The organism is Bacillota bacterium, from assembly GCA_040757085.1.
Classification (GTDB): Bacteria; Bacillota; Sulfobacillia; order JACIYH01; family JACIYH01; genus JACIYH01.
Window position 1 is genome coordinate 1 of record JBFLXJ010000032.1, and the last position, 57,671, is coordinate 57,671.

Sequence of the window (57,671 nt, forward strand, 5' to 3'; positions counted from 1 at the left end):
CTGCTTTTTGCCCTGGTGGTGGCTCTGCCCATCGGGGTGGTCTCCGCCGTGCGTCAGTATTCCGTGCTGGACCGGGTGAGCATGGCGGGTGCTTTCCTGGGCATCTCCATGCCCGCCTTCTGGCTGGGGCTCATCGCCATCATCATCTTCTCCCTGCACCTGGGGTGGTTTCCCACCTCGGGCCGCATCACCTACGGCTTGCAGCCCCAGACCATCACGGGACTGTTCGTGCTGGATGCCCTGCTCACCGCCAACCTGCCTGGGCTCAGGGATGCACTGAGGCACCTGGTGCTGCCCTCGGTTACCCTGGGTGCGGGGGTGGCGGCGGTGGTGGCCCGGGTAGTGCGATCGAGCATGTTGGAGGTCCTGCGCACCGATTACGTGCTTTTGGCCCGGGCCAAGGGGGTGGCAGAACGGGCGGTGATCATACGTCACGCCCTGCGCAACGCCCTCATCCCCACGGTGACGGTCGTTGGGTTGCAGGTGGGAACCCTGCTGGGCGGCAACATGATCGTGGAGACCATATTCGGCTGGCCGGGTCTGGGCCGGCTGGTGGTGGATGCCATTTTCGCCCGGGACTATCCCCTGGTGCAGGGATCCGTGATGGTGTACGCCCTCACCTTCGTGGTGGTTAACCTGGCCACCGACGTGCTGTACACTTACCTCAACCCCAAGATCACCCTGTGAGTGGGGGGGCACACGTTGCAGGAGTCACCGGCTGCAGCCGTACACCATCGTAGTACCTGGGAGCTGGCCCGCCTGCAGGTGGGATTGTGGCTGCGTAACCTGGGGGCCTTCTTGCGGAAGCTCGTCCGCCACCCCAGTGCCGTTGTCGGTGCCATCGTGATACTCGCATACGTGGCTGCCGCCATCTTGGCCCCCTGGGTCGCCCCCCACGCCCCCGACAAGGTCCAGCTCGGTCAGCGCCTGCAGCCCCCCACCTGGACGGGCGAGTTTCCCCTGGGTACCGACCAGTTGGGCCGGGATATCCTCTCCCGTATCATCTACGGGGCCCGGGTGTCGCTGCTGGTGGGGCTGCTCACCATCGTGATTTCGGTGGTGGTGGGTACGGGGCTGGGCACGGTGGCCGGGTACTTCCGGGGGCCCTTCGATGAAGTGCTGTCCCGCTTTGCCGACCTGCTGCTGGCCTTTCCCTACCTCATCTTCGCCATCGGTGCCATGGCGATGATTGGTCCGGGGTTCTGGAACCTGATCTGGGCCCTGAGTTTCAAGGGGTGGGTGGAGTTCTACCGCCTGGCCCGGGCCGAGGTAATGTCCGAGAAGACCAGGGAGTACGTGGAGGCCGCCCGCGCCCTGGGCCGTTCCCACGTGGCCATCATCGTATCGGAGATCTTGCCCAATATCATCCACTCCATCCTGGTGCTGGGGACATTGCGCATGGGTAACATGATCGTCATGGAATCCTCCCTGAGCTTCCTGGGTCTGGGGATTCCGCCCCGGATCCCCGCCTGGGGATCCATGGTCAACGACGGCCACCGTTACATGATGACGGCATGGTGGGTGTCCACCCTGCCCGGCCTGGCCCTGGTCATCCTGGTGCTGTCCATAAACCTGCTGGGGGAGGCCCTTCGCGACCTGCTGGATCCCCGGCTGAAGGTGGATTGAACATGGGCATCGATTCCCGCGCCGGTGCCGGCTATTGCCCCGATTCGACCGTCGGCGTTTGCCACGGTGATGCCCTTCTCGACGTACGCGGGCTGTCCACCATCTACCCCACCGAAAAGGGGAAGGTACAGGCGGTTCGAGACGTCTCCCTGCGGTTAGCCAGGGGGGGCATCCTGGGGCTGGTGGGAGAGTCCGGGTGCGGTAAGAGCGCCACCCTGCTTTCCATCCTGCGCCTGGTTCCCTACCCCGGCAAGGTGGTAGCGGGAGAGGTCCGGTTCCGGGGTGAGGACCTGCTCAGGAAGACTCCTGCCCAGATGCGGGCCATCCGCGGCAAAGACATCGCCATGGTGTTCCAGGATCCCATGTCCACGCTCAACCCCGCCTACCGGGTGGGGGATCAGATAGCCGAGTCCTTGCGGGTACACGGGCTCCTCCCTGGATTCCCGCGCAACCTGTTCGGGAACCACCGGCGGCGGGAACGGGAAATGGTGCTGGCCCTGATGAGGGAGGTGGGAATCCCATCCCCGGAGACACGCCACCTGGAATACCCCCACCAGTTCAGCGGGGGCATGCAGCAGCGGGTGCTCATCGCCATCGCCCTTGCGTGCCGGCCGCTCCTGCTGCTGGCGGACGAACCCACAACCGCCCTGGACGTAACCATCCAGGCCCAGATCCTGGACCTCATGCGGCGGATCAACGAGGAGCGGGGCACGGCCATCATCCTGGTGACCCACGATCTGGCGGTGGCAGCGGAGTTCTGCCACGAGATCGCGGTCATGTATGCCGGGCAGATCGTGGAGTGGGGAAGTGCGGAGGCCGTGCTGGAAGACCCCGCGCACCCGTACACACGGGGGCTGTTGCGGTCAATCCCCAGGTTGACGGAAAGGCGACGGCTGGTTCCCATCCCCGGGGTGGTGCCCGACCTGGCTCGCCTGGGACCCGGGTGCAGCTTCTTCCCCCGTTGCGATCAGCGCCTGAGCGTCTGCGAGCAGACATCACCCCCTCTGGTGGCGGTGGAGAAGGGGAGAGTGGTACGTTGCCTGAGGCATGCAGAGGGGGGTGTGGCAGTTGCCGGTATCTGAGGCCAACCACCCGCCCGATGGCCGGGTCCCGACGCGGGCGAGCGACCCCGTCAGGGACGGCCGTCTGCTGCCCTCCCATGGCGACGGCCTGCCCCTGGTACGGACAGAGGGCCTGACCAAGCACTTTCCCCTGAGGTCGACCGTGCTGGCCCGCCTGCTGGCCGGGGCCCGGGACAGAACCGTGCGCGCCGTGGACGACGTCGACCTGGAGGTCTATCCGGGGGAGACCCTGGGCCTGGTGGGAGAGTCGGGGTGTGGCAAGAGCACCCTGGGGCGGACCGTGGTGGGGCTGTACCGGCCCACCGCCGGCCAGGTCTGGTTCGCGGGCAAGCCGCTCTGGGGCCGAGGCAGTTTGAACCCGCGGGTGCTGCGTCGGGAAGCCCAGATCATCTTTCAGAATCCGTACAGTTCCCTCAACCCCCGCCACACAGTGCGTCAGATCATAGGAGTAGCCCTGGCCCAGCGCGGGGTTCCCCTGGCCGACCGGGAGGCGGAGACGGTCGCCCTCTTGCGCCGGGTGGGGCTCAATGAGCGTCACATCGACCAGTACCCGCACCAGTTCAGCGGGGGCCAACGCCAGCGCATCGGAGTGGCCCGGGCCCTGGCGATGCATCCCCGCTTTGTAGTGGCCGACGAACCCCTCTCTTCGCTGGACGTTTCCGTGCAGGCCCAGATAGTCAACCTCTTGCAGGAGTTGCAGGCTGAGCTGGGCCTCGCCTACCTGTTCATCGCCCACGACCTGAGCGTGGTGTTCCACGTCAGTCACCGGGTGGCGGTCATGTACCTGGGGAAGGTGGTGGAGACCGCCCCCACCGGGGAGTTGTTCGGTAATCCTCTCCACCCGTACACGCAGGCCCTGCTTTCTGCCATTCCCAGTGTGGAGCGAAGGCACCGCCGGCAGCGGATCATCCTGGAAGGGACGGTGCCCACACCCATCGATCCGCCCTCCGGATGCAGGTTTCACACCCGCTGCCCGTACCGCCAGCCCGGGTGCGAAACCAACGTGCCGCCCCTGGTCTCCGTAAGGGGACGGGGGCCTGCCAGCCACCAGGTGGCCTGTCACCTTTACGGGCCTTCCGGGGCTGAGCCGGAGCAGCGAGCCCTTGCCTCATTTGGCGGTGAGGACGGCGAGGCCGATTGGGGCGTTGAACTTGCATCGTCCCGCAGGAGGGAGCAGCCTTGAAGCCACTGATCGGCGTGACTGTATCGTCGGACTGGGGCGATGAGGACAGCCTGCAGCCTGGTGCGGCGCTGTACCACGTCCGCCAGGAGTACGTGCGGGCGGTGGAACTGGCAGGGGGATGGCCGGTGCTGTTGCCGGTGCTGAACGAAGAGGATACGTTCGGGCTGGTGTCCCGCCTGCACGGGTTGCTGGTCACCGGGGGTAGCCGCCTGCCCGACCGCCTGCTGCAGCAACCCCTGCTGCCCGGACTGCGGGAGATAAATGCCCGGCGCTACGAATCCGATAGTGCGTACATAAGGGCGGCGCGTGCCCGCGGCCTTCCCATCCTGGGGATCTGCCGGGGCATGCAGATGATAAACGAGGTTTACGGTGGGAGCACCTACCGGGCTCTGGCGGCCGAGTGCCCGGGTGCCCTCAACCACCAGCAGTGGCCTCAGGCTGGTGAGGTTCCTTCGCACACCGTCGTGATACATGAAGACACGTTGCTGGCCAGGCTGCTGGTGTGGCCGGCCGGCGGGGAACTGGCAGTCAATTCCTTCCACCGCCAGGCGGTCCGCCAGGTGGCGCCGGGATTCCGGGTGGCTGCCTGCGCCCCCGATGGGGTGATCGAGGCCATCGAAGCCGACGCCACCGTGGAGGGCGAAGACAGCTGGATCGTGGGCCTGCAGTTCCATCCCGAGCGGATGCTCGATCGGCCCCAGATGCTCGCCATTTTCCGCAGCCTGGTGGACGCCGCCCGCAACCGCCTCCGCCTGAGCGGGTCAGTGGGCGGGCCTGTTAAGTAAGTCGTAAATGAAACCCATGTCCAGGTGGGACCGGACGATGCGGGCCAGTTCGTCGTACCGTTCCCCGGGCGCATTCTCCGGTGCCTGGATGTGACCCTGGGGCGGAACGGCTCCTATCGGGTTGCGGGGCGGGGAGGGTAGTGGGGGGCTGAACCGGAAGGAGGGAAGCCCCGAGCGGCGGCGCAGCCAGGTGACGAATGCTCTGCGCAGATGGTCGTTTCGGAAGATGTCGTGCAGGTAGGTGCCGAAGACGAGGCCGGACGGGTCGACTGCCCCCTCGGCTATATCCACCGCCCGGTTGCCGCGCCGGGTGAGGCGGAGCCAGGGCCTGGCGGCGTCAAGCCTGACGGTTGCACCCATGTGTACCTCGTAACCGCGCAGGGTCGGGCAGGAAAGTTCCTCCAGAAAGCCCACCCTGCTCGTCGCTTCCGCTTCCACCAGGTGGGTTTCCTTGTCCGGCAGGAATACGGTGCATACGTCCAGGAGTCCCAGGCCCTCCTCCTCCCCCGGGGGGCCTTCCACTCCCAGGGGATCGGCCACAGCGAGGCCCAGCATCTGATATCCCCCGCAGATACCCAGCACCGGTTTGCCCTGCCGGAGCAGGGCGCGGATCTCCCGGTGGTATCCGTGTTCCTTCAACCAGCGCAGGTCCGCCCGGGTGTTCTTGGTGCCCGGTATGATCACGGCGTCCGCGGGGCCGACGGGCCGGCCTGGGGATACATAGCGCACCGTTACCCCGGGATCGGCTTCCAGAGGGGCGAAGTCAGTGAAATTGGCGATGTGTGGGAGGCGCAACACGGATACCACGGGCGCTGCTTCTGACATTGTCGCACGCACGGCGTCTGCGGTCGTCCCGGACGTGCTACTCAGCACCGATGCCCTGGTGTGCCTGCTTTCCAGGGAGACGGAATCTTCCTCGTCCACCAGGGGGCCGGGAAGGTAGGGGAGAACACCCAGCACGGGTCGGCCCGTGTGGCGGGTGAGGAATTCCAGGCCCGGGCGGAGCAGTTCGGGATCACCGCGAAACTTGTTGACCACCAGGCCGGCTATTCTCTCTCGTTCGTCGGGGGCAAGGAGGGCGAGGGTTCCGACCACGGCGGCGAGCATGCCCCCGCGGTCGATGTCGGCCACCAGCAACACGGGCGCGTTGGCCAGGGCTGCCACGTGCATGTTGGCCAGGTCGCGGTCGCGCAGGTTGACCTCGGCCGGGCTACCTGCTCCCTCTATCACCACCACGTCGAAGCGGTCGAGAAGTTGCCTGAGGCTTTCCTCCACCACCTTCGCCAGCGCCGGGATGTGGCGCTCCCGGTATTCGCGTGCCTCCGCGTCTGTGAGCGGTCGCCCCAGCACTACCACCTGGGAACGGGAGTCAGCGGTCGGTTTCAGAAGGATGGGATTCATGATCGCCTCCGCCGGTATGCCCGCAGCTTCGGCTTGCACCGCCTGCGCCCGCGCGATTTCCTTTCCGTCCGGGGTCACGTATGAGTTCAGGGACATGTTCTGAGCCTTGAAGGGGGCCACCCGCAGGCCGTCCTGATGGAATATGCGACAGAGCGCGGTGACCAGCACGCTCTTTCCCACGTGGGAAGCCGTTCCCTGGATCATGATGGCCTTACCGCTCATGATGAGATCACCTCTCGGAGGGCGCTGATCAGGCGGGCATTTTCCTGCGGCAAGCGCACTGCCACCCGGAGGTAGCTACCGTCTTCCAGACCGGCGAAATCCGAGCACTCCCGCACCAGGATGAGCCGCTTGGCCAGCTGGGAGGCGGCCACGCGGGCGGGACCTGCGCGGCCCTGGATGCAGACCCGAAGGCGCAATAGCAGGAAGTTGGCGGTCGAAGGGAGGACGCGCAGGCCGGGGATTCTGGACAGTTCCTCGCTCAGGGCGGTGCGGAACAGGGGCAGAGACGCCCGGGTACGGGCCAGGTATTCTTGCTCCCTGAGGCATTGCAGGCCGGCCGCCTGGGCCAGGACGCTCACGCTCCAGGGGTCGCGGGTCTCTTCGATCTTGCTTACCAGGTCGGGAGGTCCGGTGAGGTAGCCCAGGCGCAGGCCGGGCAGGCAATACAGTTTGGTGAAGGAGTCCAGTACGGCCAGCCGGGCGTGCCGGGCGAGAGGTAACCGGCGCACGGACGCAGCCCCGGGTTCGGGCAGGAATCCCAGGAACGATTCGTCCACCAGCACCCAGGTGTCGGTTCCCCGGACGGCGGCGAGGAGGGCATCCAGTTCCTCGGTGGCTGCCAGGGTTCCCGTGGGGTTATTGGGGTTGCACACCACCACCAGGTCGTAGCGGCAGCCGCTGCGGAGGGCAGCCAGCAGTTGCTCAAGGGGGAACCGGAAGATCTCCGGGTTCATGGGGAGGTGGTGTACCTCACCCCCGCAGGCCCGTACCGCCCGTGCGTACTCCGTGAAAGTGGGAGATGGGATGAGGACGGTGCGTGGTGAGACGACCCTGCAAAAGCACCAGATGAGTTCAGCGGCACCGTTTCCCACCACCAGGCGGTCGGGCGAAATGCCCAGGTGGTCGGCGAGAGCCCTTTTCAGCCCGCCTCCCCGAGGTTCGGGGTAGTGGGCGACGTCCCCCAGGCGTTCTCGCAGGAGGGCGATCACTGCCGCAGGGGGGCCGAAGGGATTCAGGTTGGCGCTGAAGTCCAGAATCTTGTGCGGGTCGGCCCCGAGGTTGCGGGCAGCTTCCCATATCCGGCCCCCGTGTTCCATGTCGCAACTCCGCCTCCTGTTACGCGTGTGACGCCCACAAGGGTAGCACCCGGCCAACCGGTGAGAAAATGCGCAAGACGGCCTATCGTCCGCGCGGAGGGTGCCGCCAGCACCCCCAGAACGGTGCCGCTGTGGGTGTTGACCACTCCCAGGCCGCCCCGGGCGCACACCTGCTCCACCAGTTCGGGCAGTCCGGGCTTGGGCAATACGGCCTGATGGGCCAGCGCACTCAGGGTAGCTCCCCGGGCGACGAGTGCGGGGTCGTGCTCCCTAATGCCGCGGTAAACCAGGCGCAGGGCCTCCCTCACCCGGGGCTCCTTCTCCCGGTTGGCCGCGTCAAGGTCGGGCCTGCGGTTGAACTGCTCCGTGTCCACGCATCCCCCCAGGTCCAGCATGACGAGTGCCAGAGGGGGCGGCGGGCCCAGTACTTTCATCAGGGTGCCGCGCCGGTGGTCAAGCATGGCCAGGCCGGGGAACATGGTACTGTCGCTGGGCTCAATGGTCAGGGCGATGCGGGCGAGCTCTACGGGTCCCAGGCGCCGGCCCAGGGCCGCGGCCGTGGCCTGGGCGGTGGCCAGGATGTCTGCCGTGCTGGTTCCCAGGCCCTTGCCGGCAGGCCCCGGGGTGGTAATCTCTATCACCGCCCGGCGGACCCACTGCCCCAGGGTGAGGAGGGTTACCTCCAGGGCGCGTACGGCCTTCTGCCCCAGGCCTGTCGGCTGCGGGTCTGTTAGGGGCGAATGCGGCGGGGCGGCGAAGCTCCGCAACCGGTACATCGCCGGCACGCTGGCAATTGCCCCGGCAGGATAGCGGTGGAGCGTCACTACTGCCGTTTCGCCGGGATCTCCCGGTTCGAGCCAAACTCGGGCCCGAGAGTACGCCGGGATGGGGCACGATATGAGGAAATCGCGTCCTGCCAGGGAACCCTGCACCAGTTCCCCGCAGGTGAGAGGAGCCCGAGCAGTGCCTACGAGTATCCGGGCACCAGCGTCCACCGGCATGGTGACCCCTCCGATCCCCGGGCAGTTGGAAGCGCGGCCGCAGGCGTCCGCATTTGGGAGTCGTGTCATGCGAGCGCGCACACGGTCAGAAGAAATATGCACTCGGCCAGTTCGCACACGGCACCGTAGACGTCTCCGGTGAGTCCCCCCAGGCGCCTGGCTACGCGGTCAGCCGCGACCCAGCTTCCCGCCAGAGCTGACACCGCCGCGCCCGCAAGCGGCAGGACCTGCTGCGGGTAGGCGAGGCAGGTTGCCGCGAGCAGGAGCGTGGTGAAGCCCAGTGCAGCAGCGGCGTGACGGCGCGGCACCCTTCGCGCAAACGGCGAAGCGAGGCCGGGGACCTGGCGGGGGTACGGGTAGAAAGGCATGACCGTAGCCATGGCCTGGCGCCCTAGCACGGGCATGACGAAGAGCACCGGGGTTCGAAAGCCCGCGCTGAGTGCGGCGAGAGACGAGAATTTGAGCAGGATCGTCAGAAAGGTGGCAGCTGCCCCCACCGCTCCCACCCGGGGGTCGCGCATGATCTCGAGGGCCCGGTCCGCAGGGGCGCGGCTGGCGAGGCCGTCCGTGGTGTCCGCCAGGCCGTCAAGGTGGATTCCCCCGCTGAGTAACCACGCCATGGCGAGGAGGAGCGCAGCGGTTACCTGGCCCGACAACACATGACTGAGGAAGTGATTGGCGATAGCCAGCACCGCGCCAAGGAGAGCTCCCACTACCGGGAAGAAGGGGACGGAGGCGGCCAGTTCACCGGGGGAGGGCAGTTCCCGCGGGGACGGCGCTTTGCCCGCGGCGGAGGTTGCCCCAACGGGGAGGATGGTCAGGATAGACAGGGCAGTCCTCAGACGGCGCACAGCAAGACCTCCCGTAGCACCGGGACCGGGCCGCAGGTCAAATGCGCCCCGGCACTGGGGCAAGTACTGACTCCGGAAGCCATGGCCAGCGCGATTCCCAGCGAAAGAACTATCCCGCAGATCAGGGCAAGCCAGGCGGCCAGTCGCACGATAGCAAGGGCGGCGGGCAGGTGCCCCGGCTCCAGGGGGTGTGCGCTTTCGCCCAGGTAAGGCCGAAACGATGGCATGCCCCGGTAGTAGTTCAATCCGCCCAGGCGCACCCCCAGCAGGCCTGCCATGGCTGCCTCCGGGTAGCCGCTGTTCGGGCTGGGGTGGCGCCGGGCGTCGCGTTTAACCGTGCGGAGGGCACGCCGCCCGTCGTATCCGAGCAGGGCTCCGGCAACTGCCAGGAGGATAGCGGTGAGCCGGGCAGGCAGCAGGTTGGCCAGATCATCCAGGCGGGCGGCGGCCCAGCCGAAGTGGCGATAACGCTCGTCCCGGTATCCCAGCATCGAATCCAGGGTGTTCACCGCCCGGTAGGCCAGGGCCAGCGGTGCCCCCCCCAAAAAGGCATAGAACAGCGGCGCCACGATGCCGTCGCAAGCACTTTCCGCTGCGGTTTCCACCGCGGCCCGGCACACTTCGGATTCATCGAGGCTGGCCGTGTCGCGGCCCACCACAAGGGATACCGCTTGGCGGGCTGCGGGCAGGTCGCGCCGGACCAAGGCGGCATGGACAGGCATCAGGTGGTCCGCCAGGCTCCTGGAGGCCAGGGTGGTGTAGATGAGCAGCACCTCTGCCGCCAGTGCGGCCAGGGGATGCACCGCGGTTGCGGCAGTGATGGCGGCCAGGCCGAAGAGCCCCGAGAGCCCCACCACGGCGGTCACCAGGAGCGCCCCGGCCGCCTTTTGGACGGAGGGTGGGTGGCGAGGGCGCCGCAGGGTTCGTTCCAGCCACGCGGTCATCCTACCCATGGCCACCACGGGATGGGGCAGCCACCGGGGGTCACCCAGGGCCAGATCCAGTATGAACGCCAGCGCTACCTTCAACCACACCGCCTGGCTCATGGGCATGGTGGACTGAGCCGCCCCACGGGGTAGCAGGGACGGGTGCTGGGATACATGTGGCGGTAAAACTCGTCGAGGTGGGCAGGGGGGACCGTTGCCAGGAAGCACGTCGACGGGCCGGCGGACTTGTCCATGTTCACTCCGTGCCCTCCCGGGGCGAAGTGCAACCCGGCGCGCCGGGCCAGTTTGCGTGCTTCCCGGGCGATCCCTTCCGATCCCACAGGGATGAGGTCCCCCACGGCAGGGAATTCCGTGGCCAGCAGCAAGGTGGGGATGTCGGCGATTTCGGGATCATCTAGCCCCACCTCGTTCCCCACTTTGGGTACGCCCACCGCCAGCACAAGGTCGCCGGGGCGGGCCCGTCCGCACCGCAACCCGGCACCGGTGATACGGCCCAGGATCGTGACGCCCACTGCCGTCTGCCCGGTGGGGATGTTTTTTTCCGTGCTGATGAGCAGGTTCGCGGGTGGAACGCCCGCGAGGGATGCTTCCTCCCGTACCCCCTCGAGCAGCGCTTGCCCGGTGGGATATGGTTCCACACCCAGGGTAGCCACCACCAGGAAGGGTTGGGCGCCGACGGCGAGCAGCTCCAGCAGGGGAACCCGGCAGGTGAAGCGGCCGACGACGTATGGAGAAACGATCACCCGATCCCCCGCGCGATCGCCTATCCCGGCACATGAATCGCACGCAACCGCCAGGGTGTGTTCGCATCCGAGGTGGATCACCATCACGTCGTCCACAGCGGTGACGGCGGGGAGTGCCGCAGGCAAGGTGGCAGTCAAGATGTCCTGCCCTCCCTGCCTGCACGGGTAGCTTCAGCGGGGCCCGGTACTGCCCAGCCGAGGCGGGCCCGCACGGCCGCTTCATACACCACCACCGCCAGGCCCAGGTTGAGGGCGGATGCGACCAGGAGAGGCACCAGCATGACCGTGAAGAAGGCCGGACCGAATCCGGGGATGGGCACGAAGGCGGCGGGGAACACCATCCCGTTGAGGAACACTCCGACGGCAAACGCCCACCAGGGTCCCTTCCTCGCCCGGCAAATGGCCACGGCCCAGGCGCAGCCAGCCATCCCGCCGGCGATGAGCAGGTGGATGGGCACGGAGAGGGGGAACCCGGCGGTGAGTGCGGTGAGCAGGTGCCCGGCGGCGGCCACCATTGCCCCTTCGGTCGCCCCGAGGGCCAGGGCGGCGAAGTATCCCGGGGCGGAGTCCAGGGCAGGTGTCCCCGTGAGGGCTGGCACCTTTATGCAGGCCCCTGCAGCGCTGAGGCCGATGAGAATGGCCACCCGGGTCAGGGTTCGAACGGTTCGCACGTCCTTCACCTCACTTGACCTGTACTGGAATGCCGCAGACCATGAGGTACACCCTGTCTGCCAGAGAAGCAAACAGCTGGTTAACCCGCCCGGCCACGTCCCGGAAGACCCTTCCCAGCGGCCATTCGGGGACCAGTCCCATCCCCGTTTCGTTGGTGACGAGGATGCAATCAGCCTGGAGGTTGCGGATGACCGTAGCCAGGGCGGCCACTTCTCGATACACCTCTTCATGCACCTGCTGGTGCACCGTGGCGGCGGCGTGGCCGGCTTTGTTCAGGCTTTCGCCATTGCATCCGGCGTGGCGCAACAGGTGATTGGAGACCAGCAGGGTGAGGCAATCCACGATGAAGCAGGTATCGGCGGTGTCCCGGGGTGCCATGGCGGCACCCGGGTAGAGTGGTTCTTCCAGGGTGACCCAGGTAGGGGCACGGCGGCGCCGGTGCTCGGCGACGCGCGCGCGCATTTCCTCGTCCTGCGGGGCGCACGTAGCCACGTACACTACCTTCTTGCCGGTATGAGCGGCCAGCTGCTCCGCAAAGGTGCTCTTTCCGCTCCGCGCCCCTCCGGTGACGAGCACCACCAGCCTGTCTTTGCCGGAATCGTCGGCTGTCGGGGCATCCCCGGTTCCGATCCCGGGTCGATCGCTGGTGTTTCTGCTTTCGCCGTCACCCGCGCCCGCCCCGTCGCGCACGGGCAGCACCACCGGGCATCCCAGCAAGGGGTGCCTGGTGAGGATCACGTCCACGCCGTAGGCCTGGCGCAGGAGGGGCGGCTGGAGGACCTGCTCCGCCGTGCCCGCAGCCAGGATGCGACCGCCGGCCACGAGGATGAAACGGCGGAAATACTGGGCGGCGAGGTTGAGGTCGTGGATGGCTGCCAGCACCGTCACCTGTCGTTCCCGGTTGAGGCGGCGCAAGATCTCCAGGATTTCGACCTGGTAGGCGATGTCCAGGTGCGCGGTGGGCTCGTCGAGCAGCAGGATCTCCGGCTCCTGGGCCAGGGCGCGGGCGATGGCCACGCGCTGCTGCTCACCGCCGCTCAGGGCAGATACGGGTCTGGGGGCGAGCGACTCCACGGCGGCCAGAGCCATTGCCTGCCGCACCACTGCCAGGTCACGGTTGCTCAGGTTCGCAAAAGGACGCAGGTGGGGGTGGCGCCCCATAGCCACCAGTTCTTCCACGGTGAACTCGAATTCGGGGGTGTGCATCTGGGGGACTGCTCCCACCTGGCGGGCGATCTGCCGGGCCGGCAGGCGGCCCAGGTTCACGCCGTCGATCAGTACTGCTCCCCGTTGCGGTCGTAGACTGCGGGTGAGGCACCTCAGCAGGGTGGATTTGCCTGCGCCATTGGGCCCTACGATGGCCACCATATCGCCGCGCCTCACCTGAAGCGTGATGTCCCGTAGCACGGGGTGGGAATCGTAACGGAATTCCAGGTCGTGCACTATGATCTGTGCGCTGCCCGTGGCCTTCACCCCCGATCCGTCCCGGTGCTTCTTTGTGGCAGGTCTGGCGCTGTCGGTGGGCTGAAAAAGCGGAGGCGCTTTCGGTGGCGCAACACATAGATGAAGAACGGTGCTCCCGTCATGGCCGTTACCAGGCCCACCGGTAGTTCGGCAGGGGCGAGCACCGTGCGCGCCACCGAATCGGCCAGCATGAGCACGCAGGCACCCCCCAGGGCGGCGGCGGGGATCACGAAGCGGTGGTCGGGACCCCCGGCGATGCGCACCAGGTGGGGTACCACCAGGCCCACGAACCCGATCACTCCGCCCGATGCCACCGCCACACCCGTCAGCAGGGAGGCGGTGGCCAGCACCACCTTCTTGGTGCGTTCCACCTCTACCCCCAGGTGGTGGGCGGTTTCCTCCCCCAGCAGCAGCGAGTTGAGGTCGCGGGCACAGGCCAGGGATGCCAGCATCCCTGCGGCGAAGTAAGGCAGGGCCAGGTGGACACTTTTCCAGGTGGCTCCGCCGAAGCCGCCCATCAGCCAGAACACGATCTGGTGCAGGCGCTCGTCGGCGCTGAGGTAGGTGAGCAGGGAAACCACTGCGGAGAGGAAGGAGCTTACCGCCACCCCGGCAAGTACCAGGGTGAGCACGGAAACGTATCCCCGTTCCCGCGCCAGGTGGTACACGAGCAGCACGGTGGCCGTGGAGCCGATAAAGGCCAGCACGGGCACTGCCCCCAGGCCGAACAGACGCAGTTCCAGGGAGAGAACTATGGCGAGCACGGCACCCAGGGATGCTCCCGACGAGGCTCCGATCAGGTAGGGATCTGCAAGGGGATTGCGGAACAGGGCCTGAAAGAGGGCGCCTGCTATCCCCAGGCAGCCACCGGTCAGGCCTGCCAGGAGCACCCTGGGCAGCCGCAGTTGCCAGATGATGGTTTGCTCCAGGAGGCCGGTGCCGGGGCCCATGCGCAGGACGTGGAAGATGCGGCCGGGGGATACCGGTACGGCCCCCGTACCTACCCCTGCTACCAGCGTCACGACGGCGGTCACCGTCAACGCCGCGAGGAGTATCCTGCGCCTGCGCCATATTGCACCCATGGTACCGGTTGCAGCCCCAGGCCCCACTGCAGCTACCGTTTACCGGGGGAAGAGGTCGGGTAGGATCAGCCGGGCCAGCTCTTCCACGGCGTCGGCGATGCGCGGCCCAGGCCGGGAGATGATGTCGGCGTCGATGGGGTGTACCCGCCCGTCCTTCACGGCTGCGATCGCGGCCCACCCCGGACGTGCCTTGAGCTTGTCAACCGTGAGCGAGGCGGAGCCATGGAAGCTCGGGAATATGATGACCGCTGGGTTGCGCTGGATGACGGCCTCGGCGCTGAACTCGGGGTAGTCAGTTTGGGCGTCGTAAGCTATGTTCCGCCCCCCGGCCAGTTCGATGAGCTGGTGGATGAGGGTGTTGGGTCCCACCGTCATGATGGGTTCCGAGTAGACCTCGTAATATACCCAGGGCCTCTGCTCTCTGGGGACGGTATCCACCTTGGCTTTCACCCGGTCTATGCGGTTGCGGACGTCGGCAACCACTTTTTCTGCTGCCTCGGGGACGCCGGTCAGCCGCCCCACCGTCCCGATGTCGGCCAGCACTCCCTCTACGTTCCTCGGTTCGAGCAACACCACGGGGATCCCCAGGGATTCCAGTTGGGGCAGCACCTTCTTGTGCATACCGGTCCCCAGGATCAGATCCGGCTTCAGGGCAGCGATTTTCTCCACGCTGGGATCGGAGAACCCTCCCACCTTTTCAACTTTCTGGGCCTCGGGAGGGTAATTGCTGAACTTGTCCACGCCAACCACTTTGCTGCCCAGCCCTAGGGCGAAGAGGATCTCCGTGCAGGACGGAGACAGGGAGACGATCTTCTGGGGTTGGGCGGGGATAGTCACCTGGCGCCCGGTACCGTCAGTTACGGTGAGGGGGAATGGCGCCGGCTGCGTCAACCCCACCTGGGGCTTCTTCTCGGCGCACCCGGCGGCTGCCAGGGCCACCAGGGCCACCGCCAACAGTACGATGGCGCGGAAGCGTACCGAGCCAGCCGTACCCCGCGTTGTCCTCACGGTGCCAGACCTTCTGTAGCGAATCACAGCGGGATCCTCCTTTCAGGGCATACAGTGAGTGTGCCGTGGGCCGGGGAAAGGCCGTGACCCCGGCCTCCGGGGCCGGGGTCACGTGGATAGCGTCGGAAGGATGTACCTTCTCGCCACGGTGCTCGCCCCCTTCCCTCGAAGGTCGCCGCACACCGCCGCGCGGGCAGGTTTCCTGGCTCCGGATCATCGCCGGTGGCGCCTTCCCACTCTCCCTTTCAGGTCAGATGGATGTGAGAGAGCAGTGGCATCGTTGCCAACGGCTACCCGGTTACAGTGGCGGGACCGCTCAGGACTTGCACCTGATTCCCTATTACCCCGGTGAGGGGGCACCCGCACGGCATATTCGGTTGGTAGCAGGATTGTACCATGTCCCGTCGCCCGAGACAAGATTTGCCGGCCCAGGTTCACCGTCCTGCAGGGGCATGGGCCCAAAGCTTGACGGGACGGCAAAGGTTCGGTAAGGTGGGTGCCTGAGAGGTGTTGCGGTCAGAGGCGAGGCAGGGAGTGAGATCTCATTGTCGGCTCTGCTGTCAAACGTTGTACTGGGTGCTAGTGTAATCGCCTGGGTTGTTGCTCAGATCCTGAAGTTCTTGGTGGTGCTGGTCCGGGAACGTCGCTTCGACCTTGCCCGCCTGGTGGGGGCGGGGGGTATGCCCAGTTCCCACACGGCGTTCGTGTCGGCCCTGGCTACGGCCACAGGGCGCATGGTGGGGTGGGAGAGCCCGCTCTTCGCGGTGGCCCTGGTTTTCGCCTCTATCGTGGTGTATGACGCAACGGGAGTACGGCAGGCCGTAGGCCGCCAGGCGGAAGTCCTGAACAAAATCATCGATGACTTCTACCACAACCGCAGCATCCATCAGGCCAGGCTGCGCGAACTGCTCGGGCACAGTCCCGTTGAAGCCCTGGCCGGAGTTGCCCTTGGCGCTGCCATAGCGATCATTGTTACCTGAGCGATGGCCTGTTTTCGCAGTACTCCTGGGGTCGATACGGGCAGGTTTCGCAAGGGGGCTGCTCGTCCAGCGCCACCGTACAGTACGTGCCTTCTTCCCTCCAGCAGGGCTTGGCGCACCCTATCCGGTCCGTACGTTTCATGCAACTGGGACAGCCAGTGAAAAACCAGCACGGGTAAAGGCCCAGGATGTGAGCGACCCCGGCCAGGTTCAGCCCCTGGGCCGTGAGGTTCTGGATGAATCTGAGGCGCTGAAGGTCGTCATCGGAGTACAGCCGTTGCCCACTGCGACGGGCGGGTTTGACGAAACCGCGCCGTTCCCATTCCCGGAGGCTTTCGGGGTGGAGGCCGAGCATTTCTGCCACAATGCTTATGGTATACAGCGGCCTGGTTGGGTCACGTTGCTCTGCCATAGCTCACTTCCCCAGGGGAGAGAAGTAGGGACCCGGCAGCCTACCGGATTCCCGATTTTTCAGCATCATGGTAGTCCAGCCGCTGTCGAGTGTCAATGAAACGTGCTGCCAGTAGGTTTGATACACCCTCGCGGCAGAGCCGATCTGGGGCGCCACCTGGGGCCTATCTCTGCCCGTTGTGGTCAGATACCTCAGCCTTAGTGGTGCAGGTATCTTGTGCACGCCAGGCTTAGCTGGTATGATATGAGTGTGCAAGCTGCCGGTTGTTCTCTTGCAAGAGGTCAAGGGCGCGAGGTTGTGCCCCGATCGCTGCAGCGGTGCAACCGTGGGCAAGGGAGGGGGAAATCGTGCGGCTGATCGACCGTCCCCTGGCAACGTTGCGGCTGGACGAACACGGCTTCCTGGTCAATCCGGAAGAATGGGACGAAGCCGTAGCCCGGGAACTGGCAAGGATCGAGGGAATCCCGGAGCTGAGTGAGGAGCACTGGAGGGTCCTTTACTACGTCCGCCAGCACGTGGCCATGTTCGGGTCGCCGCCCTGGGTTAAGGACATCTGCCGGGTGACCGGGATGAGCCTTGTGACCCTCTCGGAACTGTTCCCGCAGCGCCCGGTTCAGACTGCTTGCAAGGTCGCGGGCGTGAGATGGTTTCCCGAACTCGGTTACCTGGGATGCGGCGCTGACCCTGCCTGATACCAGGGCGTAGGGGAAGGGAAGGCATCTGGCCTCCGAGGTGGCCCGGTTTGCGGGCTGAGCCTTGAGAGGACAGTGCTGCCGGCATTCCGGGAGCGGTCCGGCGGGTCCTGACGCAACTTTAAGCCGGGGGTGTACGGGTTTGTCTATTGTCCAGTGGTTGTGCTACGTCTCGCTCCTGGTCCTGGTGGTCGGTCTGGCGGCAAGGACGCTCAGGTATGCCCGGGCGCCCATGCACCTGCGCTGGGAGCTGTACCCGGTTCCCCACGAAGTGGGGAAGCCTTACGGAGGCTCCTACTTCGAGGAACCGGACTGGTGGACGCATCCTCGCAAGACGTCCTTTGTGGGTGAGCTCCGGGTCATGCTTTCGGAGATATTTCTACATGCGGGGCTATGGCACCACAATCGTAAGATGTGGGTCGTCTCCTATCCGTTCCACCTGGGCATCTACCTTGTGGCCATCTTCCTGGTCTTACTCCTGGCGGGAGGGGCCGTCCAGGCGGCAGGGGGGCAGGTGACCGCCGACTCGGGCGGAGTGCTCACTGCCCTCTACTATCTATCTCTCGCTGCGGGCCCGGCCGGCATGGTGATGGTCATTGTGGGCGGCCTGGGGGTGCTGGCCAGGCGGCTGGGCGACCCCACGTTGCGATCCTACAGCGCGCCTGCCGACTACTTTAACGTGAGCCTGATCCTGGCCCTGGCGCTGACCTGGTTTCTTACCTGGCTATTCGTGGACCGTTCCTTTGCCCTGGCCCGGGCGTTCGTCCGGGACCTGCTCATTTTTGCGCCGGTAGCACGTGCCCACCCGGCCGTCCTGGTGGAAATGTCCCTTCTGTCGGTGTTCCTGATATACCTGCCTTTCACCCACATGACCCACTTCATCGGAAAATGGTTCACCTACCACCTGGTGCGCTGGGACGACAGGCCCAACCTCGGTTCCGGTTACGAAAAGAGCATTGCTGACGTCCTGAGCAGGCCGTTGGGATGGTCCGCGCCCCACATAAGCAACCCGCAAGAGAAAAAGACCTGGGCGGAAGTCACCGGCGAGGTGGAATGAACCATGCCAAAACCCATCACCCTCCGCGATATCGGCAACACGGATGGCCAGCTTGTACGGCTTGATCCTGCAGAGTTCGTGCCCCTTCCCCATCCGTACGATAGGCCCGACGCTCAGCCACCCTTGCGGTCGCTGACCGAAAGCCAGAGGCAGAGGCTGGATGACTCCCTCGATGGCTTCACCGCCCTCCGCCTGCCGCGTCCCCAGAGCCGGCAGGAGGAGGAGAAACTGGTGCGCAGTTTTCTGGCAGGCGTCAGGAGGCTGCTTTCCCGGGACGACAACTGGACCTTCCTGGGCCCCCTCATGCTCAGGTTGGATTACTGCGCCAAATGCCAGACCTGTGCAGAGGCGTGTCCCATCTTCGTCGCCAGCGGGAGGAAGGAAATTTATCGTCCCACCTTCCGCTCCGAGCTGCTGAGAAGGATAATCAAGAAATACGTTATGCCGGGCGGGAGGATCTGGGGTGCCTTCCAGGGGGCAGACATCGATCTCAACTGGCATACCGTGGCGCGCCTGGGTGAACTGGCATACAGGTGCACGCTTTGCCGCAGGTGTGCTCAGGTTTGTCCCATCGGCATCGGAAACGCCCTGCTCACCAGGGAGATCCGCAAGGTGTTCAGCCAGGAGATGGGTTTGGCTCCCGTGGAACTGCACAAGCTGGGCACCGTGCAGCAACTGAAGACGGGGTCCAGCACCGGCATGACCCCCGCCGCCCTCCTGGACAGCATTGAGCTGATGGAGGAGGAGGTGGAGGAGAAGACGGGCATGAAGTTCGATTGGCCCGTCGACCGGGAGGGCGCGGACCTCCTGCTCATTCACAATGCCGGGGAGTTCCTGTCCTGGCCCGAGAATCCGGAGGCCTTTGCCATCATCCTGGAGAAGGCGGGGATCAGCTATACCCTGTCCAGCGAACTGATGGGCTATGACGCCGTCAACTACGGGGTATGGTACGACGATGTTCAGTTCGCCCGCATTGCCCGCAAGCATGCCGAGGTGGCCAGAAAGCTCAGGGTCAAGAAGATCGTGATCGGCGAGTGCGGCCACGCCCACAAGGCCCTCACGGTGGTGGCAGACCGCTTGCTGGCCGGGGAAATGAATATCCCCCGGGAGAGTTGCCTGACCCTGCTCGATCACATTGTGTCGAGCGGCAGGCTCAAGCTGGATCCCCGGCGCAACGATTTCCCGGTCACCCTGCACGACCCCTGCAACATTGTCAGGCTGATGGGGATAGTGGAGCCCCAGCGGAGGATACTGCGCAAGATCGCTCCCCGCTTCAGGGAGATGAGCCCCAACGGCGTCCAGAACTACTGCTGCGGTGGGGGGAGCGGCTTTGCCATCATGGACGGCGTGAACTTCCCCGACTGGCGCAGCGGGGTTGCCGGGAGGATGAAGTTCAAGCAGATACTGGAGGCGTTCGCCGGAGAGTTGGATCCTTCGATCCCGAAGTACGTTTGCGCCCCCTGTTCCAACTGCAAGGGCCAGTTGCGGGGCCTGCTCGATTACTTCGACGCCACCCGCAAGTGCGGCATCTATTACGGTGGTCTGGCAGAGTTGATCGTCAACGCCATGACCGACTTCGAGAAGCCGTTCATCAGCTTCGACGCCGACCAGCTGTAATCGCAGGCCTACTACCACGGGGCGCGCCTTCCGGCCGGTAGGCGTATGCCCCTGGCCCGGTTTTCCTCGTAGGGACGGCGACTGCGGCCCCCCTGGGCACGCGGGCACTGCGCAGGATGACATTATGCAACTGCTGCAAGGGCGGGCCATCCCCGACCGGCGGCCCCAGGGTCCCTTTACGTGCGGGTGTGGGCCGGTTGCGCGGATTCGGCAACAAAAGCGATGGCGAACAAGTTGCAGAGCCTGTCCTGGCGGCAGGGGGTCAGCGGGGTGCCCGTGCTGCGCGACGTCATGGCCTACCTGGACTCCCCGGTTCCGGTGGAAAAAGGAAATTGGGCTGTACGTGTAGTATAATTACAGGAGTGGGAGAACATGGCAGGGAGGTGAACCCATGCGCAGGCTGGCGTTGTTGTTGGTGTCCCTGGCGTGTGCGCTCGTGCTGGCCGTGCCGGTGGCCGCCAGAGGGAGCCTGGTGCCGGCAGCACCGATTGGAGACGCGGCAGTCCCGGTCCAGGCGCCCGGGGCGAAGGTACCGGGAGAGGAGGTCCCGTTACCTTTTCTGGGTGACCGGGACGGGAACGGTCTGGCAGACGACCTCGATGAACACCTCAAGGGGGTCGGTGCCGGCGAAGGTGTCCCGGTGGTAGTGGTGCTCAGGGAGGCTCCGGAGGAAGGTGTGATGGCTCGGGTTAGGGAAACCGCCGGCGGGTTTCAGGTGAGGATGCAGTGGAAACATGCCCTCAACGGTTTTGCCGCTGCGCTGACCCGTGGCCAGATCCAGGCACTGGCTCGTAACCCGGTCGTGGCGCGTATCGACCTGGACCGTGAGGTCCACGCTTTGCTGGATAAAGCGACCTACTGGACGGGCGTCAGGCAGGCTTGGGCCGACTTCGGGGTGACTGGTGACCGGGATGGCAATCCGGCCTCGTACTCGAAGAACGACGTGGTGATCGCCATCCTCGACACCGGTATAGATGCCACCCACGTCGACCTGGACGGGGGCAAGGTCATTGGCTGGTACGACGTGATCAATGGCCTGACCAGCCCCTACGATGATCATGGCCACGGTACCCACGTGGCCAGCATCGCTGCGGGCACCGGCGAAGGCAACTCCGCGTACCGTGGTGTGGCACCGGGGGCTGCCCTGGTAGGCATCAAGGTGTTGGACGCCAACGGTAGTGGCACTACCAGCGGGGTCATCGCTGGCATCGACTGGATGATCGCCAACAAGAGCACGTACGGCATCCGCGTCGGTAACATGAGTCTGGGTTCCAGTGGGTCGTCCGATGGTACCGACTCACTGTCCCTGGCCGTCAACAACGCCGTGAGCAACGGTATCGTCATGGCGGTGGCGGCGGGGAATTCCGGGCCGGCCACGTACACCATCGGATCTCCTGCCGCCGCAGCGGATGCCATCACCGTTGGTGCGCTGTACGATCCCGGGGAGAAGGGGTGGGTGCTGGCTGAGTTCTCCAGCCGCGGCCCCACGGCGGATGGCCGCACGAAGCCCGACATCTGCACGCCCGGACGTTATATAACGGCTGCGCAGGCGAACTCCGGCAACGGTTACGTCACCTACAGCGGCACCTCCATGGCCACGCCCTTCCTGGCCGGCGTGGTGGCCTTGATGCTGGACGCCAACTACGGCCTCACGGACGCCCAGGTGAAGGAAATCCTGTACAACGGCACCAACGTTAAGGACTTCGGCCCTTCGGGCAAGGACATCGACTTCGGTTACGGCATCAGCCTCTGCTACAATGCGATCAAGCAGGCGGGCGGGTACTCGGGTACCTGGAGCGATGGCCTCAGCTTTGGTTACGCTTCCGGATATCTTTCCGGCAGGCGCGATGCTGACTGGTGGCAGTTCGACGTCACCGATGCCTCCCGGCCGGTCGGCATTACGCTGGTTATCGTCGACTGGGCGGTGAACAGAGACTTCGATGTCTACCTGTACGATCCCGCGGGAACTCTGGTGGCTTCTTCCACAGGCACCAAGCGGCAGGAGCAGATCCTTTACCAGCCCGCGACTACCGGGACTTACCGGATCAAGGTGTATTCCTTCCTGGGGTCGGGCAGTTACTGGTTCAACGTGAGCTGGAAATAGGGGAGGTCCAGGCCGGGCCAACGGCTGACAGAGTATGCACGGGCGCATCCCGGTCCCGGGATGCGCCCGTGTGATCCTGCTTTAAAGGATCGGGGCGTTTCAAGAAACAGTTACTGCCCTTGGGGGGCGGGGTGCTCCTCCGTCCCCTCTCCGCGTCTCCGGTTTGTTGCCGGTCACGGCCCAGTGAAGCCAGCCCAACCGGTGAGATTCCACCCTGGTGGCACCTGCCCGCATTGCTGCCGCGGTGACCGCCGGTACCAGGGGATAGACTTCTTCGCCGTCCCACCAAGCGGCCAGGCGGCGCCGCGCGTTCTCGCGCTCCTCTTCGCTCGCGAACATGATGTCCGTAATCACAAACCGCCCTCCGGGGATAACCACCCTGAGCGCTTCAGCCAATGCCTTCTCGTACTCCCCGGGCATGAGATGGTGAAAGGCGAAGGATGACACCACCAGGTCGAAGAATCCGTCGGCGAAGGGTATATCCAGGAAATGGCCTCGCTGAAGATGAAATGCGGGGTGCCGGGCCCGGCAGCGCTCTAGCATCCGGGACGAGATGTCGATGCCCCAGACCTGCACGCCTTCGCCAGCCACTCTCTCGGCCAGGGCGCCGGTGCCGATGCCGATGTCGAGCACCTTCATCCCGGCGGTGACACATGCCAGGGCAGCCGTCTGTTCCAGCGAATGGCGGTAGCCCGTGAACAGGCCCTCCTCGCCCGGCGACTGCCCGTAGGAGGCCGCCCAACGGTCGAAAAGTTCTTCGGTGTGGCGGCATCGCTCGCCCATGTGCCCTCCGGCCATAGAGCCCCTGATGCGGCTGTCAGCGGCCAGGCAGCGGGGCCTGCCGCCGAAGTCCTGAACCAGGTCCATTATAACCTACGCTGGGGGGAGCGGAAGCTGAGTTCCATGATGTGCGGCATGGAAGTGAGCACCGCTTCCCTAATCGGTAGCGCTGCGGCGTAAGCTTTCCGTCCGTGAGGCGTCAGGGGTATGCCAATCGGTGGTAGGGATAGCGAGAAATGCTCTTGACATAGTGCCGGACCAGCGCGCATGCCCAGGTGCCGTGGCGCCGTGATGAGTGGTGCTAAGCAGGAATATGCGGGTGTGACGTCGTATAGCGTACACCGAGACCACAGGCATTCAGTGTATACGTTGTCGACACGTAACAAGGGGGTCGCAGCATGGACATAGCATCGGATAGGTGCATCGGTTGCGGTCAGTGTGTCGATTATTGTCCGTCCGGAGCGATTTCGCTGGTGGAGGCAGTGGCTACAATTGATCCTGTTCTGTGTGTGGAATGCGGGACGTGTCGACGGGTGCAATGCTGCCCCGTTGATGCGATATTAGAGTCCTCCCTGGGCGGAACGCCCCGGGCAATAAGAGCCTTCTTTAGCGACCCCGCCGCGACGCACGCCGAGACCGGCATCCCGGGCAGGGGCACGGAAGAAGTCAAGACCAACGACGTTACCGGGAGGGTTAGGCCTGGATGGGTAGGCATCGGCATCGAGGTGGGACGGCCGTGCCTGGGGACCATGCTCGCTGAGGTGGAGAAGATCACGACTGCCCTGGCGCCGCTCGGGATCAGGTACGAGCGCAACAACCCAATGACGTATCTGCTTGAGTCGCAGGAGACTGGACGCATCAAGGAAGAGTACCGCGGCGAACGGGTGACCTCCCTCATTATAGAGTTCACCGTCGAGGAAGGGCGCCTCGCCGAAGTGCTCGGCGTGTTGCGCGATGTGTCAGGCCGCCTGGATACCGTATTCGCATTGGACGTCATAGCGTGCTTCGACGAGCGCGGTGAGCTTCCGGTGTGGGACAGTTTGGTGGAGATGGGGTACCGTCCCCGACCCAATGCCAAGGTAAATCTGGGCCTGGGCCGCCCGGCAGCCTCGGCATTGGTTGAACTGGTTGCATCAGAGGTGAGTGGGCGATGACGCATTCCTTGCATCGGATCGGCAGTGAGGCCAGCTTGGAGCGTGACTACGTGGTGCTCATTACCCCGGCGGCGGGGATTAACCACGAAGGGTCGGCTGCGAAGCTGAAGGAGATTCTGGACTTTATCGCGCAACTGGGGCCGACGAACATCGGCGGGTACGAGACGGGGTCCATCTACGCGGGGTATGGAGTCGAGGACATTAAGCACGGGCTCGACCGGGCGGTGGTACCCAGGGTTCGTTGCTGCTTTTCTGACCTGGACAAGGTCAAGCGGTTGGTGGAATTCGTGCGTGCGCGCGACTACGGGCTCTCCGTAACTGTGAGCGGACTCGTGGCGAATGTGAGGAGGATGTGCGCGGAGCTGGGTGTAAGGCCACACTCGGTGAACCTTTCGCTGGGGTTCCACGGCAGAACGGATCTCCTGCCAGAGTCCGAAGTGTTGGAGATCGTAACCATGTGCGGTCACGGGATGCTGGGTCCCCGCTTCGTAAGTTCAGTCATGGACCGGGTCAGTTCGGGCCAGCTTTCGCCCCGGGAGGGGGCCCGGGAATTGGCGAGGCCGTGCGTCTGCGGCATTTTCAATGTGGACAGGGCAGAACAGCTGCTGACCAGGGTCTGCCAATGCTCCCAGCACCGCTGCTGACCTGGTGGGCCTGAAGGTGGTGCCGGATGAGCAATAGGGAATGCCGCGAGATGCGTGTTGGCTTCATCGGATTGGGGCAGATGGGGGGGCCCATGTGTCTGAACCTCTTGCGGGCCAGCCAGACAATCGTCGCGTACGATATCGTGACTGAGCGGCTGAACCCCATTGTTGGCGCTGGAGCGGAAGCCGGCAGAAGCCCGGCGGACGTCGCCTCCCGTACCGGGGTGACTGTCCTGTCCCTCCCGACTCCGGCTGCGGTGGTGGAGGTCGTGCGGGGGCCGGACGGTATCCTGGCCGGGGCCCGGGCCGGACACCTGGTGATAGACACCAGCAGCGTTTCCCCGTCCACCTCGCGCGAGATGGCGCAGGCCTGCCACGAGCGGGGGGTAAGGTACCTGGATGCCCCCGTGAGCGGCGGGGTGAGGGCCGCCGAGCAGGGAACCCTCACTATCATGGCGGGCGGGGAGAGGGAGGTGTTCGAGGCGGCCAAGCCCTGGCTCGAGATTTTGGGCAAGAAGATCTTTTACGTTGGTCGTTCCGGATCGGGCAGCATGATGAAGCTCATCAACCAGCTCCTGTTTCTCAGCGGCGTGGCCGCGGTTTGCGAGGCCGTCAATCTTGCCCGCAAGGCCGGCGTGGACGACGGTACCCTGTGGGAAGTGATTCCTGAGTGCTCGGGTGCCAGCTATGCCTTTGCCACCCGCCTCAAGAACTTCCTCATGCCTGGCAGTTTTGAGCCGGGCTTCAGCGTGGCTCTGGCCGCCAAGGATGCTGATTTGATCATGGCTGCGGCACGGGAGCTAGAGGCGCCGCTGCCACTTGGAGCCGAGGTGCACAGGTTGCTGCAGGCCGCCCAGCGAGCGGGGCTGGGAGGCAAGGACGTTTCCGCCCTTTCCCTCCTTCTGGTCGAACAGAAACAGTAGAGAGGTGGGCACCGATGGTGGTGAGGATTGAAGTCGACGAGCGCGCGTGCACCGGCTGCCGATTGTGTGAAGCCGTGTGTTCCTTTGCCCACGAGGGCGGTGTCGGACCGGCGCTGGCGCGGGTATGGGTGCTCAACACCGACCTGTGGGGTCCGCGGCGGGTGGTGGTGTGCCGGCAGTGCGCGGTTCCGGCGTGCGAAAAGGTCTGTCCGGTAGGGGCCATCAAGGTGGTGGCAGAAGAGTCCGTCCGCTACGTCGGGGTGGACCACGACCTCTGCGTGGGCTGTGGGGCCTGCGAGGATGCCTGCCCTTACGGCGCCATTGCCATGCATCCGGACAAGCCCTGGCCCATTAAGTGCGATCTCTGCGGCGGAGACCCCGCCTGCGTCAAGTACTGCGCGGCCGGGGCCCTCTCTTCGGCGACGGGTAGCGCTCCCGTGCGTGCGCGGGAGCGGAGGCTCCGGGTGGTCAAACGAGGCAGTTGACCCGTCGGGGTTACGGAGTGATTTCATGTGAAAGGTTTCGGGGTGAGGTGCAGATTCTTGTCAGAGTTCCGCGATGCAGCCGGCCGGTCCGAGATGGAGGTCGAGGTCGGGGCCGGCAGCTCAGTAGCCGACCTCATAGCGCGTCTGTGTTCTGAGCTGCCAGGCCTGCAGGTGCTGCTCGAGAGGGTGGGGGGCAGCAGCTCGCCCTCTTTCGCGGTGGCCGTGGACGGCGTGGAGGTTCCCGCCTCGCGTCGGCCCGAGACTGTGCTCCGGGAAGGCAGCGATGTGCTCTTTTTCTTCCCCGGCGTCGGGGGCTAAGGTGATTGCGGACGAGCTCACGAGGAGGAGTCAGATCATGCCCCGTTACGGCGGATATTGCGGGAAGATTCTCCGGGTGGATCTCAGCAACGGCACTTTCCGCGTCCAAGAACTCGACGAGCGTTGGCCCAAAGAGCTGATCGGGGGGAACGGCCTGGGAGCCAGCCTGCTTCTTGCGGAGACCCCGCCGCGGATCGATCCCCTTTCGCCGGAGAGCAGGGTATACCTGGTCACGGGGCCGCTCAACGGCACACCTCTCCCCATCGGTACGAAGTTCGGTTTCGTCTTCAAGTCTCCCCTGACCGACGGCTTCATGGATAGCTATGCAGGGGGCTTCCTCGGCGCCGAGCTGAAGTTCTGCGGCTTCGATGCCGTGGTGCTGGAAGGCAGGGCTCCGCACCCCGTGTACCTTTGGATCGACGACGGCAAGCCTAGTTTGCTGGATGCCCGCCACCTGTGGGGCAAGGACACCTACGAGACCTGCCGCCAGATCTGGGAAGATCACGGTGACCCCATGATCCGGGTGGCGGCCATAGGGCCTGCGGGTGAGAACCTGGTGCGCTACGCCTGTGTGATGGCGGAAGGGTTCCACGCTGCCGGCCGGGGTGGCCTGGGTGCGGTTTGGGGCTCCAAGAACCTGAAGGCCGTCGCCTTGCGGGGGGTCTCGGGTGCAGTCAGGGTGGCCGATCCGGCGGCGGTGAAGCGGTTGGCAGACGAGATTTACCAGGCCATCAGGAAGGACCCCAGCCTGTGGGATGGTATGCCGCGGTACGGTACCGTATCGGCCGTCAACAGCAACCAGGCCAGCGGTATACTCGGCACCCGCAACTGGCAGACGGAGGTCTTCGAGGAAGCCGACAAGATCAACGGCGAGGCATTCCGGAGCCAGGTGTGGGAGCGGAACCTGGCCTGCTTTGCCTGCCCCATCCGCTGCCTGCATTTCGGCCGGGTCAAGCAGGGCCGGTACCAGGGGCTAGAGGCAGTAGGGCCTCAGTACGAGACGGTGTACGCTCTGGGTTCATTGTGCGGTAACGGCGATCCGGCTGCGATCCTGGCGGCTGGCGACCTGTGCAACCGGCTGGGTCTGGACACTATTTCTGCCGGAGTCTGCATTGCCTTCGCCATGGAATGCTACGAGCGGGGCCTGCTGACCGAGTCCGACACCCAGGGGCTGGAACTCCGCTTCGGTAACCGCAGCGCGATCATCGAACTCGTGCAACGCATTGCCTACCGCGACGGGATCGGCGGGCTCCTGGCCGAGGGGGTCAAGAGGGCAGCCGAAGCGGTTGGGCGTGGGGCAGACCGGTTTGCTATCCATGTGAAGGGCCTGGAGCTTGCCGGGCACAGCGTGAGGGGGTACAAGGGTCTGACTCTAGGCTACGCGACCAGCAACCGGGGGGGCAGCCACCAGGACATGCGGCACCTGCCCGAGCGGGCCGGCCAGTTCGACCGTCGTTCGACCACGGGGAAGGCGCAGCTGAATATAGACATCACCGCCACCACGGCCCTGCGAGACTCGTACATCTATTGCGCGATGTTTGAAGGTCTCATCGGGCGGGTGGGCGTGCAGCAGCTCCACGCGGACCTCATCAACGCGGTCACCGGGATGGCGCTGTCCCGCCAGGATCTGTTCACGGTTGCGGAGCGCATCTGGAATCTGGAACGGGCGTTCAACGTACGGGAAGGAAAGACTCGGGCCGATGACACTCTGCCCCGGCGCTTCCTGGAGGAGCCGATCCCGGATGGTTCCTCCCAAGGGATGGTTTCGTCTGAGGAAGAGCTTGCCGGGATGCTGGAGGAGTACTACCAATTGAGGGGGTGGGATCCGACCACCGGCGCACCGACACGAGACAAGCTGGAGGCACTAGGTCTTTCGTGGGTGGCTGATGCCCTCGGTGTTCGCTAATCTCGAGGCAGGTGAGCGCACGTGAGCGGTCTCCGCGGGAGAAGCAGGTCGGTGCTGGGACGCTATAGGGCAGCAGAGCATCTGGGAGAGGTGGCCTTTCTCATTGCGCTCTGTGTTCTGCAAGGCGCGTTCATTAGAGAGTCCCTGACCTTCGAGCCGGTGTCGCGTCGCTTTCCGCTGTTGTTTGCTACCGCAGGTTGTGTGCTGTCTGCTGTACTGCTGGGTGTAAAGCTAGCACGTCCCACCGGCGCGACTGAGCCTAGCGACCGGGCTGCGGAGGGCGTGGCTTGGTACGTGGTGTCGTTGTGTATGGCCGGTTGCCTTTTGGTTGCGTATGTGTTTGGGTTTCTCCCCGCTATCGGGTTATTTGCGTTCCTTCTGCCTGGGGTTTTGGGCGAGCGCAAGGTTAGGATGCGGTTGGCCTATGCTGTTGTGGTTACGGCACTGTTCTGGGCATTCGGGTATGCAATGAGTATTCCGTTGCCCGAAGGCCACCTTGCGCGCTTGATACTTGGCGGGAGTCGGTGAGGAGGAGTGCACGCATGTGGCTGGAGGGGTTTATCTGTGCGCTATCTGCTTATAACTTGCTCTGTCTTCTAGCCGGAACGCTGGTTGGATTAATTGTCGGGGCCCTTCCGGGATTGGGCCCGTTGTTCGGTGTCTCCTTGGCGCTTCCGTTCACCGTGGGCATGCCGCCGGAATCTGCCATCATCCTGTTGTCTGCCATCCACGCTGCTACGGCTTACGGAGATTCGATCGCATCCATTCTGGTCAGGGTCCCCGGCAGCGCAGCCACGGTGGCTGCTTGTTGGGACGGCTACCCGATGACCCAGCAAGGCCGTGGGGCGGTGGCACTTGCGATGTCAGCCCTGGGTTCCTTGTTTGGGGGGTTGGCGGGTTGGATTGCTTTGGTGGTGATTTCCGGTCCGCTGGTGCGTTTGGCCCTTAAGATGCACTCGGCGGAGTATTTTATGGTGGCCCTTGTGGCCCTGTCTCTGTTGGCTGTAGCAGGTTCTGGAAACATGGCCAAAGGGTTGCTGATGGGGTTCTTGGGGCTTTTGTTGTCCACGGTCGGCCAGGATCTTTTTACCGGGGGGTTCAGGTTCACCCTCGGAAGCCCCTATTTGGAAAGCGGCATACCGATGGTTCCTGCTGTGTTGGGGTTGTTCGCAATCAGCCAAGCGCTCGTGCTGGCGGAAGAGGGCGGCACTATAGCGAAGGTGGAGAGAGTCTCGGGTGGTGCCCTTGCTGCCGTGCGCGAGACGGTGAGACATTGGGCTACTGTCATCCGAGGGGCTCTGGTCGGCGTGGTCATGGGGATCTTGCCAGCTTTGGGTCTTTCGAGCGCTAACGTCGTGGCCTACCTTATCGAGAAGAGGGTTTCGCGGGATCCGGAGAGCTTTGGCCGCGGGAATCCGGCTGGGGTATTGGCACCGGAGACGGCTAAGAGCGCGTGTGTTATCGGTGACTTGATCCCCACAGTTACTCTTGGTATCCCGGGGTCTCCAACCACAGCCATCTTTATGGCGGCCCTTATCTTGCATGGGTTGCGGCCGGGGCCCGACTTCTTCCAGGGCAAGTTTCCCTATGTTGTTTTTGCAGGCATCCTGATGGCGCAGTTTGCCTTTTTCATCATCGGCCTGCTCTGTGCGCGGTACCTCGCACGCATTGTGCTATTGCCTAACGCGTATATGGTCCCTACGATCATCGCCTTAAGCCTGATTGGTGCTTACGCGGCTAATTATAGTGTGTACGATATGTGGGTCGCACTTGCCTTCGGCGTTCTCGGGTACGTTATGCAGAAGTACGGGTTTCCGTCAGCGTGTTTGGTTCTGGGGTTTGTGTTGGGCAACATCGCTGAAACCAATTTCGTGCGCGCGCTAATGGTTAATGGGTCGTACGTGGTCTTTGTGACGCGGCCCATATCCCTCGCCCTGTTGCTAATAGCGGTGGTCTCCTTCCTTTCGCCGTGGGTCTCCAGCCTGCGGCAGCGGAGTGACCGCAGCAAAAGCGGCGAGGGTGTCGGGAAAGCATCGCAAAATCATGCCTAGGAGGTGCGTACGATGCGAAAGACGTTGGTGGTCGGTCTCGTGGTAATCGTGGTGTGTGGCGCATTGTTGGTTGGGTGCACGAAGCCACAGGAGCGGTTCCCCAGCAAGAACATCACTTTCCTGATCGGATTTGGTCCCGGCGGTGCGAATGACATGATCACTCGTGCCTTAATTCCAGGCATGAAACAGGCTCTGGGAGTGGACGTTGTGCCTGTGAACCTGCCAGGTGCGGGTGGTGCTGTGGCAGCGAAGAAGTTGGCAAGTGAGCCGGCGGATGGGTACAATATTTTGTTGCTGTCTCAGTCGATAATCCTGACGCAGTATACTGGGCAGGCCGGTATTAAGATGAGTGATTACCAACCCATCATTGGGGTTGCCGAAGATACTTCCGCGATAACTGTGCCCGCTGATGCGCCTTACAACAACATCAATGAGTTCGTCACCTATGCGAAGGCTAATCCCGGCAAAGTCCGTATTGGAAATGCGGGAACGGGGGCCCTTTGGCATATCGCCGCCGCCCTGTTCGCCGACAAGGCAGGCATTGACGTGAAGCACATTCCGTACGAGAGTGGTGCCCAGGCTGCACTGGCCACGGCAGGGAAAGAGATAGAGGCTTGTGCGGTGAGCCCATCCGAAGTCAAGGGGTTGGTCGACGCGGGCAAGCTAAAGATCCTCGCACTCATGAGCGAGTCGAGGTACGACATCGTACCAAACGTGCCCACGTTGAAGGAGGCGGGTATCGACCTCACTTACCGCGTGTGGCGAGGGGTGTTCTGCAAGGCCGGAACGCCGGCAGAGAGAGTTAAGAAGCTTCACGATGCCATCAAGTCTGCCATGGCAGATTCAAGCTTTGTCTCTTCTATGAAAACAGCGGGCATCCCCATTGTGTACCGCTCCACGGATGACTTCGTGGCGCAGGTCAGGAAAGACGACGCACTGCTAAAGGAAACGCTGCAGAAGCTGGGCTTGCTGAAATAGATCAAGGGGGTGCAGTGCATGTCTCTGACCCAAGAGATGAAGCAGTACTTGAAATCCCTGGGCGCGGATCTTGTTGGAGTTGCTCCTGTCGAGCGGTTTGAGGGTGCACCGAGGCGACCTGAGGAGATACTCCCGGGCGCGCGGTCGGTAGTGGTGATTGGCTTGCGCATACCGTTGGCCAGCGTGGACGCTTGGAAGAAGCTGATGAAGTCCTACCAGGTGTACGGCCACGGTTGGCTCAATTTCCACTTGTCGTTCATGGAATACCACCTGGCCCAGTTCCTCGAGGACAGGGGTTATCATGCCTTGCCCCTTTCCTCCCTGGACCCCTATTACGATATGAAAACCTTCATGACCGAGGGGCTTTCGAATCGTCATGCGGCGGTGGCGGCCGGGCTCGGGGAGTTTGGGTGGAACAACCTGTTCCTGTCCCCGCGTTTTGGTCCGCGGGTCCGGCTGACCACCACGATTACCAGCGCTCCCCTCGAAGCTGATCCTATGTATAGCGGCCCACCGTTGTGCTTGAAACAAAGGTGCCTTAAGTGTGTTGAGGAGTGCCCTATGCAGGTGTTCGATCGGCAGGACGGGATACAGGTCACCATCGCCGGGAGAGCGTTCGAGATGTCGCGTTTGGATGGCGAGCGCAAGTACCTTTGCCGCTGGTGTGAGCACGGCTTAACCCGACGCGGTGGCGCACTTACGGAAATCCCCATTCCGGAGGAAAAAACCCCCGAAGCTTATCTGGACGCGTGGGACAAGCGTGATCGGTACCAAAAGCGCCGCCAGGGAATGTTCGGAGGCATTTACTTCTGCGGTCGATGTGTCCACGTCTGCCCGGTGGGCCGCGGTCACCAGGCGCAAGTCGGTTGTCAATAGAGGGGGCGTGTGGCTGGTGATATATGTGCACCACTAAGCTGTCGAGTGCGGGCGCGAAAGAGCCAAGGCTAGCCGAGGGAGCACTATAGAATAGCGTAAGCTCGGCATCGACTATAGAGTTTAGAGGCGAGCCCCCCTGAACCCGGGCAGGAGAAGCGGGTTTCAGGGGGGCAGCATCGCAGGCAGTTGAGAGCATTCCTGTAGGGTTCTTGAGGGAGGTTGACGCATAAAGAAGCCTCCTGGTAAGACTGGGGTGCCAAACCAAACAACAAGGAACCAGGAGGCGAAGAAAGCGGTGGATGCAAGGCCAATCAGCTTGGCGGAGGTGTCGGAGGCGGCGGTGATAGTAGGGGTGGACGTGGCGAAGTACTCGCACTGGGCCAGGGTGATAGATCCGCGGGGCGGTGAACTGGTGAAGCCCGTGCGGTTCGAGAATAGCAGAGTGGGCTTCTCTCGTCTAGACCCGGTGGTCGCTGAGGCTTTGCACGGGCTGGGTCTGGACAAGGTGGTAGTCGGGCTAGAGCCCTCCGGGCACTACTGGAAGCCGCTCGCCCACCACTTCCACTCCCAGGGTGTGCGGGTGGTGCTCGTCAACCCTTATCACGTGAAGCAGAGCAAGGAACTGGACGACAACAGCCACATGAAGAGCGACCGCAAGGATGCCCTGGTGGTGGCCAGTTTGGTGCAGCAGGGCCGGTTCCTGCGCTCGTACTTCCCCGAAGGGGTGTACGCCGATCTGAGGGTGCTGGTAGGCCGGCGGTCTCACCTCAAGCGGTGGCTCAATTCGGCGGCGAACAGGCTTTGGACGAGTACTTCCCGGAGTACGACAGGGTGTTCAAGGACTTGCTGGGGAAGGCCTTCATGTGGGTGCTGCGGCACTGTCCCTTTCCTCAGGATGTGCTGCAGTGCGATCCCGAGGGCCTGGCCACATGCCTCAAGGTGGCGGCGGGGAACCGGGTGGGGATGAAGCGGGTGAGGAGGTTGATGGAGGCTGCGAAGGTGGGCATTGAGGGTGCGAGGAAGAAGCTCTCGTCCTGCCTGGACGAGGTGGAGTTTTACCGGCAGCAGGTGGAGGGTGTAGAGGCCCGGATGGTGGGACTGCTCGACAGATTACCCGAGGCGAAGCGGCCCATGAGCATACGCGGGGTTGGTTCTGTGGTGGCGGCTACGGTGCTGGGCGAGGCGGGGGACTTCCGCAGGTTCGAGAACTGGAAGCAGTTGAGGAAGCTGTCCGGGTACAACCTGGTTGAGCAGAGCTCGGGCCAGAATAAGGGCCAGAGCATGATTTCTAAGCGTGGTCGTCCGGCGCTGCGGCACGTTCTGTACCTGGCGGCCGTGGTGGCCATAGCCAAGAACCGTGATTTTCAGGCCCTCTATGCATCTCTGACCATGCGCCAGCGCAATCCCCTCAAGGGCAAGCAGGCGCTGCTTGTGGTGGCCACCAGGATCCTGCGGGGATCATGTTCGCGCTGGTGAAGGCCGGGCAGAGGTACTGTCCGGGCAAGATGATGAGTCGGTGCCAACAGGAGGTCGTGCAGGCGGCCGCCTGAAGCACGAAGCCCCCGAACAAGTCTTGGGCGGGGGATCTCAGCCTCCCCCATTAGGGCGCCAGGGAACTGTGCGACCCCGTTTGAGAGTAGCTGCACCCCCGCCCGCCTCAAGGAGACAGGACGAAGGAATGTAGGGCTGCCGGGACCCAGCGAGGCATGATAGGGTGGGTCGGAGGCAAGCGTGGCGGGGAGCCGCCTAAGGCTACAAGCAGGGCTACAGGAGAGTGGACGGAAAGCTCGCGACGTGGCGCGGGCAGTGTGCTCCCCTTGGCCGTGAGCTGCGGTGGAACGGCGCTGCTACTTTGTTGGAGAGTTGGCAGGTGGTGGCCAGGGGTTCCTGTGTGATCGGTGGCAGTGCAAAGTCGGTGGATCAGGTCGTGGAGGTGGTGACGGGGTGGCTCGATTTTCGGATGCGCTGTCGGCCCAGTGGGAAAGGTGGCTGCAGGAGGGGGCTCCAGAGCGGCGTGCGGCCATGGTCTGAGGTAGGCGCAGGAGGAACCAGATAGTGGGTGAGTTCATCTTGGGTTCTGGAAGGGTGCTGTCCCGTGATAGGTCTGCCGGCGCTGCCAGCCAGTTGGGTGCGTACGGTGGGTGAGGGGAGGGGAATTACCTTGGATTTGGAGTGGTTGAAGGCACGGCTGGACAAGGACGACTCGCAGGCCCCGTTGCGGATGAAAATCTACGATGCCCTCCGGTTAGGGGTTATCGAGGGCCTGTTGGCGCCTGGAGACGAGCTGACCGAGAGTCAAATAGCGGCCGCCGTGCAGGTGAGCAGGACTCCCATTAGGGAAGCGCTGCAGCGCCTGGAAACCGAGGGCTGGGTCAAGCGCGTCCAGGGCCGGGGGATGGTCGTCACTGACTTCTCTGAGAAAGACGTGCGGGACCTGTACCTCATGCGTAGCGTGCTGGAGGGGCTGGCCGTGACGCTAGCCCTTCCAAACCTTACCGATGACGCCTTAAACCGGCTGAAGTGGATCGTTGACGAGATGGAGCTGCACACCAGCCGCGACAACCGGGAGGCGGTGGCTGCCAAGAACAAAGAATTCCACTGGCGGCTGGTTGAACTCAGCGGCAGCCGACACATCATCGCGGTGCTGAGGTCGGTGTACGAGCAGATCGACCGCGTGCGGGAAAGCTCTCTTTGGGCACCTGGCAGGATGCAGAAGGCTTTCGAAGAACACCTCGCAATTTACCAGGCACTTGCGAAGAGGGATACTGAGCAGGCGGCCGAACTGGTTCGCCGGCACGTTGTGACCGCTGGCGAGGTGCTGGTCGCGCGGATGCGAACGCGCGGGATCAAGCCTGTGGCAGATGCCTGAACCCGAGGGGCAGGGCCTGGGCTGGAGGCGTCTCCTGGGGCGGATACTTGTGTGGCGCGACCCAGGAGCAGTGGTGACGGGTCGGGCGGATGCTCCGGTATATTTGCTGGTGGTGGACGGAGCTGTCCAGTTTCGGGACGCTTCACACCTCTGGGGTCTCACCGCCTCTGCGACAGAGCAGGCCTTCCGCCAGGAACTTGGTGATCAGCGTGTGAGGGTAGCCAGCATTGGTCCGGCGGGAGAAAACGGCGTGCGATATGCATGTGTGATGCATGAAGGCCGGAACGCCAATGGCAGGTGTGGCTTGGGAGCCGTCATGGCTTCCAAGCTCTTAAAGGCAGTGGCTGTGCGGGGCACCGCAAGAGTCGACATGGCTGGCAGGGATGGCGTGTTCGAGATAGCCAGATGGTTTCGCGACCATTACCGGGACAACCCCCTGACCCGAACCCTGCATGATCTGGGCACCGATGGGGCGTTAGGTGGCTTGAATGCCACCGGAGTGCTACCGACCCGTGATTTTTCGGCGGGTAGCTTCGTGGGTTGGGAGGCCCTAACTGGGGAGACGTACGAGAAGCAGTTCGTCGTGGGGCGGTGCGGATGCTATGCCTGCCCGGTGAGGTGTAAGCGGACGGTGCGGCTGGGTGGTGCCGGGGTGGGAGGGCCTGAGTACGAGACCGCTTTCGGATCCAATCTGGGAAGCAGCAACCTGGGCTCCATCGTCGAGATCAACCGACTCTGTAATGGCCTGGGTCTGGATACCATTGCTACAGGAGTGACCTTGGCCCTGGCTACCGAATGCTTCGAGCAGGGTTGATCACAGCGCGCGATACGGGCGGGTTCGAGCTCCGGTTTGGCCGCGTGCCGGCTCGGAAGTTGATGCCGCTCATCGCCCGCCGGGAGGGGTTTGGGGCTGCTGTCGCCGAGGGGGCGGGCGGTTGGCGGAGAAAACCGGAGGGGCGGCACCGTCGCTGGTCGTAGAGGTAAAAGGGCTGGAGGCGGGCATGCACGATCCGCGGGGGAAGGTGAGCGTGCGGCTCGGTTATGCGCTGGCCGCTCATGGGGCCGATCACATGGTGGCGGCGCACGACGTCGTTTTCCTCAAGCAGGGTGCATACCCGCTTGAGCGGATTCTGGCAGACAGAGTCGGCGCCTACTCAGTCACGGTGGTTGGCTATATCGGGTTTGTCCCGGCTGGTCTATCCTTTTGCCCCCTTTTGCCCCAAGTCTCCCTTTCGTTTACCTCGCAGGATTTTTGAGCGCGGCGGGGAATTGCCTGGGTTCAAACGCGCCCGCTTTCGCAGTACGGCTGTTGGGTGGGGCTGGAGTAGCAGCAGGCTACTTTTCGGCAGCCGTAGAGACCGGAAGCCTAATTGGTGTGATGCTTGGCGGGGTGCTCTGGTCTAAGGTGGGTCCCGTGGCTGCATTCATGATCTCGTCGCTCGGATCTGCTTGGGCTATCACCTGTTACACCGTCGCCTGGCCTCGTCACCGCTCTCGGTGTGCACGATCGTGATGGTCGGCGCGGTTCCGGCCTACCCGCGTGCCTCCTCAAGGTAGGCGGATAACCACTAATAAGTGATTATCCGGCGTTCCTGCACCTTGAGCGGAGCAGTTATCCGCCTTGCACGGGGAGCTCGACGACCGTCAGGCTCTCCGGGGTGTTGGCCTACCGACCGCGCCGTCACGACCGCACCCCCCCGCCGGTAGCGGTTCTGCTTGACCGGGCTTGGCTCCTCATGGTGATCTTTGGCACCGGGGATAATTAGCGGGTTTTTGGCCATTGGAGGCAACCGAGCGGACCATTGGCCGGTTGCTATTGACTGCCTGTCCAGGCTGCCTGAAGCTACAGTACGGGGTACGCAAGGTCTCCCCTCCCTGTGATGTGCCTCGCGGAGTTCTTGCTGGCAGTGAACTCAACCGATGCCGACTTGCCCCGGTCGGGGTTGGGCCGATAGAGGGAGCTTGCCCGGGTCCCCGAGAGGGTGTGTGACACAGTCGTTATTGTCCTGTGGCCTTGCCTCCCCATTGATCTGGGTCCTGCGAGAACCACAAGTTGAATGGGTCCCGGGGCGTGGCAGGGGGGAGGACGATGCGCAAGTGGGTGAGGGGCTGGCCTTACTGCCAGTGGCCATCCTGCTGGTGAGCAACTGCCTGGTCATGCGGGCCGGTGGCCTTGCCCTCGAGGAACGCGGGCGAACAGTCCCCGTCACTGCTGTTGTGCTCGTTGCTCATCGCTGTACGGTCGACGGCGCGCGAAAGGTTTCGGTTTTGAAATGCGAAACTCCCAGGTTGCTAGCGCCGGACCCGGGCGTTCAAGAGGGTTCCCCAATGCGGGTGGATCGGTTCCGCAGGCGGTGGATGATCAGGTTGCTTTCGTCACCGGGGCTGTCTGGATACGCCAAGGCGATACTAGTGGTCTCCGGCGTGGAGCCGGGAGTTGTGCGTATTACGGAGCAGGCAGAGGATCCGGTCGCTTGGCGGGAGGGCACCCTGTCCTTGGAAGAGTTCTTCAGCCGCTGGCAACTTGAGTCGAGCGGGCTACGGCCGGAGTGAGATCGCGCCGATGCAGGCCGGTAGATTGCCCCCTGACCTGAAAAGGAAACACCCTACTGCGGCTCGTCCAGGGGATGGGCCGGCATGTACAGCCACCTGCGGCAGTACCGGAAACCGATATGAGCCTGCGTTACCGCGAGCCACAGGGCTGCCTCTGTCGGCTCCACGACCGGGGCAGCCACCTGTTTACGCACTGCATTGACGTACGGGTACATGCCTGTACACCCCAGTACTATGACGTCGGCAGCGTGATGGTCAATCGCCTCCCGGGCACACGCCACGATGGCCGCCACCGTGCGCTCCGGTGCGGCCTCTAATTCCAGTACGCCCATGGGGACCGGTATGCTGGCGGCAAGGCGGTGAGCGATGCCCATCTGTGCAACCCGCATGTACGCGTGGGGAACCGAGTTGTTGAGGATGGAGATGTGTCCGATGCGCCAGCCCAGCGAACAGGCGAGGAGCCAGGCTGCTTCGCCCGCCCCCACTACGGGGAGGTCGAGCAATTCCCGCAGGGGATGGAGGCCGGGGTCAGCGAAGCAGTTGATCACTACTGCGTGCACAGCTGGTCCGCGACGGCAGCGGGCGAGCGCTCCTCTGACCAGGTAATGGGTGGCCTTGGCCTCGTCGTAGAGGGTTTCGATCGCCCGCGGTCCCTCGGCGGGGCCCCAGCATTCCACCGTTACGGATGCAGGAAGGCCGAGGCCGGCCGCGTACTCTTGCCAGCCGGGCAGGTTAGCCCCGACTACGGGGGTGGCAAGGAGGATTCTCATGGTTCCACCCCGCTTTCCTCCACGATAACGCAGCAGTTGCTCGCATCAAGGGTCGTCCGCACCCCCAGCGGGATGGTCAGCCGCCGCTCGCCGTGACCAGCCGCCAGGCCATAGATGGCGGGTTTGCCCAGCGGTTCGATGAGGTCGCCGATGATTTCCCGCAGGGTGAGCATGGGGCGCTTGGTGTTGCCGGGGACGCAGTCCACGCATTCGGCGATAATGAATCCCGCTGCCGCATCCAGTTTTCCCGCCAGTTTCAGGTGGGTGAGCATGCGGTCGAAGCGGTACGGCACTTCACCGACGTCCTCCAAAAGCAGGATCTTCCCCGTCGTGTCTACCTCGTAGGGAGTACCCAGCGTAGTAACGAGTAGGGAGAGGTTGCCCCCGATGATGGGAGCGGTGACGCGGCCGGGGCAGATGGTCTGCAGGGGCGGTCCTTGGGGCGGGTTTCTCAGTTCCCCCAGCGGTTCGGGCCGGGTCACCGCCCGCTCGAACCATTCCCTGGTGTAGACGAACTCCTTGCTCATGTCGTAGCCAGCCATGGGTCCATGGAAAGTGATCAGCCCCGTCAACCTGGCCAGGGCGCAGTGGATGGCGGTGATGTCGCTGTATCCCACGAACACCTTCGGGTGGCGTGCTATCGTCCCGTAGTCCAGGAGCGGCAGGGTCCGGGGCGACCCGTACCCGCCCTGAATGCACACGATGGCGTCGACGTCGGGGTTCCGGAAGGCCCACATGAGGTCGACGGCCCGTTCCGTGTCTTCCCCCGCCAGGTATCCGCGCAGTTTGAGCGCGTTGGGGGAGAGCACGGTGCGAAAACCCATGTCGTGGAGCCGGTTTCTCGCCAACTCCAGCATTTCCATGGAGACGTGAGCATCGGGATGCACCGGGGAGGCTGGGGACACCAGCGCTATCGTGTCCCCGGGGCGCAACATCTTTCCCTTAAGTGCCATGTTCGTTCCCACCTTTCACGCGGATCACCTGGTTCGTCATCTTCATCACCTTGAACCGCGCATGCGCGGGTCGAGCACGTCGTGCAGGCCGTCCCCCAGGAGGTTGAGCCCCAGGATGGTCAGTAGGATGCACAAGCCTGGGAAGGTGGTCAACCACGGGGCAGCCCAGAGGTAGTCCCGGCCTCGGCCCAGCATGGGTCCCCCCAGCCCGATGATGAGGTTAAGGAGGTCCGGGCTGGAATTACCGCCGGCTCCCGTGAGGCAGCGAGGAATGCCCGGTGGTCATGTGGCGCGGGGCTGCTCGGCGGCGCCTATTGCCGGTCCCCGGGGCTGGAGGCGCGCTTGGGCCGAACCGGGGTTAAGGGGCAAGTGCACCCCCTCCCCCTGCCCATTCTCGGGTATCCCGCCGAGCGTTGCGGCTGGGGCCGCCGGCGGTCCGGAGGCGTCAGCAGGGTAGGGTTGCGGAGGAATGCGGCCGGCCTCCAGGAAAGGGGTTTGCCGATCAGGGGTGGTGTGTTCAGAGGGCGCCGTCACTGTGGCGGAGCTTTGGGCGGCGGTGGCCTCTGCGTTCCGGAGGGGGAAGCCACCCCGGCGGGGCGGCATGCTGAGGGCGAGGGAATCTGGCTGTCGGGCGGCAAGGTTGGCGCGCGAGGAACTCTGGCCCCAGGTGTTCGGCCAGGATGGCTGCCCCCCGCTCGGCACGCCCGTTGCCCGTTGACCTCGGGGGGCCTCCGTGCTACCGCGGGGGCGAGAGGGGGCAAGCATCGTTGGGAGGTGCCGTGCGGCATCGTCCGTTTCGTCCGATGACCCGCCCTCGTGTTTCTTGCGTCGGCGCAGTCGTGCGCGTACTTCTTCGGACACGGTGTACTTGGTCCTGACTATCTCCCGGTCTTCGCGCGCCGAGATGGGGTTGCCCTCTGCGTCGCGGAGTTCGCACAGTCGGTTGTCCTTGATGACGCGGAAAGGCCTGTCCACGATGTGCACCGTCGCTTCGCACAGCGCCTTGGTGTGCGGAAAGCCATTTTCCACCATGGCCCGCCAGTACACCCTGGCGAACTGTGGGTCGCACTTTCTGCCGAGATCAGAGGCGAAGAACAGCCCCCGCTTGAACTGCGCCGGGCCCGCCTTGGTCATGCTCTGCCCTTTGCCCTCCTTGAGCCCGCTGTTGTCCACCCGCGGCACGTAGCCGGAGAACTTGCGCAGTTGCTTTTTGGAGGTCATGCGAGCCACGACCGGCGCCACGGCCAGAAAGACTGGGGCCAGGGTGCGCCCCACCCCGCGGAGGCTCCTGACGTACCCCTTCTTGTCCAGCCCGGGTTACAGCCTGTAGTTCTCTTGACTCCCCAGCGCAGCGCCTCCCACCGGGGATCTTCCGGCAGGGGAGCCGGGTGCACGGCCTGCGGGCCCACCAGGGGCAGCTTGGCCAGCGTGAGGGCGTCGAGGCGGCCTGTCTTCGTGTGCCGCTTCAGCAGGCTGCGGAGGCTGCCGGCCTGGGACTGGTTGGGCAGGAAGACGCGGTGGCCGCGCTCACGATGTCTCTGGAGGCGACCTGGCAGCGGCCGCCTCCGCCTCCGCTCGGGCCCAGCACTCGGCGAGGATCCCCGCCATGTCGTCGGACCTTGCGGGGGTAGGGACGGGAAGCCGAGCGTGGGCTACTCCTTCAGGCGGGGATCGAGCAGGTCGCGCAGCCCATCACCCAGCAAGTTGAATCCCATGACAACGGTGAAGATGGCCAGTCCCGGCCAGGTCGATATCCACCAGTGGCTCATGATATAATCGCGCCCCTCGCTGATCATGACGCCCCATTCCGGGGTAGGTGGCTGCGCGCCGAAACCGATGAAACTGAGCCCTGCCGCAGTGAGGATGACGCCTCCCATGTCCATGGTCATGCGCACCAGGACAGGTGCCAGGCAATTGGGCAGGACGTGGCGCAGCAGAAGGACGTAATGGCCGACGCCCAAAGCGCGGGCGGCCTCGACGAACTCCTTCTCCCGCATGGAAAGCACCTGACCGCGTACCAGGCGCGCATAAACTGGCCACTCAACGACGGCAATCGCTATCATCGTGTTCGTCAGGCTGGGACCGAGCACGGCGGCGATGGCCATGGCCAGGATGAGGGAGGGAAAGGCCAGGAAGATGTCGGCGAGGCGCATGAATGCTTCGTCCACCCAGCCACCGGCATAGCCCGACACCAACCCGATGAGCGTCCCCGCAGTAGCCGATATGCCGGTGACCACCACACCTATCGTGAAGGAGATCCTGGTCCCCACGATGAGGCGACTGAGGATGTCACGTCCCAGGGTGTCGGTACCAAAGGGGTGCTCACGGCTCATGGGGGCGAGTCGGTTGGGCAGGTCCTGGGCCAGGGGATCGTACGGAGCCAGCGCCGGCGCCAGCAGTCCCACGAGCACAAACACCGCCACAATGCCCAGCCCTACCGCGGACAGCGGACTGCGTACTAGCCTCTTCATCAGGGACATCAGTCCATCACCACGGCTTCAGTGGTAGCGGATGCGGGGGTCGAGGAAAATGTATACGATATCGACGGCTAGGTTCGCAAGCGCGTACACCACCGCCGACACCAGCGTTACCCCGAGTACGGCTGGAATGTCCACGTTGAGGACCGAGTTGGTGGCATACCGCCCCATCCCGGGCCACCCGAATATGGTCTCCGTGAGCACGGCGCCTGACAGCAGACTTCCGTACGCCAGACCGATCACCGTGGTGGTCGGAATCAGGGCATTTTTGAGGGCATGTTTGTAAATCACCACACGTTCCGCCAGCCCCTTGGAGCGCGCCGTCCGGATGTAGTCCTGGCGGATCACCTCAAGCATGCTGGAACGGGTCATGCGGGTGATCACCGCGGTGGAGAAGTATCCCAGGCAGAAGGCCGGCAACAGGATATGCTGGGCCGCGCTGGCCAGCGCGGCCCAGTCGCGAGCCAGCAGGGAATCAACGAACAGAAGACCGGTCACCTTGGGTGGCTCGGCCAGCAGAATGTCCAGGCGACCGGTTCCGGGGAGCCAGCCCAGCCTGTAGTACAGCAACAGCAGAAGCAGCAGGGCCATCCAGAAAATGGGCATGGATGCTCCTCCCAGGGCAAATACGCGCGTCACATGGTCAAGAAAGCTGTCCTTTCTTACAGCGGCGATTACCCCCACCGGTATGCCGAGGGCCACTGAGATGATTATGGCCACCGTGGCCAGCTCCATGGTGGCGGGGAAGTAGTCGCGCAGATCGTCGGCCACCGGACGGCGCGTGCGGATAGACACCCCTAGGTCTCCCCGCAGCAACCCGCTCACATATCGCACGTACTGGACGGGGAGGGGTTTGTCCAACCCCCACTCCTTCCGCATTTTCTCGACCACTTCGGGCTTCGCCTTTTCGCCGAGTTTGGCCACGATGGGATCTACGGGGACCACGTTGGTGAGTACGAAGGTCACCAGAGTTATGCCGAAAAGGACCAGCACTAGCAGTGCCAGCCGCCTTACGATAACCGCCTGGAGTCCCATGTCCCCGAACCCGCCTCCTCATGGGGGACGCCATCCCGTAGTCGACGCACAAAGGGGCCGGGGCAGAACCCCAGCCCCGGCCCCCCAAGGCTCACTTGAGATCCAGGGCTGCCAGTTCCGTAGTCCACAGGGAGTTGTACTGGTAGTTGAGGACGCTATCCCGCATGGCAATTGATACGCGTGGCTGGTAGAGGATGGCGTACGGCCCGTTGTGAAGCACGTAGTCAGTCAGTTCCTGGTACAGCTTCAGCCGTTCTTCCGAGGCGAAGGCGGCGGCCGCCTTGTCCACCTTATCGGCCAACTCGTCATTGTAGTAAGAGTTGCGCCAGGCCAGTTGCTTCATACGGTGGTTGGCGAAGGGCTTGGCCAGGGCATCGGGGTCGGGATAGTCGGGACCCCAACCCATGAGCACCATTTGGTGCTTCTGGGCGCGATAGATCTCAAGGAGTGCCGCGCTGGTCATCTCCTTGATCTCCATCGTGATTCCTACCTTGGCCAGGTCGTCCTTCAGCTTGGCGGCGATGTCCCGCCAGTACACGCCGCCGCCCGCCACACCTGAGGAGCACAGGAGTTCTACCTTAAACCCGTTCGGGTATCCCGCCTCGTTCAGCAACTGACGAGCCTTCTCCACATCCCGATGGTAGGGGGTGTCGGGGTTATACCCCTTGTACCCTTTGGGGATGAAGGTCTGCAGGACGATGGCGTTATCCTGAAGCACATGTTTGACCAAGCCCTCGTAATCGATGGCCCAGCGCACGGCATCCCGCACCCGATTGTCCTTGAACGGCTGATACGCTAGGTTCATCCCCAGGTAGTTGATGCCGTCGCCCAGTCCGCGGATGATTTGAAACCCCGCCTTGCCCTCCAGGTCTTTGATCTGCTCCGGGCGCAAGTCCATGGCGATCTGGGCGTCGCCCTTTTCCAGGAGCATCTTCTGGGCGGTGGATTCGGGCACGTGCTTGATGATGACCGTGCTGATGGGAACCTTTCCCTTCCAGTAGTTGGGGTTGGCCTTCAGAACCACCTGGACCTCGGGTTCCCACTTCTCCAGGACATAGGGCCCGTTGCCCGCTGACGCACCAGCCAGGAAGTTCTTGCCCCAGTCGCCCTCCTTCTCGTGCGCCTTGCACACCTTGGGGTCCACAATCGAAGCCACAGGATAGGTCAGGACGGCCAGGAAGGCATCGGGATTGAATTTCTCCTTCAGGGTGATCTGGACCGTGTACTCATCCAGCGCCTTGGTGCTGCCCACCTCCATACCCGTCTGGGTAAGGAGCCACGCCGGCTGGTCGTCGAGGGCAATCACCCGGTCGAAAGAGTAGGCCACCGCCGCCGCATTCACCGGTTCCCCGCTGGGGAACTTCAATCCCTTCTTCAGCTTGAAAGTCCAGACCAGACCGTCGGGGGAAACCTCCCACGACTCGGCCAGTTCCGGCACGGGCTTGCTGAGGTCGCTACCCTCAAACGTCACCAGGTTGTCGTAACACTGATGGGCGGTAAATATGGAGGCCGTCTCAAACGCCACCGCAGGGTCCATTGAGGAAGCGTCACCGACGTCCATGGCGATCACCATGGTCTTCTCCGGCTTAGCCTCCTTGGCCGGGCGTGCGCAGGCCACACCCAGCGACACGACTAATACCAGCGCCAGCCCCAGCGCAATCCAGTTGCGCCCCCACCTGCCGGGTCTTATTACGGCTTCCATGCTGCTCCCCCTTCCCGTGCAGACTCTCCACGCATCCTGCGGGCCACCCTAATGTCTGCGCGAACGACTACTTGGGAGACGCCGCTGCTCCCCCTAGCCGGAGCGCGACCGGCCATATCACCCGGAATCTCCTCGGCCACCGTACCTGGAGCATTCTGTCCCTCCCCTTCCCTCCTCTTCCCTCTCCTCAATTTCACTCAGCCTCCGACTTGTGTAGCTTAGTGGACCTCCTTGTCCCCCCTTTCTACGGCTACTGGCGAGTCCCCAGTTGAGCGACCACTTCGTCTGGGGAACAGGACTGTCCTTTCACCCGCTTAATCAAAAACGAGACCGCTATTCTTGGACAGTGTGGCTAAAACGGTGCGATTCCAGGCGCCAGAGTGCCAGGCCCAGGGCAACTTTCGGCAACATGCGTGGAGCCAGTGGGTCAAATCCGAGGAGGGCTCTGATCCGCTCCATACGGTATTTCACCGTGCCCCTGTGGACGTATAGCTGGCGCGCGGCCACGCTGCGGTTTCCCCCGGCCGTGATCAGCGCCTCCAGTGTGGGCAGCAACCTTGCCTGATGGGCGGCGTCGTAATCGGCCAACGGCTTCACAATCCGTGCGTGCAATTCTCTGGCGCCGCCTGAATCAGCGAGCAGGGAGGCGATGTAGAAAAGCTCTACTTCGTCCCAAAGGTGTAGCTCTCTTTCGGGGTGGATCGTCTTCCCGATGTCGAGCGCGAGCTTAGCCCGGGACCAGCTGTATTTCAGCTTCCCAACGCCCTGAAAGGGTGGTCCGATGCCGCACCAGAAAGGCACGCCGACTGTGTGCTTTAGTGCTTGTAGGATGACGCGGCCGGTAGCCTGCTCTCGGTCGACATCGCCTCCCTGCCCACCCCGAGGGAGGGAGACCACCCGGGGAAAGCATACCACCGTTCCTTCGAAATTCCCCGCGGGTACGCGTTTCTCTCCGGTCTTCTCCAGAAAGGCACCGGCCACCGCTTCTGCGGTTTGCCGCATGAGTTCTACTCTCTCAGCGAGCCCCGCTCCGGGGTGAAAGTGCACCTCAATGACAGCAGCCAGCCTCGACCCTCTCAGCGACCATCCCAGGGCACTGGCATCGCGTTCCAATTCTTCGTCGTCCTTGGCCTGGCCGGATAGGAGGTGGACGAGGAGCTCACTTTGCATCCTCCACGCTGCTTCCGTGGTAACCCGGTGATTCGCCAACGCCAGGGCAACCGCTGCTATCCCCTGTTCGACAGTGACCGCGTCTCCGCCGACGGGCGGCTCGTCAGAGCCCAGAAGAAGAAACCCGAGCAGCCGCCGCTCAACCCAGATAGGATAAGCCCAGCAGGTCCGCCACGCTCCGTCACCGCCAGGGGCAACAGGCCAGCCCACCGCATTGCCCGGTTGAACGTGTCCCTTCGCCAGGGCCGCGGCGATGTCGTGACGGAGGGAAGCTGCCATTGGCACGGAGGATGCCAGAATACTGTGGTCTTCCGTCGCGACGGCGACCGGCCGGCCGCCGAGCGACAGGGATAGCTCCTGCACCAACTCCTGCAGGCTGCGACCGCCCGTGGGACCGCCAGTTAGCGCCAGAGGGGCGCCGTGGCGAACCCCGCCTTCCGCCGGGCCCAGCCGGCGTGCCACCACGGCTTCGATGACAGGAACCATCACCTGCCAGTACGCCACGTCTGGAGGTAACTGTATCACGGGGAAGTCGGCGGCCTCTGCTGCAGGCAGCCAGATTTCTGCGGCAACTCTGACCCCGGGTTTCAGCGCCACCGCTAACCCAGATGCGCCGACGGAAATGAGCTGATCCACCGCCGTGCGCTGTGCCTCCGGATCGTATCTGGTCGCGTAGAAGGTCGTCAGCACCAGCGACCGCGGACGGACCCACCGTGCGCCGTCGGGTGTCTCCAGGACCTCCACCCACTCGACGGGTCGGTCCAGCCCCCGTTCTCCTGCCAACAGCACCGCGCGCCTCAGCACCCCCAGGCCCAGCGCCTCACGCATGGATAACGCCACGGCACCTCTGCCTCCCGGGCTGTGCGACGGATGGACCATCCCTCGTTAGATTTAGTTGTGGCAGGGCCGGGGTCCTGCTTGACCCGCATGCGATCTCGGTGGCTGCCCGTCGCAGCATCAGGGGTGGCCCCCGGGCGTAGGCATAGGGAGGACTACTTGCACCGGGGGGCGGGAGCGTGGAGGGGACACCAGCCTGGCACGCCATCGACGCCGACCAGGTCCTGGCCATGCTGGCAACCCGATGGTCAAACGGGCTTCAGCCGCCGGGAAGCCGCTCCTGGCCCAGTTCGACGACTTCATGTGCCTGGTGTTGTTCGGCGCGACGGCCATCTCCGGGCTCCTGGGGGAGGAACCGTTGATGCACAAGGGCCGGGCGGGGGTTCGCCAGAATGTGGAAGTCGAGACAAGTCCATCTCCAAACCCTTGAGTACCAAGCGTTGAAGAAGCGTTCGTTATCACATCAGCGGCAAGGACCGCCAGATGACGGGAGTGACGGGCCGGACCATACGCGGTCTTCTGCAGACGGACGCCGCCATCAACCCCGGCAACTCCGGGGGACCCTTGCTGAACGCCCGCGGGGAGGTGATCGGCATCAACACGGCCATCGAGAGCCCCGTCAAGGGTTCCGTGGGCATAGGCTTCGCCATCCCCGTGAACACTGTCCGGCGCGTCCTGCCCCTCATGATGAGCGGCACACAGGTGGAACATCCCTGGCTGGGGATCGCCGGCACGGGGATAACCCCGGAGCTGGCCGACCGGTTCCACCTGGGTTCTCGCACGGGGGTGCTGGTGACGGAAGTCATGGAAGGCAGCCCTGCCAGCAGAACGGGTCTGCGGCCGCTTTCAGTCACTCCGTCGGGTCGGCCCCTGGTAGGTGACATCATCACGGCGGTGGATGGCCGTGCGGTGACCTCGGTTGAACCGTGGTTCAATTGAAGGCTACCTTGGGTGCCTGGCCTGAGCGCCTTCTGCGCCAGGGGTCCGCACCCTCGTGGCCCGGGGTGCCCTGAGCCGATGGAGGGCCCATTTGGTGCTTCCGGCACCCGTGCCGCGTCAAATTGGGGGAGAGCGGTGGGCCCGTCTGCCAGCTGTCCCGGTGCGGAGGGGGTGCAGGGGCCCTCAAGTTTCGGTTTTCCCTCACGGAATCTTCACGAAATCTTCAAAGGTGCCGGGTAGAATGGCAACCGAAAGGGTGGAATGCGGGCCGGGCAGGGGAGGTGATAGTGGGAGAAAGCTCGCGGTGAACTGTTCGAGTGGATGCAGAAGTTCTGCCAGGAAGGAGTGGGTTCCAAATTGAGGAAGAAGCTGATCGCACTGGCACTTGCGGTGGTGCTGGTTCTGGGAGTGGCGGGAGTGGCCGCTGCATCCCCGTGGGGCTTCGGGTCGGGGCGCGGCCCCAGGGGTGGTGACCCCGCGGCCTGCGCAAAGGCGATCGCGGATCTGAACCTCACCGACGAGCAGGTGCGCAAGATCCAGGAGATCCAGACCAGCGCTTTTGAGCAGCTGAAGGGGATCCAGGATGCTCTGTTCCAGAAGATGTTCGAGCTCCGGAGCCTCCTGTGGCAGAAGAACGCTGACCAGAATGCCATCGCTGCGAAGCAGGACGAGGTGAGAAAACTGCGGCAGCAGATGTACGAGATCCAGCAGAAGATGCGCGAGCAGATGAATAGCGTCTTAACCCAGGACCAGCTCAACAAGCTGAACCAGGCGAGGGGATGCGGACACGGGCATGGTCGGGGCCAGCGGGGCGGTTTCCGCGGTACACCTCCCTCCGGGAACGGCCCCACGGCACCGAACAGTGCTCCGTCTCCGTTTTGATTGCCGCCGGCCGGGCCCACGGTAATGTCCCGTTGGCCGGTCGGCGGCTTGGCACGGTGGAGGGCCGGGAGGGGTTGCCTTCCCGGCCCTGATGGCGCGGGGGATGACCCCCGGAGAGCTGGCCCCACCGGGCACCGCTGCCGGGATGGCAGTAGGGGGGAGACCGATGGGCGAGCTGATCCTGGTGGTGGAGGACGAACCCAAGATCCGGGAAATCGTGCGGGCCTACCTCCAGCGGGACGGTTTTTCAGTAGAGGAAGCCGAAGACGGGGAGGAGGCACTCAGGAAAGCAAAGGAGGTCAGCCCACAGCTGGTGATACTTGACCTCATGCTCCCGGGTGTGGACGGATGGGAGGTTTGTCGCCAGATCCGCAGGACCTCCGACGTCCCCATAATCATGCTCACCGCCCGGGGGGAAGAGGCCGACCGGGTGGCGGGGCTGGAACTGGGAGCAGACGACTACGTGCCCAAACCCTTCAGCCCCCGGGAGCTGGTGGCGCGCGTCAAAGCTGTGCTGAGGAGAACCCGGCCCGAGCGGGAGAAGGGGCAGGTCCTGCAGTACGGGGACCTGGTGATCGACCTCGCCTGCCGCAGCGTGGTGTGCCGGGGTTGCGAAGTATCCCTTACTCCCAGGGAATTCGACCTGCTCTGGTTCCTGGCGAAGTCTCCCGGGAGGGTTTTCACGCGGGAGACCTTGCTGCAGCAGGTCTGGGGGTACGAGTACTTGGGCGACACGAGAACCGTCGACGCCCACGTCAAGAACCTCAGGGAGAAACTGGGTCCGGTGGGCGGCCAGTTCATCAGGACGGTGTGGGGAGTGGGGTACAAGTTCGAGGCTCGCGGTACGGGGTAACCCGACCGGGCGGGTGAATGCGGATGCCGAGGACCCTGCTGGGCAAGCTGTTTGTATCTTACGTGGTGGTAATCGCGGTTACGCTCGCGGTCGTGGGAGTCCTGTTGCCGCGGCTTTTCTCCGACTACTTTCTCTCCGCCAGGGAAGCGGAGCTGGTGCGGAAGGGCGAAGAAATCGCGCGGGCCATGGCGCTCCTGGGAGGGAGCGAGCTACGGCCCCCGGAGCAGGTGTGGCTGCAGGCGATGGACCGCTTCCTGGACGCCAGGCTCTTCGTGGTGGGCACCGACGGGCTGATCCTGGCGAGCACCTCGGGCCATGCACCCAGGGGAACCAGGATTTCGGCTGCTGAAGCCGGAGCTCTGCTGAGGGGATGCGTGGTGAAGAGGCGGGGGTTCGATCCCAGGTTCGGCGAGCCCATGGTGTCGGTGGCGGTTCCGCTCGAGATCGGTGGTCGGCCGGCGGGAGGCGTGGTCCTCAGTGCACCGGTGGCGGGGCTGAGCGCCACCGTCCAGGCGGTCAGGCGTCTTATGGTCTACGCAGCCGGTGGTGCCCTCTTGGTGGCTGCGCTGGCCGGATATGCCCTCTCGCGCTCGATCTCCCGACCCGTGCAAGAGATGAGCCGGGCTGCCGTAGAAATGGCAAAGGGCAACTTCCGGCAAAAGCTGGCGGTTACCTCGGACGATGAAATCGGGCAGCTTGCCGCAAACTTCAACCACCTGGCTGCCGCGCTCGACCGAACCGTGAGCGCGCTGGCTGAGGAGAAGGCCAGGATCGAGAACATCCTCGCCAACATGGCGGAGGGTGTGTTGGCCACCGATGGCGAGGGGAGGCTGCTGCTGGCCAACCCCAGAGCACGCCGCGCACTGGGGATCAGCGAGGAGGCCCTGGGGCGGCACGTGGGTGAGTTCGGACAGAGCGGTGCCCTGGCCGACCTCGTGTCCGGAGTGCTTGCCTCGGGCATGTCAGACGCAGTCGAATTCACGCTGGTGGAAAGGTTCATGGTGGCACACGCCTCGCCCCTCACCAGCGCTGGAGGAGCAACCTCGGGCTGTGTGGTCGTCTTCCAGGACGTGACGGAACTCACCAGGCTGGAGCAGCTCAGGAGGGAGCTCTTGGCCGACGTGTCGCACGAGCTGAGGACGCCCCTGACATCCATCCAGGGCTTCGTAGAAGCCCTCAGGGACGGCGTGGTGGAGGACGAGGAAACACGCAGGAGGTACCTGGCGACCATCCACGAGGAGGTTGTCCGCTTGAGCCGCCTCGTCCGCGACCTGCTCGACCTGTCTTTGATGCAGACGGGTAACACCGCCTGGACGCTGGCGCCGGTTGACGTGGGGGCCGTGGTGGGGCGGGTGGCCGCCCGGTTCGCCCCCGAAGCAACGGAAAAGGGAATAACGCTTGTGGCAGACGTCACCGGCATCCTGCCCCCCGTTCTGGGCAACGAAGACCGGATCGAGCAGGCAGTCGAGAACCTGCTTTCCAACGCAGTGAAGTTCACGCCCCCGGGGGGCCGGATCGAGGTCAGCGTGGCGGAACAGGGGGCGGAGGTCAGGGTGAGCGTCAGGGACACGGGTCCGGGCATCCCCGGGGAAGACCTCCCCCGGATCTGGGAGCGCTTCTACCGCGTGGAGAAGTCGCGTGCCCGCTCGCACGGAGGCGCCGGGCTGGGACTCGCAATAGTGAAGCAGATTGTGGAGGCACACGGGGGAGCCGTGGCGGCAGAGAGCGAGCCTGGAGCGGGTTCTGTGTTCACCCTTACACTGCCCGTAGCCGGGCCCGCACGGGGTTTTAAGCAGTCGCTTGCAGAAGAACCATGCTAGCAGCAGTGGCCGGTTCGCTAGAGAAGGCAAAGCCGTGCACACCGACCAGGTACTGGCAGAACTTGATAACCTCAGGGGTAGCCCTGGAACAGATCGGAGGAAGCCGGCCCTACAGGGCGCCGGCTGCGGAGCGGGTGGCGAAATCCGGGCAAAGGAGGCTATGAGGTGAGGAAAACGGGGACGATCCGCAAGGTGGCAGTGTGGGTGCTGGTCGTCATGCTCCTGGCAGGGGGCGGCTGGTGGTGGTGGCAGAGGGGCCGGGTGGCCCAGACCCAGCCCGGCTTTGTCACCGTCCCCGTGCGCCGGGGAGATCTGGTCCTGGCCGTGGAGGGTTCCGGCCCCGTGCAGCCCGTGGCGAACACGGTGGTGCAGGCAGCGGTAGGCGGAACCGTGGCGGAGGTGCTGGTGAAGGAGGGCCAGCGGGTCAGGGCAGGGGATATCCTGGTCCGCCTGGACGATTCCTCCGCCCGAACCGCCCTTGAGCAGGCCCGGCTCGACCTGGAGTCGGCTCGCCTGCGGCTGGCCTCCATGCGCAGGCCACCCACGGAGGCAGAGCTTGCCTCCGCCCGCGCAGCCCTCACCACCGCAGAAGCGCAGCTGGCCCAGCGGCGGGAGGAGCAGGCGGCGCTGGAAGTGGTTTCGCCAGGGAACGGTCAGGTCCTGGACTGCGCGGTTGCCACGGGAGACGCTGTGACGCCCGGAACGCTCCTGTGCCGGGTGGCTGACCTGAGCCGCCTTAAGGGCGTTTTTTCCGTGGATCAGGTTCACGCCCGGTATGTGGAACCGGGAGATTTCGTGGACGTGAGTGTGAGCGCCATCACGGGGAACCTGGTGGGCTGCCGGGTGGAAAGCGTCTCCCGGGAGGCCACCGTCTCCGGGTCGCGCGGCTACTTCCAGGTGACCGTGGCATTGCCGGGTACGAGCGGACTCATGCCCGGCATGAGCGCCACCATGACCTTCGAGGGGGCCTGGGGGCCGGCCAGTGCCAGCGGCCAGATCCAGGCGGCCGAGGAGTGGCAGGTGCGGGCGCGGGTGTCGGGGAAGGTCGGGTCGCTGGCGGTGAAGGAAGGGGATGGGGTGACGGCCGGTCAGGTGCTGATGCGACTCGAGAACACCGCCCTGGCCGCCCAGATCGCGCAGGCGGAGGCTCAGGTCAAGTCGGCCCGGGAGGAACTGGCTCGTCTCCTGGCAGGCGGTACCGTGGCCAAGAGCGAAGACATCGCTGCCCAGGAGCTGGCAGTGGAGCGCGCTCGGCTCGCGGTGGAGGAGAGGGAACGGGCCCTGGCCGACCTGGTGATCAGGGCCCCATGCGACGGCATGGTGGTCAGGCTGGGGTCATCGACCGGAACGGGCGGGGCCTCCGGTGGTGGGACGGGAACTTCAGAGGGAGCCAGTGGATTGCGGGCGGGGGACCGCCTGGCTGCCGGGGCGCAGGTGGCCATCATCTGGAGTGATACCTCCTATCAGGTCGAGGTGCCAGTAGATGAACTGGACGTGGCCCGGCTGCAGGTCGGAATGCCGGCTGAGGTGAAGGTGGCCGCCCTGGGCCAGGGGCTCCTGCCCGGCCGGGTGACCCGGGTGGCCCTGGAAGGGGTGGTCAAGGACGGCATCACCACCTATCCCGTGACGGTGGTGGTTGACTCCGTTCCGGGCTTGAGGGTGGGGATGAACGCCGATGTGCGTATCGAGGTGGAGCGCCGGGAAGGTGTGCTATACTTACCCGTTGAGGCCGTGCGCAGCCAGGGCGGGCGGCAGGTTGTGATGGTCCTCGAAGGGGGACAGCCGCGGCCCGTGGTGGTGGAGACCGGCCTGCGCACGGAGACGGCAGTGGAGATCCGCCAGGGGCTCGAGGAAGGTCAGGCGGTGGTGATATCCACATCACAAAGGGCAGGGCAGGAAGCGAGGCCCGGGATGTTCCCCTTCTTCCCCGGGCAAATGCAGCCCCGCACGCCGGGGCAATCGGCACCGCGTGCAACACCCGGGGGTGGGCGTTGATGCTTATCTCGCTACAGGGCGTAACGCGGGTGTACCGGGTGGGGCATGTGGAAGTACCTGCGCTGCGCGGACTTGACCTGGAGATCGACCGGGGTGAGATGGTCGCCATCATGGGGCCTTCGGGATCGGGCAAGTCCACTCTCCTCTACATCATGGGCTGCCTCGACCGTCCCACCGCAGGCCGGTATCTCCTGGCCGGGGACGACGTGGGGAAGAAGAGTGACAACCAGCTGGCGGATATCCGCAACCGCCGCGTGGGCTTTGTGTTCCAGAACTACTACCTTCTGCCTCGCCTCTCGGCCCTGGCCAACGTGGAGATCCCCCTCATCTACCGGGGCGTGCCCGGGGCGGAACGGAGGAGGCTTGCCCGGCAGGCCCTGGAGGCGGTGGGCCTGGGTGACCGCACCCACCATTTCCCCAACCAGCTTTCCGGAGGGGAACAGCAGCGGGTGGCCATCGCCCGCGCCCTGGTGGGGTCCCCCGACATCATCCTGGCGGACGAGCCCACCGGCAACCTGGACACGGCCACCGGTCGGCAGATCCTGGGAATCCTGCAGGGACTCAACGAGAAGGGCATCACGGTGGTCCTGGTCACCCACGACCCGGGCATAGGCAAGGCCGCCCGGCGGGTGGTGCGGCTGCTGGACGGCCGCATCGTAGGGGACGGGGGTGGTGAAGGTGCTTCAGGATAGCCTGCGCAGCGCTCTGGTGTCTCTTTGGGCGCACCGGCTGCGTTCGTTCCTCACCATGCTGGGGGTGATCATCGGGGTAGCCGCGGTGATCGCCCTGGTATCCATCGGGGAGGGGGCCCGCCGGGAGGTGGTGGGGCAGATCCAGGGCATGGGCACCGACCTGGTGATGGTGATGGCCCGGGACGTGCGCCTGCAGGCGGATGATGCCCGGCTCATCGCCCAGCGCGTGCCCGGTGTGGCGGCCGCCAGCCCCGTGGTCAGCGCCAGCCTGCCTGTGAAGCGGGGGAACCTGAGCACCGACCCCGACAACCCCACCATAGAGGGGGTGTGGCCCGAATACGCCTTCATCCGGAACCTCAGCGTGACCGAGGGCCGGTTCCTGCGGCCGGAGGACGAGCAGGGGAGGCGGAGGGTGGCCGTACTCGGCCCCACCGTGGTCGCCACCCTGTTCGAGAGCGGCAGCCAGGCCGTGGGCCAAACAGTGTCCATCGCCGGGCAGACGTTCACCGTGGTGGGCGTGCTGGCCAGCCGGGGCCAGTCGCTGGGGACGGATAACGACAACGTGGTCATGGTTCCCCTGTCCGCCGCGCAGCGCCTGACGGGGACCACCCGCATCCGCAGCATCTGGGTGAAGGCGGACTCGCCCGACGCCGGCCCGACCGTGCGCGATCTCATCACCTCCCTGCTGGAAGACAGGTACCGGCGGGAAGGGGTGGTGATGGCCACCAGCATGGAGGAGGCCATCAGCGTCCTGGGCCAGGCCATGAATACCCTCACGCTGCTGCTGGCGTCCATCGCGGGCGTGTCCCTGGTGGTGGGGGGTATCGGCATCATGAACATCATGCTGGTGTCGGTGACCGAGCGCACCAGGGAAATCGGGCTGCGCAAGGCGCTGGGTGCCAAGCGCGCCCACATCGTGCAGCAGTTCCTGCTGGAGGCGGTCATCCTTTCCCTCATCGGGGGGGCTGTGGGTATCGCCTGCGGTGCGGCCGGTGCCTGGGGGGTGTCGAGGCTGGCGGGGTGGCCCATGGCCCTTTCCCTGGAGACGGTGCTGCTGGCCTGCCTGTTTGCGGCCGCGGTAGGGGCCTTCTTCGGCCTCTTCCCTGCCCTGCGTGCCGCGAACCAGGACCCCATCCGTGCCCTCCGCTACGAGTAGTCTGCCTCCAGCCTCAGGCCGGTCCTGGTTCTGATCGCGGAGAGCCATGGCCGGGTTCCCCCATTGGGCACGGCTTCCAGCGGTACTCGCCTGACGTGGGAGCGTCCGGCCATACCGGCGCTTACCGGGCTTCAGCGGCCATCAGGAAAGTTGTGCTAAAATAGAAATAGGACACCCGGTGCGGAGGGGCAGCAGTTGTCGAGGTTTACGGTGGCGCGGGAGATATTTGACCTGTTTCCGGACGTATGCATCGGCGTGGTGGTAGCCGAAGGTGTCGACAATCGGGGCGAAGACGGGGAGATCAGGAACCTGGTGCGGGTCCATGCCCTGGCGCTTTCCGAAGAGCTGGGAGGATCGGACGTGCGCGAACACCCGCACGTGGCGGTGTGGCGCGAGGCCTTTCGCAAGCTTGGTCTTAACCCCAACAAGTTTACCAGCTCCATCGAGGCCTTAGCGAGGCGCATCGCCAAGAAGCCAGAGCTGCCGGTTATCAATAAAGTAGTGGACCTGGTAAACGCCCTCTCGCTCAAGTACATTCTCCCCATGGGCGCCCACGATCTGGACGTTCTGCCAGGGGACATCGAGGTTCGCTTTGCCCGGCCGGACGATGTTTTCATTCCCTTTGGCTCCACTGAGCCGGAAGCGGTGGACGTGAGTGAGGTAGTCTACGTTACGGGGAACCAAGTCCGCACCCGCAAGTGGGTGTGGCGCCAGGGCGAGATGGCCAAGGTGGTGGAGGAATCGAGGCGAATCTTTTTCCCTATCGACGCTTTTTACAGCGTCACCGACCACGCGGCGAAGGCGGCGCGTTCCGAACTGGCCGCCCTGCTCGAACGGTTCTGCGGGGCCCGGACGCGCATGTTCTGGGTGGACAGAGATAACCCGAGCGCGGAACTCGATTAAGAACAAGAATAGATGGCAGCATTGGAGCGCGTCAAGCTTGATGCGGACGGGACCGAAACCAGACACGGAGCCTCGAGGGCTTGGCTTTGTTGTGATTTTCGTATAATGCGGGACTAAAGGATTGCTGTCCTCTACATAGACACTGGTGACCAGGAGCAGAACTGGGGCCTGTGGCAGGAGGCGATGGTCGAAGCGATGGACCGGCTGGTAAAGGCCCTGAAGCCCCACATCCAGCAATTGCCCGCATGACCGAGGAAATGCCTCCTCCAACCAGACCCTAGCCCGTGGTCGAAGGAGCGATTGGGCAACGCAGAGGGTGGACGAGATGCTCAGGGCATCCGCCCGCAAGGGGAAGGAAAAATGATTCGGGGCGCGAAGGTTAGCAGCCCGTCAGCAACCCGCCCCGAACCCCTGCGCTGCCGCATCCTGTCAGTCCGGAAACCTTTGCCGCTCTAGAAATTCATGGTGGGCGGCGCAGGACTCGAACCTACGACCTCTTGAATGTGAGTCAAGCGCTCTGCCACTGAGCTAGCCGCCCACCCAAACCTGGTGGCCCCAAGGGGAGTCGAACCCCTACTGCCGGCTTGAAAGGCCGGTGTCTTAGCCGTTAGACCATGGGGCCGCACGACACAGCCCTCATTATAAGCCGGTCGATTTCACTTTTCAACTGGTGGGCCCGGAGGGGCACGATCCCCCAACCAGCCGCTTATGAGGCGGATGCTCTGCCAATTGAGCTACGGGCCCACCTCACCTCTATCATTATACCGTGTCTATGGCCGAGCGCAAGCCCGGGGCGGGCAGTCAGTCATGTTGTGCGGCTTCGTCCACCATGCTTACCAGGATGGCGTGGACTTCGCGGGCTACGGTCTCCAGTTACGCTTCGGGGAAGAACCGGGCCAGCACGGTTGGCTGCAGGTCAGTTAAAGGTGGTGCCGTCTCGGACGAAGACGTTGATCTTGGGCGGCATCATGAGCGAGACCGAGACGTCCGTGCATGGCCTGGGCGTCGTGCACGTGCTGCACCCGCATGCCTTTCTCGGCGACCTTGCGCTCGACGGCCTCACCGAACGCCTTTTGCAGTGCGGACGGTGTAGGCGAGGGGATAATCCGCCCGTGTGCCTCCTTGCAGTGAGAATGCCGGATGCTGCCGGGATTTAGCTGAGCAGCCCGTCCACCAGTATGCGCTTCCAGGGGCCAATGCCCCACAGCGAGATCTTCAGCCCGTCGCGTCCCACACGGGCATCTTTGGCCAGATAGACCTTCAGACCGTCGACCTGGAACTCACGATACCTCTGGACATCCTGGGGGGCGCCTGCAAACACGGCAGGCTGGTAGGTCATGCCCCCTCAGCCAGCGCATAATTCCATCTGGACCGTGATGGCGTCGGTCCGCGACTTCAGGTAACTGAGCGCTTCGGGTGTCACATCGACCTGCATCGCTGCAGCCTCCCGTGCGTTTTCCTCCAGTATAGTAAGGGTCGCTGGTGTTGTCAATTGCGCAATTGCTGAAGTCCTGAAGGCGCCAGGGCCATCAGGGGAAGGCGGGGGAGATCCAGCGAAGCAGGCAGGCGTAGGTGGCCCGGCCGGCCAGCATTTGCAGGGTGCGGCGGAAGGGCTCGTCGTGCCGAAAGTAAATCTCCATTAGCGGCGGGGAGACGGTGGAGCAGCATGAGCATGAGGCGGCCCATGGTCAGTTGCGGTCCGAAGGCGGCCCAGGTGGCGGGGGTAACGGGCGAGATCGGCGCGAGCGGGGAGGTGCCCCGTTCCAGGCAATCGGCGATGAGGCGAGCGGCCCCGCCATCAGCCTGCTCTCCCCGTACGCCGGTTTCGGGGTGGGCACTATGACGGCCGCCATTTGTCACATGTGCGAGGGGGAGCTCCACGAGAGGGTCTGCCGCGGTGACCCGGGCATCACCGCGTAGCCGG

52 protein-coding genes, 3 tRNA genes, 3 pseudogenes and 1 riboswitch are annotated in these 57,671 nt (G+C 64.4%); of the genes and pseudogenes, 34 read left to right on the forward strand and 24 right to left on the reverse strand.

Annotated features, from left to right (window positions below; genetic code table 11):
• The 5 genes from AB1446_12230 to AB1446_12250 form a co-directional block, all read left to right on the forward strand.
• Positions 1 to 687, forward strand: a 687-nt coding sequence (locus AB1446_12230; GenBank protein MEW6547660.1) for an ABC transporter permease, incomplete at its 5' end; no start/stop codon positions are given.
• 15 nt (positions 688 to 702) lie between these two features.
• Positions 703 to 1,626 (forward strand): ABC transporter permease, encoded by a 924-nt coding sequence (locus AB1446_12235; protein ID MEW6547661.1) that lies wholly within the window; start codon positions 703 to 705, stop codon positions 1,624 to 1,626.
• Positions 1,627 to 1,628: 2 nt separating this feature from the next.
• The gene (locus AB1446_12240) at positions 1,629 to 2,708 is read left to right on the forward strand and encodes an ABC transporter ATP-binding protein (GenBank protein ID MEW6547662.1); all 1,080 of its coding nucleotides are present in this window, start codon (positions 1,629 to 1,631) and stop codon (positions 2,706 to 2,708) included.
• A gap of 88 nt (positions 2,709 to 2,796) precedes the next feature.
• Positions 2,797 to 3,891: an ABC transporter ATP-binding protein gene (locus AB1446_12245; GenBank protein MEW6547663.1), complete on the forward strand. Its 1,095-nt coding sequence runs from the start codon at positions 2,797 to 2,799 to the stop codon at positions 3,889 to 3,891.
• Entirely contained in the window at positions 3,888 to 4,676 is a 789-nt protein-coding gene (locus AB1446_12250; GenBank protein ID MEW6547664.1) for a gamma-glutamyl-gamma-aminobutyrate hydrolase family protein, read from the forward strand. The genes AB1446_12245 and AB1446_12250 overlap by 4 nt, the downstream gene beginning before the upstream one ends.
• Here AB1446_12250 and AB1446_12255 read toward each other — a convergent pair.
• The 10 genes from AB1446_12255 to AB1446_12300 form a co-directional block, all read right to left on the reverse strand.
• Positions 4,653 to 6,299: a cobyric acid synthase gene (locus AB1446_12255; GenBank protein MEW6547665.1), complete on the reverse strand. Its 1,647-nt coding sequence runs from the start codon at positions 6,297 to 6,299 to the stop codon at positions 4,653 to 4,655. The genes AB1446_12250 and AB1446_12255 overlap by 24 nt on opposite strands.
• Complete coding sequence (gene cobD, locus AB1446_12260) at positions 6,296 to 7,396, reverse strand: threonine-phosphate decarboxylase CobD (GenBank protein ID MEW6547666.1); 1,101 nt, start codon at positions 7,394 to 7,396, stop codon at positions 6,296 to 6,298. The genes AB1446_12255 and cobD overlap by 4 nt, the downstream gene beginning before the upstream one ends.
• A complete protein-coding gene (locus AB1446_12265; protein MEW6547667.1) occupies positions 7,312 to 8,397 on the reverse strand; it encodes a hypothetical protein in 1,086 nt (361 codons plus the stop codon). Before AB1446_12265 ends, cobD begins: the two co-directional genes overlap by 85 nt.
• Positions 8,398 to 8,462: 65 nt before the next feature.
• Positions 8,463 to 9,248, reverse strand: coding sequence for an adenosylcobinamide-GDP ribazoletransferase (cobS, locus tag AB1446_12270; protein ID MEW6547668.1), 786 nt, complete (start codon positions 9,246 to 9,248; stop codon positions 8,463 to 8,465).
• Entirely contained in the window at positions 9,236 to 10,282 is a 1,047-nt protein-coding gene (cbiB, locus tag AB1446_12275) for an adenosylcobinamide-phosphate synthase CbiB (protein ID MEW6547669.1), read from the reverse strand. Before cbiB ends, cobS begins: the two co-directional genes overlap by 13 nt.
• An 8-nt stretch (positions 10,283 to 10,290) precedes the next feature.
• Entirely contained in the window at positions 10,291 to 11,076 is a 786-nt protein-coding gene (locus AB1446_12280; GenBank protein ID MEW6547670.1) for an AIR synthase related protein, read from the reverse strand.
• Positions 11,073 to 11,618, reverse strand: a complete 546-nt coding sequence (locus AB1446_12285) for an ECF transporter S component (GenBank protein ID MEW6547671.1) — start codon at positions 11,616 to 11,618, stop codon at positions 11,073 to 11,075. Before AB1446_12285 ends, AB1446_12280 begins: the two co-directional genes overlap by 4 nt.
• 1 nt (position 11,619) lies before the next feature.
• On the reverse strand, positions 11,620 to 13,083 hold the full coding sequence (cobU, locus tag AB1446_12290; protein MEW6547672.1) for a bifunctional adenosylcobinamide kinase/adenosylcobinamide-phosphate guanylyltransferase: 1,464 nt from the start codon (positions 13,081 to 13,083) through the stop codon (positions 11,620 to 11,622).
• Complete coding sequence (locus AB1446_12295; protein ID MEW6547673.1) at positions 13,080 to 14,156, reverse strand: iron ABC transporter permease; 1,077 nt, start codon at positions 14,154 to 14,156, stop codon at positions 13,080 to 13,082. The genes cobU and AB1446_12295 overlap by 4 nt, the downstream gene beginning before the upstream one ends.
• A 39-nt stretch (positions 14,157 to 14,195) precedes the next feature.
• Positions 14,196 to 15,164 carry a cobalamin-binding protein gene (locus tag AB1446_12300; protein MEW6547674.1) on the reverse strand — a complete coding sequence of 323 codons (969 nt, stop codon included), beginning with the start codon at positions 15,162 to 15,164 and terminating at the stop codon, positions 14,196 to 14,198.
• Positions 15,165 to 15,338: 174 nt separating this feature from the next.
• Positions 15,339 to 15,543, reverse strand: a riboswitch (cobalamin riboswitch).
• 166 nt (positions 15,544 to 15,709) lie between these two features.
• On the opposite strand from AB1446_12300, the gene AB1446_12305 reads away from it, so the two are divergent.
• The gene (locus tag AB1446_12305; protein MEW6547675.1) at positions 15,710 to 16,144 is read left to right on the forward strand and encodes a divergent PAP2 family protein; all 435 of its coding nucleotides are present in this window, start codon (positions 15,710 to 15,712) and stop codon (positions 16,142 to 16,144) included.
• On the opposite strand, the gene AB1446_12310 is transcribed toward AB1446_12305, so the two are convergent.
• Positions 16,137 to 16,556 (reverse strand): MerR family transcriptional regulator, encoded by a 420-nt coding sequence (locus AB1446_12310; protein ID MEW6547676.1) that lies wholly within the window; start codon positions 16,554 to 16,556, stop codon positions 16,137 to 16,139. The genes AB1446_12305 and AB1446_12310 overlap by 8 nt on opposite strands.
• Positions 16,557 to 16,903: 347 nt before the next feature.
• On the opposite strand from AB1446_12310, the gene AB1446_12315 reads away from it, so the two are divergent.
• The 4 genes from AB1446_12315 (at position 16,904) to AB1446_12330 (ending at position 22,026) form a co-directional block, all read left to right on the forward strand.
• Complete coding sequence (locus tag AB1446_12315) at positions 16,904 to 17,248, forward strand: TusE/DsrC/DsvC family sulfur relay protein (protein MEW6547677.1); 345 nt, start codon at positions 16,904 to 16,906, stop codon at positions 17,246 to 17,248.
• Positions 17,249 to 17,390: 142 nt separating this feature from the next.
• Positions 17,391 to 18,305 (forward strand): respiratory nitrate reductase subunit gamma, encoded by a 915-nt coding sequence (locus AB1446_12320; protein ID MEW6547678.1) that lies wholly within the window; start codon positions 17,391 to 17,393, stop codon positions 18,303 to 18,305.
• A gap of 3 nt (positions 18,306 to 18,308) precedes the next feature.
• Positions 18,309 to 19,922 (forward strand): (Fe-S)-binding protein, encoded by a 1,614-nt coding sequence (locus tag AB1446_12325; GenBank protein MEW6547679.1) that lies wholly within the window; start codon positions 18,309 to 18,311, stop codon positions 19,920 to 19,922.
• A 391-nt stretch (positions 19,923 to 20,313) separates the two neighbouring features.
• Positions 20,314 to 22,026, forward strand: a complete 1,713-nt coding sequence (locus AB1446_12330; protein MEW6547680.1) for a S8 family serine peptidase — start codon at positions 20,314 to 20,316, stop codon at positions 22,024 to 22,026.
• Between the two features lie 99 nt (positions 22,027 to 22,125).
• On the opposite strand, the gene AB1446_12335 is transcribed toward AB1446_12330, so the two are convergent.
• Positions 22,126 to 22,809, reverse strand: a complete 684-nt coding sequence (locus AB1446_12335; protein MEW6547681.1) for a class I SAM-dependent methyltransferase — start codon at positions 22,807 to 22,809, stop codon at positions 22,126 to 22,128.
• Between the two features lie 395 nt (positions 22,810 to 23,204).
• Here AB1446_12335 and AB1446_12340 point away from each other — a divergent pair, with 395 nt between their 5' ends.
• The 14 genes and pseudogenes from AB1446_12340 (at position 23,205) to AB1446_12405 (ending at position 37,563) form a co-directional block, all read left to right on the forward strand.
• Complete coding sequence (locus AB1446_12340; protein ID MEW6547682.1) at positions 23,205 to 23,960, forward strand: 4Fe-4S binding protein; 756 nt, start codon at positions 23,205 to 23,207, stop codon at positions 23,958 to 23,960.
• The gene (locus AB1446_12345; protein MEW6547683.1) at positions 23,957 to 24,604 is read left to right on the forward strand and encodes a hypothetical protein; all 648 of its coding nucleotides are present in this window, start codon (positions 23,957 to 23,959) and stop codon (positions 24,602 to 24,604) included. The genes AB1446_12340 and AB1446_12345 overlap by 4 nt, the downstream gene beginning before the upstream one ends.
• 26 nt (positions 24,605 to 24,630) lie before the next feature.
• Entirely contained in the window at positions 24,631 to 25,527 is an 897-nt protein-coding gene (locus AB1446_12350) for an NAD(P)-dependent oxidoreductase (GenBank protein MEW6547684.1), read from the forward strand.
• Positions 25,528 to 25,541: 14 nt separating this feature from the next.
• Positions 25,542 to 26,012, forward strand: coding sequence for a 4Fe-4S dicluster domain-containing protein (locus tag AB1446_12355; GenBank protein ID MEW6547685.1), 471 nt, complete (start codon positions 25,542 to 25,544; stop codon positions 26,010 to 26,012).
• Positions 26,013 to 26,069: 57 nt separating this feature from the next.
• Positions 26,070 to 26,330 carry a MoaD/ThiS family protein gene (locus AB1446_12360; GenBank protein ID MEW6547686.1) on the forward strand — a complete coding sequence of 87 codons (261 nt, stop codon included), beginning with the start codon at positions 26,070 to 26,072 and terminating at the stop codon, positions 26,328 to 26,330.
• A gap of 37 nt (positions 26,331 to 26,367) precedes the next feature.
• On the forward strand, positions 26,368 to 28,236 hold the full coding sequence (locus tag AB1446_12365) for an aldehyde ferredoxin oxidoreductase family protein (GenBank protein MEW6547687.1): 1,869 nt from the start codon (positions 26,368 to 26,370) through the stop codon (positions 28,234 to 28,236).
• Between the two features lie 51 nt (positions 28,237 to 28,287).
• Complete coding sequence (locus AB1446_12370) at positions 28,288 to 28,764, forward strand: tripartite tricarboxylate transporter TctB family protein (protein ID MEW6547688.1); 477 nt, start codon at positions 28,288 to 28,290, stop codon at positions 28,762 to 28,764.
• Between the two features lie 14 nt (positions 28,765 to 28,778).
• Entirely contained in the window at positions 28,779 to 30,287 is a 1,509-nt protein-coding gene (locus AB1446_12375) for a tripartite tricarboxylate transporter permease (GenBank protein ID MEW6547689.1), read from the forward strand.
• Positions 30,288 to 30,299: 12 nt separating this feature from the next.
• Positions 30,300 to 31,265 carry a tripartite tricarboxylate transporter substrate binding protein gene (locus AB1446_12380; protein ID MEW6547690.1) on the forward strand — a complete coding sequence of 322 codons (966 nt, stop codon included), beginning with the start codon at positions 30,300 to 30,302 and terminating at the stop codon, positions 31,263 to 31,265.
• Positions 31,266 to 31,283: 18 nt separating this feature from the next.
• Positions 31,284 to 32,141 carry a hypothetical protein gene (locus AB1446_12385; protein ID MEW6547691.1) on the forward strand — a complete coding sequence of 286 codons (858 nt, stop codon included), beginning with the start codon at positions 31,284 to 31,286 and terminating at the stop codon, positions 32,139 to 32,141.
• A gap of 295 nt (positions 32,142 to 32,436) precedes the next feature.
• Positions 32,437 to 33,691, forward strand: a pseudogene (locus AB1446_12390) (IS110 family transposase).
• 611 nt (positions 33,692 to 34,302) lie between these two features.
• A complete protein-coding gene (locus AB1446_12395) occupies positions 34,303 to 35,010 on the forward strand; it encodes a GntR family transcriptional regulator (protein ID MEW6547692.1) in 708 nt (235 codons plus the stop codon).
• Positions 35,003 to 36,266, forward strand: a pseudogene (locus tag AB1446_12400) (aldehyde ferredoxin oxidoreductase C-terminal domain-containing protein). The gene AB1446_12395 and the pseudogene AB1446_12400 overlap by 8 nt, the downstream one beginning before the upstream one ends.
• Before the next feature lie 841 nt (positions 36,267 to 37,107).
• Positions 37,108 to 37,563, forward strand: a complete 456-nt coding sequence (locus AB1446_12405; GenBank protein MEW6547693.1) for a hypothetical protein — start codon at positions 37,108 to 37,110, stop codon at positions 37,561 to 37,563.
• Positions 37,564 to 37,616: 53 nt separating this feature from the next.
• On the opposite strand, the gene AB1446_12410 is transcribed toward AB1446_12405, so the two are convergent.
• From AB1446_12410 to AB1446_12445, 8 genes and pseudogenes are all read right to left on the reverse strand, one after another.
• Positions 37,617 to 38,333 carry an aspartate/glutamate racemase family protein gene (locus AB1446_12410; protein MEW6547694.1) on the reverse strand — a complete coding sequence of 239 codons (717 nt, stop codon included), beginning with the start codon at positions 38,331 to 38,333 and terminating at the stop codon, positions 37,617 to 37,619.
• Positions 38,330 to 39,286, reverse strand: a complete 957-nt coding sequence (locus AB1446_12415) for an LD-carboxypeptidase (GenBank protein MEW6547695.1) — start codon at positions 39,284 to 39,286, stop codon at positions 38,330 to 38,332. The genes AB1446_12410 and AB1446_12415 overlap by 4 nt, the downstream gene beginning before the upstream one ends.
• 45 nt (positions 39,287 to 39,331) lie before the next feature.
• Positions 39,332 to 39,466: pseudogene (locus AB1446_12420) on the reverse strand (ABC transporter permease).
• A gap of 102 nt (positions 39,467 to 39,568) precedes the next feature.
• A complete protein-coding gene (locus tag AB1446_12425; protein MEW6547696.1) occupies positions 39,569 to 40,597 on the reverse strand; it encodes a transposase in 1,029 nt (342 codons plus the stop codon).
• 341 nt (positions 40,598 to 40,938) lie between these two features.
• On the reverse strand, positions 40,939 to 41,766 hold the full coding sequence (gene nikC / locus AB1446_12430) for a nickel transporter permease (protein ID MEW6547697.1): 828 nt from the start codon (positions 41,764 to 41,766) through the stop codon (positions 40,939 to 40,941).
• A gap of 18 nt (positions 41,767 to 41,784) precedes the next feature.
• Positions 41,785 to 42,798: an ABC transporter permease gene (locus AB1446_12435; GenBank protein ID MEW6547698.1), complete on the reverse strand. Its 1,014-nt coding sequence runs from the start codon at positions 42,796 to 42,798 to the stop codon at positions 41,785 to 41,787.
• Between the two features lie 91 nt (positions 42,799 to 42,889).
• Positions 42,890 to 44,500 (reverse strand): ABC transporter substrate-binding protein, encoded by a 1,611-nt coding sequence (locus AB1446_12440; protein ID MEW6547699.1) that lies wholly within the window; start codon positions 44,498 to 44,500, stop codon positions 42,890 to 42,892.
• Positions 44,501 to 44,833: 333 nt separating this feature from the next.
• Entirely contained in the window at positions 44,834 to 46,510 is a 1,677-nt protein-coding gene (locus AB1446_12445) for a PucR family transcriptional regulator ligand-binding domain-containing protein (GenBank protein ID MEW6547700.1), read from the reverse strand.
• A 241-nt stretch (positions 46,511 to 46,751) separates the two neighbouring features.
• Between AB1446_12445 and AB1446_12450 the strand changes: the two genes are divergently transcribed.
• The 9 genes from AB1446_12450 to AB1446_12490 all read left to right on the forward strand — a co-directional run bounded on the left by AB1446_12450 (position 46,752) and on the right by AB1446_12490 (position 55,747).
• On the forward strand, positions 46,752 to 46,937 hold the full coding sequence (locus AB1446_12450; GenBank protein ID MEW6547701.1) for a hypothetical protein: 186 nt from the start codon (positions 46,752 to 46,754) through the stop codon (positions 46,935 to 46,937).
• 53 nt (positions 46,938 to 46,990) lie between these two features.
• Entirely contained in the window at positions 46,991 to 47,446 is a 456-nt protein-coding gene (locus tag AB1446_12455; GenBank protein MEW6547702.1) for a trypsin-like serine protease, read from the forward strand.
• Positions 47,447 to 47,803: 357 nt separating this feature from the next.
• Positions 47,804 to 48,328, forward strand: coding sequence for a Spy/CpxP family protein refolding chaperone (locus AB1446_12460; GenBank protein MEW6547703.1), 525 nt, complete (start codon positions 47,804 to 47,806; stop codon positions 48,326 to 48,328).
• Between the two features lie 166 nt (positions 48,329 to 48,494).
• Positions 48,495 to 49,181 carry a response regulator transcription factor gene (locus AB1446_12465; GenBank protein MEW6547704.1) on the forward strand — a complete coding sequence of 229 codons (687 nt, stop codon included), beginning with the start codon at positions 48,495 to 48,497 and terminating at the stop codon, positions 49,179 to 49,181.
• Between the two features lie 23 nt (positions 49,182 to 49,204).
• Positions 49,205 to 51,001 (forward strand): ATP-binding protein, encoded by a 1,797-nt coding sequence (locus AB1446_12470; protein ID MEW6547705.1) that lies wholly within the window; start codon positions 49,205 to 49,207, stop codon positions 50,999 to 51,001.
• Positions 51,002 to 51,166: 165 nt separating this feature from the next.
• On the forward strand, positions 51,167 to 52,996 hold the full coding sequence (locus AB1446_12475; GenBank protein ID MEW6547706.1) for an efflux RND transporter periplasmic adaptor subunit: 1,830 nt from the start codon (positions 51,167 to 51,169) through the stop codon (positions 52,994 to 52,996).
• Complete coding sequence (locus AB1446_12480) at positions 52,996 to 53,688, forward strand: ABC transporter ATP-binding protein (GenBank protein ID MEW6547707.1); 693 nt, start codon at positions 52,996 to 52,998, stop codon at positions 53,686 to 53,688. The genes AB1446_12475 and AB1446_12480 overlap by 1 nt, the downstream gene beginning before the upstream one ends.
• The gene (locus AB1446_12485; GenBank protein MEW6547708.1) at positions 53,669 to 54,844 is read left to right on the forward strand and encodes an ABC transporter permease; all 1,176 of its coding nucleotides are present in this window, start codon (positions 53,669 to 53,671) and stop codon (positions 54,842 to 54,844) included. Before AB1446_12480 ends, AB1446_12485 begins: the two co-directional genes overlap by 20 nt.
• A 195-nt stretch (positions 54,845 to 55,039) precedes the next feature.
• On the forward strand, positions 55,040 to 55,747 hold the full coding sequence (locus AB1446_12490) for a phenylalanine--tRNA ligase beta subunit-related protein (GenBank protein ID MEW6547709.1): 708 nt from the start codon (positions 55,040 to 55,042) through the stop codon (positions 55,745 to 55,747).
• 463 nt (positions 55,748 to 56,210) lie between these two features.
• On the opposite strand, the gene AB1446_12495 is transcribed toward AB1446_12490, so the two are convergent.
• The 4 genes from AB1446_12495 to AB1446_12510 all read right to left on the reverse strand — a co-directional run bounded on the left by AB1446_12495 (position 56,211) and on the right by AB1446_12510 (position 57,086).
• Positions 56,211 to 56,285 (reverse strand) — tRNA-Val (locus tag AB1446_12495).
• A gap of 9 nt (positions 56,286 to 56,294) precedes the next feature.
• Positions 56,295 to 56,369 (reverse strand) — tRNA-Glu (locus AB1446_12500).
• A 46-nt stretch (positions 56,370 to 56,415) separates the two neighbouring features.
• Positions 56,416 to 56,491: transfer RNA gene (locus AB1446_12505), tRNA-Ile, on the reverse strand.
• 409 nt (positions 56,492 to 56,900) lie between these two features.
• Positions 56,901 to 57,086: a CC/Se motif family (seleno)protein gene (locus AB1446_12510; GenBank protein MEW6547710.1), complete on the reverse strand. Its 186-nt coding sequence runs from the start codon at positions 57,084 to 57,086 to the stop codon at positions 56,901 to 56,903.
• A gap of 317 nt (positions 57,087 to 57,403) precedes the next feature.
• Here AB1446_12510 and AB1446_12515 point away from each other — a divergent pair, with 317 nt between their 5' ends.
• On the forward strand, positions 57,404 to 57,667 hold the full coding sequence (locus AB1446_12515; protein ID MEW6547711.1) for a hypothetical protein: 264 nt from the start codon (positions 57,404 to 57,406) through the stop codon (positions 57,665 to 57,667).
• Positions 57,668 to 57,671: the final 4 nt, after the last annotated feature.

Bases quoted from the DNA above. Each gene is read 5' to 3' on its own strand.
- AB1446_12240 (MEW6547662.1), top strand. From the start codon at position 1,629: ATGGGCATCGATTCCCGCGCCGGTGCCGGCTATTGCCCCGATTCGACC.
- AB1446_12255 (MEW6547665.1), bottom strand. From the start codon at position 6,299: ATGAGCGGTAAGGCCATCATGATCCAGGGAACGGCTTCCCACGTGGGA.
- cobD (MEW6547666.1), bottom strand. From the start codon at position 7,396: ATGGAACACGGGGGCCGGATATGGGAAGCTGCCCGCAACCTCGGGGCC.
- AB1446_12265 (MEW6547667.1), bottom strand. From the start codon at position 8,397: ATGCCGGTGGACGCTGGTGCCCGGATACTCGTAGGCACTGCTCGGGCT.
- AB1446_12295 (MEW6547673.1), bottom strand. From the start codon at position 14,156: ATGGGTGCAATATGGCGCAGGCGCAGGATACTCCTCGCGGCGTTGACG.
- AB1446_12310 (MEW6547676.1), bottom strand. From the start codon at position 16,556: ATGGCAGAGCAACGTGACCCAACCAGGCCGCTGTATACCATAAGCATT.
- AB1446_12325 (MEW6547679.1), top strand. From the start codon at position 18,309: ATGCCAAAACCCATCACCCTCCGCGATATCGGCAACACGGATGGCCAG.
- AB1446_12330 (MEW6547680.1), top strand. From the start codon at position 20,314: ATGCGCAGGCTGGCGTTGTTGTTGGTGTCCCTGGCGTGTGCGCTCGTG.
- AB1446_12335 (MEW6547681.1), bottom strand. From the start codon at position 22,809: ATGGGCGAGCGATGCCGCCACACCGAAGAACTTTTCGACCGTTGGGCG.
- AB1446_12340 (MEW6547682.1), top strand. From the start codon at position 23,205: ATGGACATAGCATCGGATAGGTGCATCGGTTGCGGTCAGTGTGTCGAT.
- AB1446_12345 (MEW6547683.1), top strand. From the start codon at position 23,957: ATGACGCATTCCTTGCATCGGATCGGCAGTGAGGCCAGCTTGGAGCGT.
- AB1446_12350 (MEW6547684.1), top strand. From the start codon at position 24,631: ATGAGCAATAGGGAATGCCGCGAGATGCGTGTTGGCTTCATCGGATTG.
- AB1446_12355 (MEW6547685.1), top strand. From the start codon at position 25,542: ATGGTGGTGAGGATTGAAGTCGACGAGCGCGCGTGCACCGGCTGCCGA.
- AB1446_12365 (MEW6547687.1), top strand. From the start codon at position 26,368: ATGCCCCGTTACGGCGGATATTGCGGGAAGATTCTCCGGGTGGATCTC.
- AB1446_12375 (MEW6547689.1), top strand. From the start codon at position 28,779: ATGTGGCTGGAGGGGTTTATCTGTGCGCTATCTGCTTATAACTTGCTC.
- AB1446_12380 (MEW6547690.1), top strand. From the start codon at position 30,300: ATGCGAAAGACGTTGGTGGTCGGTCTCGTGGTAATCGTGGTGTGTGGC.
- AB1446_12385 (MEW6547691.1), top strand. From the start codon at position 31,284: ATGTCTCTGACCCAAGAGATGAAGCAGTACTTGAAATCCCTGGGCGCG.
- AB1446_12410 (MEW6547694.1), bottom strand. From the start codon at position 38,333: ATGAGAATCCTCCTTGCCACCCCCGTAGTCGGGGCTAACCTGCCCGGC.
- AB1446_12415 (MEW6547695.1), bottom strand. From the start codon at position 39,286: ATGGCACTTAAGGGAAAGATGTTGCGCCCCGGGGACACGATAGCGCTG.
- nikC (MEW6547697.1), bottom strand. From the start codon at position 41,766: ATGTCCCTGATGAAGAGGCTAGTACGCAGTCCGCTGTCCGCGGTAGGG.
- AB1446_12435 (MEW6547698.1), bottom strand. From the start codon at position 42,798: ATGGGACTCCAGGCGGTTATCGTAAGGCGGCTGGCACTGCTAGTGCTG.
- AB1446_12440 (MEW6547699.1), bottom strand. From the start codon at position 44,500: ATGGAAGCCGTAATAAGACCCGGCAGGTGGGGGCGCAACTGGATTGCG.
- AB1446_12450 (MEW6547701.1), top strand. From the start codon at position 46,752: ATGGTCAAACGGGCTTCAGCCGCCGGGAAGCCGCTCCTGGCCCAGTTC.
- AB1446_12455 (MEW6547702.1), top strand. From the start codon at position 46,991: ATGACGGGAGTGACGGGCCGGACCATACGCGGTCTTCTGCAGACGGAC.
- AB1446_12465 (MEW6547704.1), top strand. From the start codon at position 48,495: ATGGGCGAGCTGATCCTGGTGGTGGAGGACGAACCCAAGATCCGGGAA.
- AB1446_12470 (MEW6547705.1), top strand. From the start codon at position 49,205: ATGCCGAGGACCCTGCTGGGCAAGCTGTTTGTATCTTACGTGGTGGTA.
- AB1446_12480 (MEW6547707.1), top strand. From the start codon at position 52,996: ATGCTTATCTCGCTACAGGGCGTAACGCGGGTGTACCGGGTGGGGCAT.
- AB1446_12510 (MEW6547710.1), bottom strand. From the start codon at position 57,086: ATGACCTACCAGCCTGCCGTGTTTGCAGGCGCCCCCCAGGATGTCCAG.